At 46.3% G+C, this 56,997-nt stretch carries 59 protein-coding genes and 1 other annotated feature (2 of these 60 only partly in view); of the genes, 24 read left to right on the forward strand and 35 right to left on the reverse strand.

Translation table 11 applies throughout. The features are described from left to right. The 4 genes from galT to ACY3LV_RS01320 form a co-directional block, all read right to left on the reverse strand. Positions 1-1,038: the 5' portion of a UDP-glucose--hexose-1-phosphate uridylyltransferase gene (galT, locus tag ACY3LV_RS01305; protein ID WP_464863246.1), read on the reverse strand. 504 nt of this gene lie to the left of the window's left edge; only the first 1,038 of its 1,542 coding nucleotides appear in the window; it begins with the start codon at positions 1,036-1,038; its stop codon lies beyond the left edge, outside the window. Between the two features lie 3 nt (positions 1,039-1,041). Further along, the gene (locus tag ACY3LV_RS01310) at positions 1,042-2,214 is read right to left on the reverse strand and encodes a galactokinase (protein WP_464863248.1); all 1,173 of its coding nucleotides are present in this window, start codon (positions 2,212-2,214) and stop codon (positions 1,042-1,044) included. 68 nt (positions 2,215-2,282) lie between these two features. Continuing rightward, positions 2,283-2,666 carry a GtrA family protein gene (locus ACY3LV_RS01315; protein WP_394715628.1) on the reverse strand — a complete coding sequence of 128 codons (384 nt, stop codon included), beginning with the start codon at positions 2,664-2,666 and terminating at the stop codon, positions 2,283-2,285. A 17-nt stretch (positions 2,667-2,683) separates the two neighbouring features. Then, positions 2,684-3,355 (reverse strand): TetR/AcrR family transcriptional regulator, encoded by a 672-nt coding sequence (locus tag ACY3LV_RS01320; RefSeq protein ID WP_464863249.1) that lies wholly within the window; start codon positions 3,353-3,355, stop codon positions 2,684-2,686. A gap of 350 nt (positions 3,356-3,705) precedes the next feature. Here ACY3LV_RS01320 and slrA point away from each other — a divergent pair, with 350 nt between their 5' ends. Then, positions 3,706-3,864: a transcriptional regulator SlrA gene (gene slrA / locus ACY3LV_RS01325; RefSeq protein ID WP_014115625.1), complete on the forward strand. Its 159-nt coding sequence runs from the start codon at positions 3,706-3,708 to the stop codon at positions 3,862-3,864. A 170-nt stretch (positions 3,865-4,034) separates the two neighbouring features. Here slrA and ACY3LV_RS01330 read toward each other — a convergent pair whose 3' ends face one another. Continuing rightward, positions 4,035-4,193, reverse strand: a complete 159-nt coding sequence (locus tag ACY3LV_RS01330) for a hypothetical protein (RefSeq protein ID WP_187441529.1) — start codon at positions 4,191-4,193, stop codon at positions 4,035-4,037. A gap of 114 nt (positions 4,194-4,307) precedes the next feature. On the opposite strand from ACY3LV_RS01330, the gene ACY3LV_RS01335 reads away from it, so the two are divergent. Both ACY3LV_RS01335 and ACY3LV_RS01340 read left to right on the forward strand, forming a co-directional pair. Next, positions 4,308-4,616 carry a DUF485 domain-containing protein gene (locus tag ACY3LV_RS01335; protein WP_087993197.1) on the forward strand — a complete coding sequence of 103 codons (309 nt, stop codon included), beginning with the start codon at positions 4,308-4,310 and terminating at the stop codon, positions 4,614-4,616. After that, the gene (locus ACY3LV_RS01340) at positions 4,613-6,154 is read left to right on the forward strand and encodes a solute symporter family protein (protein ID WP_333516370.1); all 1,542 of its coding nucleotides are present in this window, start codon (positions 4,613-4,615) and stop codon (positions 6,152-6,154) included. The genes ACY3LV_RS01335 and ACY3LV_RS01340 overlap by 4 nt, the downstream gene beginning before the upstream one ends. A 95-nt stretch (positions 6,155-6,249) precedes the next feature. Here the strand turns inward: ACY3LV_RS01340 and ACY3LV_RS01345 are convergent, their stop codons facing one another. The 7 genes from ACY3LV_RS01345 to cidR form a co-directional block, all read right to left on the reverse strand. Continuing rightward, a complete protein-coding gene (locus tag ACY3LV_RS01345) occupies positions 6,250-6,852 on the reverse strand; it encodes a DsbA family oxidoreductase (RefSeq protein WP_464863251.1) in 603 nt (200 codons plus the stop codon). An 87-nt stretch (positions 6,853-6,939) separates the two neighbouring features. After that, positions 6,940-8,190, reverse strand: coding sequence for an iron uptake transporter deferrochelatase/peroxidase subunit (gene efeB, locus ACY3LV_RS01350; protein WP_464863253.1), 1,251 nt, complete (start codon positions 8,188-8,190; stop codon positions 6,940-6,942). An 18-nt stretch (positions 8,191-8,208) separates the two neighbouring features. Further along, entirely contained in the window at positions 8,209-9,363 is a 1,155-nt protein-coding gene (efeM, locus tag ACY3LV_RS01355; protein ID WP_464863254.1) for an iron uptake system lipoprotein EfeM, read from the reverse strand. Continuing rightward, the gene (locus ACY3LV_RS01360) at positions 9,360-10,805 is read right to left on the reverse strand and encodes an FTR1 family protein (protein ID WP_464863348.1); all 1,446 of its coding nucleotides are present in this window, start codon (positions 10,803-10,805) and stop codon (positions 9,360-9,362) included. Before ACY3LV_RS01360 ends, efeM begins: the two co-directional genes overlap by 4 nt. A gap of 157 nt (positions 10,806-10,962) precedes the next feature. Beyond that, positions 10,963-11,631, reverse strand: a complete 669-nt coding sequence (gene thiE, locus ACY3LV_RS01365; protein WP_464863255.1) for a thiamine phosphate synthase — start codon at positions 11,629-11,631, stop codon at positions 10,963-10,965. Next, positions 11,628-12,446 carry a hydroxyethylthiazole kinase gene (gene thiM, locus ACY3LV_RS01370; protein WP_333561667.1) on the reverse strand — a complete coding sequence of 273 codons (819 nt, stop codon included), beginning with the start codon at positions 12,444-12,446 and terminating at the stop codon, positions 11,628-11,630. The genes thiE and thiM overlap by 4 nt, the downstream gene beginning before the upstream one ends. Positions 12,447-12,453: 7 nt before the next feature. Continuing rightward, entirely contained in the window at positions 12,454-13,359 is a 906-nt protein-coding gene (gene cidR / locus ACY3LV_RS01375) for a cidABC operon transcriptional activator CidR (protein ID WP_148963381.1), read from the reverse strand. Between the two features lie 105 nt (positions 13,360-13,464). Here cidR and ACY3LV_RS01380 point away from each other — a divergent pair, with 105 nt between their 5' ends. From ACY3LV_RS01380 to ACY3LV_RS01395, 4 genes are all read left to right on the forward strand, one after another. Further along, on the forward strand, positions 13,465-13,851 hold the full coding sequence (locus ACY3LV_RS01380; RefSeq protein ID WP_464863256.1) for a CidA/LrgA family holin-like protein: 387 nt from the start codon (positions 13,465-13,467) through the stop codon (positions 13,849-13,851). Continuing rightward, positions 13,833-14,510, forward strand: coding sequence for a CidB/LrgB family autolysis modulator (locus ACY3LV_RS01385; protein WP_087993207.1), 678 nt, complete (start codon positions 13,833-13,835; stop codon positions 14,508-14,510). The genes ACY3LV_RS01380 and ACY3LV_RS01385 overlap by 19 nt, the downstream gene beginning before the upstream one ends. A 104-nt stretch (positions 14,511-14,614) precedes the next feature. After that, positions 14,615-15,817 (forward strand): MFS transporter, encoded by a 1,203-nt coding sequence (locus ACY3LV_RS01390; RefSeq protein WP_464863257.1) that lies wholly within the window; start codon positions 14,615-14,617, stop codon positions 15,815-15,817. Between the two features lie 33 nt (positions 15,818-15,850). Then, a complete protein-coding gene (locus ACY3LV_RS01395) occupies positions 15,851-16,048 on the forward strand; it encodes a YwbE family protein (RefSeq protein WP_202327873.1) in 198 nt (65 codons plus the stop codon). A 34-nt stretch (positions 16,049-16,082) separates the two neighbouring features. Here the strand turns inward: ACY3LV_RS01395 and ACY3LV_RS01400 are convergent, their stop codons facing one another. Next, positions 16,083-17,270 carry a class I SAM-dependent rRNA methyltransferase gene (locus tag ACY3LV_RS01400; protein ID WP_464863258.1) on the reverse strand — a complete coding sequence of 396 codons (1,188 nt, stop codon included), beginning with the start codon at positions 17,268-17,270 and terminating at the stop codon, positions 16,083-16,085. Positions 17,271-17,391: 121 nt separating this feature from the next. On the opposite strand from ACY3LV_RS01400, the gene glxA reads away from it, so the two are divergent. Continuing rightward, positions 17,392-17,772 (forward strand): glyoxalase GlxA, encoded by a 381-nt coding sequence (gene glxA / locus ACY3LV_RS01405; RefSeq protein WP_087993211.1) that lies wholly within the window; start codon positions 17,392-17,394, stop codon positions 17,770-17,772. 272 nt (positions 17,773-18,044) lie between these two features. On the opposite strand, the gene ACY3LV_RS01410 is transcribed toward glxA, so the two are convergent. The 3 genes from ACY3LV_RS01410 to celB all read right to left on the reverse strand — a co-directional run bounded on the left by ACY3LV_RS01410 (position 18,045) and on the right by celB (position 21,859). Next, the gene (locus tag ACY3LV_RS01410) at positions 18,045-19,394 is read right to left on the reverse strand and encodes a Kelch repeat-containing protein (RefSeq protein WP_464863259.1); all 1,350 of its coding nucleotides are present in this window, start codon (positions 19,392-19,394) and stop codon (positions 18,045-18,047) included. 377 nt (positions 19,395-19,771) lie between these two features. Further along, the gene (locus ACY3LV_RS01415; RefSeq protein WP_464863349.1) at positions 19,772-20,401 is read right to left on the reverse strand and encodes a DUF2711 family protein; all 630 of its coding nucleotides are present in this window, start codon (positions 20,399-20,401) and stop codon (positions 19,772-19,774) included. 141 nt (positions 20,402-20,542) lie between these two features. Next, entirely contained in the window at positions 20,543-21,859 is a 1,317-nt protein-coding gene (gene celB / locus ACY3LV_RS01420) for a PTS cellobiose transporter subunit IIC (RefSeq protein WP_464863260.1), read from the reverse strand. A gap of 227 nt (positions 21,860-22,086) precedes the next feature. Here celB and ACY3LV_RS01425 point away from each other — a divergent pair, with 227 nt between their 5' ends. The 3 genes from ACY3LV_RS01425 to sacY all read left to right on the forward strand — a co-directional run bounded on the left by ACY3LV_RS01425 (position 22,087) and on the right by sacY (position 26,747). Beyond that, complete coding sequence (locus ACY3LV_RS01425; RefSeq protein WP_464863261.1) at positions 22,087-24,024, forward strand: S8 family peptidase; 1,938 nt, start codon at positions 22,087-22,089, stop codon at positions 24,022-24,024. A gap of 446 nt (positions 24,025-24,470) precedes the next feature. Continuing rightward, positions 24,471-25,850: a SacY negative regulator SacX gene (sacX, locus tag ACY3LV_RS01430; protein ID WP_148963374.1), complete on the forward strand. Its 1,380-nt coding sequence runs from the start codon at positions 24,471-24,473 to the stop codon at positions 25,848-25,850. Positions 25,851-25,904: 54 nt separating this feature from the next. Next, positions 25,905-26,747, forward strand: a complete 843-nt coding sequence (gene sacY / locus ACY3LV_RS01435; protein ID WP_087993215.1) for a transcription antiterminator SacY — start codon at positions 25,905-25,907, stop codon at positions 26,745-26,747. Between the two features lie 49 nt (positions 26,748-26,796). On the opposite strand, the gene ACY3LV_RS01440 is transcribed toward sacY, so the two are convergent. Together ACY3LV_RS01440 and ACY3LV_RS01445 are read right to left on the reverse strand one after the other, a co-directional pair. Beyond that, on the reverse strand, positions 26,797-27,657 hold the full coding sequence (locus ACY3LV_RS01440) for a glycosyltransferase family 8 protein (RefSeq protein WP_333519036.1): 861 nt from the start codon (positions 27,655-27,657) through the stop codon (positions 26,797-26,799). A 110-nt stretch (positions 27,658-27,767) separates the two neighbouring features. Continuing rightward, positions 27,768-28,481, reverse strand: coding sequence for a YwaF family protein (locus ACY3LV_RS01445; RefSeq protein WP_458867099.1), 714 nt, complete (start codon positions 28,479-28,481; stop codon positions 27,768-27,770). A 150-nt stretch (positions 28,482-28,631) separates the two neighbouring features. Here ACY3LV_RS01445 and ywaE point away from each other — a divergent pair, with 150 nt between their 5' ends. The 3 genes from ywaE (at position 28,632) to ACY3LV_RS01460 (ending at position 32,159) form a co-directional block, all read left to right on the forward strand. Continuing rightward, positions 28,632-29,147: a tyrZ transcriptional regulator YwaE gene (gene ywaE / locus ACY3LV_RS01450; protein WP_333561674.1), complete on the forward strand. Its 516-nt coding sequence runs from the start codon at positions 28,632-28,634 to the stop codon at positions 29,145-29,147. After that, positions 29,142-29,354 (forward strand) — a binding site (T-box leader). It overlaps the preceding gene by 6 nt. A gap of 44 nt (positions 29,355-29,398) precedes the next feature. Then, complete coding sequence (gene tyrS, locus ACY3LV_RS01455) at positions 29,399-30,637, forward strand: tyrosine--tRNA ligase (protein WP_464863262.1); 1,239 nt, start codon at positions 29,399-29,401, stop codon at positions 30,635-30,637. Positions 30,638-30,791: 154 nt separating this feature from the next. After that, entirely contained in the window at positions 30,792-32,159 is a 1,368-nt protein-coding gene (locus ACY3LV_RS01460; protein ID WP_464863263.1) for a M28 family metallopeptidase, read from the forward strand. A 25-nt stretch (positions 32,160-32,184) separates the two neighbouring features. Here the strand turns inward: ACY3LV_RS01460 and ywaC are convergent, their stop codons facing one another. Together ywaC and ACY3LV_RS01470 are read right to left on the reverse strand one after the other, a co-directional pair. Further along, positions 32,185-32,817: a GTP pyrophosphokinase YwaC gene (gene ywaC, locus ACY3LV_RS01465; RefSeq protein WP_148963369.1), complete on the reverse strand. Its 633-nt coding sequence runs from the start codon at positions 32,815-32,817 to the stop codon at positions 32,185-32,187. 143 nt (positions 32,818-32,960) lie between these two features. Then, positions 32,961-33,896, reverse strand: coding sequence for a 1,4-dihydroxy-2-naphthoate polyprenyltransferase (locus tag ACY3LV_RS01470; protein WP_087993222.1), 936 nt, complete (start codon positions 33,894-33,896; stop codon positions 32,961-32,963). A 448-nt stretch (positions 33,897-34,344) separates the two neighbouring features. Here ACY3LV_RS01470 and ACY3LV_RS01475 point away from each other — a divergent pair, with 448 nt between their 5' ends. The 7 genes from ACY3LV_RS01475 (at position 34,345) to ACY3LV_RS01505 (ending at position 40,715) form a co-directional block, all read left to right on the forward strand. Beyond that, positions 34,345-34,494 (forward strand): teichoic acid D-Ala incorporation-associated protein DltX, encoded by a 150-nt coding sequence (locus ACY3LV_RS01475; protein ID WP_039075082.1) that lies wholly within the window; start codon positions 34,345-34,347, stop codon positions 34,492-34,494. Positions 34,495-34,511: 17 nt separating this feature from the next. Beyond that, positions 34,512-36,020, forward strand: a complete 1,509-nt coding sequence (dltA, locus tag ACY3LV_RS01480; protein WP_464863264.1) for a D-alanine--poly(phosphoribitol) ligase subunit DltA — start codon at positions 34,512-34,514, stop codon at positions 36,018-36,020. Beyond that, entirely contained in the window at positions 36,017-37,204 is a 1,188-nt protein-coding gene (gene dltB / locus ACY3LV_RS01485) for a D-alanyl-lipoteichoic acid biosynthesis protein DltB (RefSeq protein WP_333519031.1), read from the forward strand. The genes dltA and dltB overlap by 4 nt, the downstream gene beginning before the upstream one ends. A 16-nt stretch (positions 37,205-37,220) precedes the next feature. Next, positions 37,221-37,457, forward strand: a complete 237-nt coding sequence (gene dltC / locus ACY3LV_RS01490) for a D-alanine--poly(phosphoribitol) ligase subunit DltC (protein ID WP_003222263.1) — start codon at positions 37,221-37,223, stop codon at positions 37,455-37,457. Continuing rightward, on the forward strand, positions 37,457-38,635 hold the full coding sequence (gene dltD, locus ACY3LV_RS01495) for a D-alanyl-lipoteichoic acid biosynthesis protein DltD (RefSeq protein ID WP_148963365.1): 1,179 nt from the start codon (positions 37,457-37,459) through the stop codon (positions 38,633-38,635). Before dltC ends, dltD begins: the two co-directional genes overlap by 1 nt. Positions 38,636-38,723: 88 nt before the next feature. Continuing rightward, the gene (locus ACY3LV_RS01500; RefSeq protein ID WP_148963364.1) at positions 38,724-39,482 is read left to right on the forward strand and encodes an SDR family oxidoreductase; all 759 of its coding nucleotides are present in this window, start codon (positions 38,724-38,726) and stop codon (positions 39,480-39,482) included. A gap of 141 nt (positions 39,483-39,623) precedes the next feature. Then, entirely contained in the window at positions 39,624-40,715 is a 1,092-nt protein-coding gene (locus ACY3LV_RS01505) for a branched-chain amino acid aminotransferase (RefSeq protein WP_464863265.1), read from the forward strand. A gap of 31 nt (positions 40,716-40,746) precedes the next feature. Here ACY3LV_RS01505 and licH read toward each other — a convergent pair whose 3' ends face one another. The 7 genes from licH to ACY3LV_RS01540 all read right to left on the reverse strand — a co-directional run bounded on the left by licH (position 40,747) and on the right by ACY3LV_RS01540 (position 47,097). Next, positions 40,747-42,075 carry a 6-phospho-beta-glucosidase LicH gene (licH, locus tag ACY3LV_RS01510; protein WP_464863266.1) on the reverse strand — a complete coding sequence of 443 codons (1,329 nt, stop codon included), beginning with the start codon at positions 42,073-42,075 and terminating at the stop codon, positions 40,747-40,749. Next, on the reverse strand, positions 42,072-42,404 hold the full coding sequence (licA, locus tag ACY3LV_RS01515; RefSeq protein ID WP_148963361.1) for a PTS lichenan transporter subunit IIA: 333 nt from the start codon (positions 42,402-42,404) through the stop codon (positions 42,072-42,074). Before licA ends, licH begins: the two co-directional genes overlap by 4 nt. A gap of 18 nt (positions 42,405-42,422) precedes the next feature. Further along, positions 42,423-43,781 carry a PTS lichenan transporter subunit IIC gene (gene licC, locus ACY3LV_RS01520; protein WP_464863267.1) on the reverse strand — a complete coding sequence of 453 codons (1,359 nt, stop codon included), beginning with the start codon at positions 43,779-43,781 and terminating at the stop codon, positions 42,423-42,425. 15 nt (positions 43,782-43,796) lie between these two features. Beyond that, positions 43,797-44,105 (reverse strand): PTS lichenan transporter subunit IIB, encoded by a 309-nt coding sequence (licB, locus tag ACY3LV_RS01525; RefSeq protein ID WP_464863268.1) that lies wholly within the window; start codon positions 44,103-44,105, stop codon positions 43,797-43,799. A 128-nt stretch (positions 44,106-44,233) separates the two neighbouring features. Beyond that, positions 44,234-46,159: a transcriptional regulator LicR gene (gene licR / locus ACY3LV_RS01530; protein ID WP_464863269.1), complete on the reverse strand. Its 1,926-nt coding sequence runs from the start codon at positions 46,157-46,159 to the stop codon at positions 44,234-44,236. Positions 46,160-46,319: 160 nt separating this feature from the next. Then, positions 46,320-46,478 (reverse strand): hypothetical protein, encoded by a 159-nt coding sequence (locus tag ACY3LV_RS01535; RefSeq protein ID WP_333561753.1) that lies wholly within the window; start codon positions 46,476-46,478, stop codon positions 46,320-46,322. A gap of 28 nt (positions 46,479-46,506) precedes the next feature. Next, complete coding sequence (locus ACY3LV_RS01540) at positions 46,507-47,097, reverse strand: DNA-3-methyladenine glycosylase (protein ID WP_333561683.1); 591 nt, start codon at positions 47,095-47,097, stop codon at positions 46,507-46,509. A 129-nt stretch (positions 47,098-47,226) separates the two neighbouring features. On the opposite strand from ACY3LV_RS01540, the gene katX reads away from it, so the two are divergent. Beyond that, positions 47,227-48,870 carry a catalase KatX gene (katX, locus tag ACY3LV_RS01545; protein WP_333561684.1) on the forward strand — a complete coding sequence of 548 codons (1,644 nt, stop codon included), beginning with the start codon at positions 47,227-47,229 and terminating at the stop codon, positions 48,868-48,870. 98 nt (positions 48,871-48,968) lie between these two features. Next, entirely contained in the window at positions 48,969-50,171 is a 1,203-nt protein-coding gene (locus ACY3LV_RS01550) for an MFS transporter (RefSeq protein ID WP_464863270.1), read from the forward strand. Here ACY3LV_RS01550 and ACY3LV_RS01555 read toward each other — a convergent pair. From ACY3LV_RS01555 to sigY, 6 genes are read right to left on the reverse strand one after another with little or no spacing between them, the layout of a single operon-like run. Then, positions 50,168-50,944, reverse strand: coding sequence for an ABC transporter permease (locus ACY3LV_RS01555; RefSeq protein WP_464863271.1), 777 nt, complete (start codon positions 50,942-50,944; stop codon positions 50,168-50,170). The two genes, ACY3LV_RS01550 and ACY3LV_RS01555, sit on opposite strands and share 4 nt — an antisense overlap. Then, positions 50,941-51,828, reverse strand: coding sequence for an ABC transporter ATP-binding protein (locus ACY3LV_RS01560; RefSeq protein WP_464863272.1), 888 nt, complete (start codon positions 51,826-51,828; stop codon positions 50,941-50,943). The genes ACY3LV_RS01555 and ACY3LV_RS01560 overlap by 4 nt, the downstream gene beginning before the upstream one ends. A gap of 6 nt (positions 51,829-51,834) precedes the next feature. Continuing rightward, entirely contained in the window at positions 51,835-52,023 is a 189-nt protein-coding gene (gene yxlE / locus ACY3LV_RS01565; RefSeq protein WP_333561688.1) for a sigma Y negative regulator YxlE, read from the reverse strand. Further along, positions 52,020-52,226: a sigma Y negative regulator YxlD gene (gene yxlD / locus ACY3LV_RS01570; protein WP_333561689.1), complete on the reverse strand. Its 207-nt coding sequence runs from the start codon at positions 52,224-52,226 to the stop codon at positions 52,020-52,022. The genes yxlE and yxlD overlap by 4 nt, the downstream gene beginning before the upstream one ends. After that, a complete protein-coding gene (locus ACY3LV_RS01575) occupies positions 52,226-52,543 on the reverse strand; it encodes a YxlC family protein (protein WP_333561690.1) in 318 nt (105 codons plus the stop codon). The genes yxlD and ACY3LV_RS01575 overlap by 1 nt, the downstream gene beginning before the upstream one ends. Beyond that, a complete protein-coding gene (gene sigY / locus ACY3LV_RS01580) occupies positions 52,536-53,072 on the reverse strand; it encodes an RNA polymerase sigma factor SigY (protein ID WP_333561691.1) in 537 nt (178 codons plus the stop codon). Before sigY ends, ACY3LV_RS01575 begins: the two co-directional genes overlap by 8 nt. 215 nt (positions 53,073-53,287) lie before the next feature. Between sigY and ACY3LV_RS01585 the strand changes: the two genes are divergently transcribed. Next, the gene (locus ACY3LV_RS01585) at positions 53,288-54,661 is read left to right on the forward strand and encodes a cytosine permease (RefSeq protein ID WP_333561692.1); all 1,374 of its coding nucleotides are present in this window, start codon (positions 53,288-53,290) and stop codon (positions 54,659-54,661) included. A gap of 27 nt (positions 54,662-54,688) precedes the next feature. On the opposite strand, the gene ACY3LV_RS01590 is transcribed toward ACY3LV_RS01585, so the two are convergent. Together ACY3LV_RS01590 and cydC are read right to left on the reverse strand one after the other, a co-directional pair. Next, positions 54,689-55,519: an NAD(P)H-hydrate dehydratase gene (locus ACY3LV_RS01590; protein WP_333561693.1), complete on the reverse strand. Its 831-nt coding sequence runs from the start codon at positions 55,517-55,519 to the stop codon at positions 54,689-54,691. A gap of 286 nt (positions 55,520-55,805) precedes the next feature. Continuing rightward, positions 55,806-56,997, reverse strand: the 3' portion of a protein-coding gene (gene cydC, locus ACY3LV_RS01595) for a thiol reductant ABC exporter subunit CydC (RefSeq protein ID WP_464863273.1). The gene runs 536 nt beyond the window's last position; 1,192 of the gene's 1,728 nt are visible here — the last part of the coding sequence; its start codon lies beyond the right edge, outside the window; the stop codon is at positions 55,806-55,808.

Below are 56,997 nucleotides of genomic sequence, written 5' to 3' on the forward strand. Positions count from 1 at the left end.
GGCTATCCCGGCTATTTCATCGGAATACGTTTGCCACGTGCGGAGTATATGATCAGCAGCTTCAGCGACATGATCCGGTTTGTCTCCTTGGAGCCTGAGAACCGACATCGGCCACTTCACTAAGCCCAGCGACACACCGGGATGATCATGTAATTCATATACTTCTTCCGCTTCTGCACGCGCCATCGGAAAATCGTGCGCCCCGCCTTGGAAATGATCATGGCTCAGGATGCTGCCGCCGACGATCGGCAGATCCGCATTTGAACCGATAAAGTAATGCGGATATTGCCCGAGAAATGACAGCAGCCTTTCAAATGTTTTTCTGCTGATTTCCATCGGTTCATGCTCACCCTTTAAGACGATGCAATGCTCTGGATAATAAACGTATGGCGAGAACTGCAAGTACCATTCTTCCTCTTTAAGGATGACCGGAATGATTCTGTGATTTTGGCGGGCTGGATGATTCACGCTTCCCTCAAACCCGACATTTTCTTTACACAGCAAACACATCGGGTAATGAGTCTGCGTTTGCTCTTTTGCAGCCGCAATCGCTTTCGGGTCCTTTTCGGGCTTTGATAGATTAATGGTCATTTCCAGCTCGCCATATTCGGTCGGCACCGTCCAATGCACATTTTTGGCGATCCTGTCAGACCGGATATAGTAGACATCCTCTGAATATTGATAGAATTCCTTTGTCGCCTGTTTCGGGCCGTATAATGCTTTTGTCTCCTCAAACTTGCGAATGACCTCAGATGGAGGAGGTACGAAACATCCCATCAGTTTTGCGCTGAGCAAGTCACGGTATGTGTCTGTATCCGCTTCCATACGGCCGGTTTCCGCCGCCCATTTGTAAATAGGAGCAAGCAGGTTCGGAAGGCTCTGTTCCTTCTTGATACGTGTGTAGGAGACCGGCTCAGGATGTTCGATGTCCAATGCTTCATATAGACGGTTTCTCGTGTATTCCCGATCCCAGATCGAAATTAGTTTTCGTTCCAGGCCATACTCCAGCAGCTGTTCCAGATGTTCAACAATACGCATGTGTCACTCCCCCTTTAGTTCTCTCGCTCCCTCTCCGATATCAGCGATATAGAATTCCGCTTTGAGACCTGTTTTTTCTTGGTATCTGTCTCCAGCCTTTTGGATAAAATCATCAACAAACGCATCCCTTACAATGCTGATGGTGCAGCCGCCGAAGCCCGCTCCCGTCATTCTTGATCCGATGACTCCTTCGTGGTCCCACGCCGCAAACACAAGCTCATCAAGTTCAGGGCATGTCACTTCATAATCATCCTTCAATGAAAGGTGGGATTCCTTCATTAACCGCCCGATTTCATCTATATTGTTTTCTTTGAACATATCGGCCGTCTTGATCGCCCGGTGGTTTTCATATACGGCGTGCTTTGCCCGGCGTCTGTTCGTTTCATTTTGAATCAGGCTGGAATGCGCGTCGAAATCAGCGGGCTTGATGTCGCCCAGCGAGGCAATACCGAGTGCTTTTTGCAGATCAAGCAACGCGTCATTACACTCTTGGCGTCTCGTATTATAGCTAGAGTCTGCCAATGTCCTTTTTTTGTTCGTGTTCGCAATGACAAGTGCGAGGCCTGAGACATCGAGTTTGCTATATTCATAGTCCAGCGTGTCGCAGTTCAGCAGCATCGCATGGTGTTTTTTGCCCATTCCGATTGCGAATTGGTCCATAATCCCGCAATTGACACCGATAAATGTGTTTTCCGCATGTTGCGCCATTTTTACAAGTTCAAGCGCATCCACTTCAGGGTGGAAATAGCTTTGAAGCACGACTCCCATCAGCAGCTCAATAGAAGCGGAGGACGAGAGCCCCGCCCCGTTTGGAATATTCCCTGAAAATACAATGTCAAAGCCATGGGGAACTGAATAGCCCCTTTGCTGAAATTCATAAATGACGCCTTTCGGATAGTTCGCCCAGTCGTCTTCTTTTTGATAGCGGATGTCGTCAAGGCTGCATTCCTTGATGCCTGCCTCTTTAAAGTTGTCAGAATACATCCGGACAAGCCCGTCGTTTCTTTCTGCTACAGCAGCATATGTACCCATTGTCAGCGCGCACGGAAACACATGCCCGCCGTTATAGTCTGTATGTTCTCCAATCAAATTCACTCTGCCAGGTGCGAAAAAAAACCGTAACCCCTCTTTTTCTCCGAATACACTTGCAAATATCCCCTTTAGCTCTTCCCGCATGTGTAATCACCTTTCATGGTTTTATTTTTTTATTTCCCCTTATTTCTCCAGCGAAACGATAGTGCCTGTCACACGCCTTCTTCTTTAGTCTTTTTAAAAACGAGCCATTTGCTTGCGGCATAGTTGACAACAACAATGACCGCGTTGTCGAGTATTTTAGCCAAGGTTTCATTTGTATTGAATTGGCCGACAAGAATGATCATCATGCCTAAATCTATGCCGAGAGACAGAACCCGAACGCTGAAAAAGGCAGTAATCTCTTTCATTAGGCTCTGCAGGTCATGTGTTTTTTGCTGAAACACATATAATTTATTCGTGATGTAAGCAAACAGCACGGACAAAACCCAAGCGGCGACAGTGGCGGCTTTGTAATCCATATTCATGATCTCTACCAATATATAAAAGCTGGCGATGTTCACAATGGTTGTGAAAATCCCCATAATGATATACATAATCATTTCTCTATACTTCACTGATGTTCCTCGCTTTCTGAAAAACTTTTCAAGATTCTTGGTCTCGCGCGCTCTCTGTCTAGCGTGAAAAAAACCGAGAGTGCGTCTAAAAAGCTGCGGAATGTGGCGGGCTGCCCCAATACATATGCTTGTTTAATGATTCCGTCGAGTACCGCACATATTATTTTAGCCGTATATCCCGGATCAATACAGGCGTCAATCAGCTTTCTCTCCTTCAGCCACATAATATATAACGCATTTTCCTCGACCCACAATTCGTACAGCCGTGCATAGGCCTTGCATTTCCGAAGGATTTTATATGTCGGCATATTCATGGCAAATGAGACAATGTCCCACGACGGCTTATTTATGTAATAGGAATAAAGCAGCTCTGCGGCATGTTTCGCAGCCTCGTCCAATGTCAGCGGTTTCACTGAAATCTGCTCCATTTGATCAAGATACCCTATGATCATCTTTATTTTCATTTGGCGTTTTTCGAGAAGATGCTGCAGAAAATCCTCCTTGCTGACAAAATGAACATAAAAAGCTCCTTTGCTGTACCCGGCTGCTCTGCTGATATCCTCTACAGAAACCGGATCATACGCTCGGTCAATCAACAAATTCAAGCCAGCTTCTATAAAACTTTCAAATGTTGCTTCTCTTTTAATTTGAAATTTGTTTTTTTTCATATTTTTCTCCAGGCGGCATGATTATCCTTATCTTACAACGGATCAATCTTTAGCGGTATTTATTTCTTTGAACGCTTATGCTATTCGGTTTCCCCGGGGTCATTTTTAATAGGCTAAATGATTTATTTTCATTTACGTACTATCCAGTCAGTATTTAATTGTTTATTATTATAAATAAGATTCATTGGTTATATTAGTCATTTTTTTAGGGAATAGGTAGGTGGTTTTTCCTTCAGTTTGTGAACACCGGGCAACTATGTGTGAAATTTGTTGTACTCGCCTCATCATCGCGCGGCTTTCTTTATTGCCCGCATGTTGCAGGAAAACATTTTATACAATTGGAGGTTACTATGAAAACTCATGTTAAAAAAGATTTGGACAAAGATTGGCATATGCTAATGCAAGAAGCTAGATCCATTGGGTTAGGCATTCGTGATGTGAGACAGTTTTTAGAATCTGAGACAGCTTTGAGAAAGAACAATCACAAAAAAACCGTCCGCCAAGACTAATCCGAACAGGCGGATCTATTACATCTGGCTTTTCTATCATCTGATCTGAGTTTTCACCATATCCTCTATTCGAAAGCGATTGCTGCGCCGAGCTTGAGGACAAACGGTGTGTCAGCTAACATACGACAGACAGCCGGTGATGCGGTCACCTCTTGGCACATGCATTGTCATTAAGAGGTGATGCGAACATCCATAACCAGGCTCTGGTAAACAGCAGCTTTGCTGAGAACAAGCTGCATTCGGTGAGGTTTTGAAAGCAAACTCGTATATACGCGGCCGAGCTGGAAAACCTTCGCCTGTCTTTCTGCCAATTGCGTTCCTATCTTCACGACTTCCTTCTTTTTTCATTCTTCAGATATTCTTCAATGCATAAATCAGACTTTCAGTACATACCTATTGGTGTACCTTTTTGCTTACGTTTAGTCAATAAAAGGAGGAAAGCCATGTACAAAGCTGATTACAAACAGATTGCTGCAACGCCGTCTTTCCAAGCTTTTTTAAAGCAGAAACACGCTTTTATTGTTCCTTCTGCGATTTTCTTTTTCGTCTTTTATTTTTCACTTCCTGTTTTGACGTCTTATTTCACCTTTCTGAATGCGCCGGCCATTGGAGCTGTTTCATGGGCTTGGCTGTTTGCTATCGCCCAATTCGCCATGACCTGGATACTGAGTACCGTGTATTCCCGAAGGGCAGCTCGTTTCGACAGATATGTAAGCGCTTTAAAGGAAGATTTGAAGGGTGAACAGACATGAATATGACTGCTTTTCTATTATTTTTAGCAATCGTCGGCCTAACGCTTGTCATCACCTATTTTGCCGCGAAGAAGACGAAAACGACGAGTGAGTTTTATACGGCTGGCGGCGGGCTCACCGGCGTTCAGAATGGACTGGCAATTGCCGGCGACTACATGTCTGCAGCCTCATTTCTCGGGATTGCCGGAATGATTGCGTTATATGGATTTGATGGATTCTTTTACAGCATCGGTTTTCTGGTGGCTTATCTCGTTGTCTTGTACATCGTGGCGGAACCGCTTCGGAATCTTGGGAAGTATACGATGGCTGACATGATTGCGGCTCGTTTTAAGGAAAAGAAAATCCGCGGCGTCGCGGCTCTGAATACCATTGCCATCTCTACTTTTTATATGATCGCACAGCTCGTGGGGGCCGGTGCGCTGATCAAACTGCTGCTTGGGCTGGATTATACCGTGGCGGTTCTCATCGTCGGAGTGCTGATGACCATTTATGTCGTGTTTGGCGGCATGATCGCGACAAGCTGGGTTCAAATCATTAAAGCGGTTTTGCTGATGGCCGGCACACTCGTGATTTCAATCATCGTGTTTTCGAAATTCGGCTTTAACCTTAATACCATGTTTGAGCAGATGAAAACGGCCACTCCGCTTGGCGCTGATTTTTTAAATCCCGGAAATAAATACAAGGTGCCGCTTGAGACTTTGTCGTTAAATTTGGCACTCGTGCTGGGAACTGCCGGGCTTCCTCATATTTTGATCCGGTTTTATACCGTTAAGGATGCTAAGACGGCCCGGACATCTGTTGTGTCAGCGACATGGATTATCGGCGTGTTTTACATTATGACGGTGTTTCTCGGCTTTGGCGCGGCTGCGTTTGTCGGTTTTGACGCGATTACGGCGGCTGACCAAGCGGGAAATATGGCGGCTCCGCTTTTGGCGAAAGCGCTCGGGGGAGATTTTCTGTTTGCGTTTGTGTCAGCCATCGCCTTCGCTACCATTTTAGCTGTCGTGACCGGATTGGTGCTGTCTGCCGCCTCAGCGTTTGCCCATGATATTTACAGCCAAATCATCAGAAAAGGAGAAGCAACTGAAAAAGAACAGATGAAAGCGGCCAGATGGGCTTCTGTCGCCGTGTCAGTGCTCTCCATTCTTCTTGCGATTTTTGCACAGTCTTTAAATGTAGCGTTCCTTGTCGCACTTGCGTTTGCGGTGGCGGCCAGCGCAAACCTCCCGCTAATTGTGTTTACGGTCTTCTGGAAGAGATTCAATGCCTCAGGCGCTTTATGGGGCAGCCTGACAGGCCTGATCAGCGCGCTTGTGCTTGTGTCGATGAGCCCTAGTGTGTGGGATCCGTCCGGAGGTGCTGTTTTTATCGGCGATCCGCTCATTCCGCTTTCCAATCCGGGCATTATTTCCATCCCGCTCGGCTTCCTCGGCGCGTGGCTTGGAACGGTGCTGTCGTCAGATAAAACAGTTGATGAAGATACGTTTGCGGAAATACAGGTGAAGGCGCATACCGGCATTCATATGGATCAAGAGTAAAAAAGAAATAGGGAAAACCAATCTGTGCTTGAAATCCCAAAAAGGCTGTCGAGGTACTCTCGACAGCCTGAGCTCTCTTGTATAGAGAGTTTTCCTTACTTTTTCTGCCGTTCCTCAGAAATCGCTTTTTCAAATACATCCTTGCCGGCAACACCCGGAATCACGGTGTCGCCAATGATAAAGGTTGGAACGGCTGTGATGTCAGCCTCTTCGTAGGCGTGTTTTAAGGCTTGGCGCTGCACGTCCTGATATGTTCTTAATTCCAGTGCGGATTTGAAGGAAGCTCCGTCTAGCCCCACTTCCTTGGCAAGCTTCGTCAAGATGTCAATGTCGCCGATATTTTGGCCCTCTTGGAAAAATGCCTGAAAGACACGGGTATTGTATTCATGTCCTTTATTGTATTCCTTTGCAAAGTGGAAGCCTTCAAACGCCAAATCTGTATATGGATGAGGCGAGACGTTTGGAAAATTAATCTCGACTCCTAATTTCTCCGCCATTGGCTGAATTGATGTCTGCCACATGTACTGTTTGGAAGGATCATTGACCGGGTCAAGCTTTGGAGATGGGCTTGGACGCAGTTCAAACGGCATCCACTCGACTTCAATATCCTTTCCTTTAATCGCTTCTTCAAAAGCGGCTTTGCCAATGAAACAAAATGGGCAGACGTAATCTGAATAAACTTTGATGTGTACTGTCATGATAATCTCCTTTCGTATAGGTTGATTTTAAACTGTAACAATAAAAGTTACAACTGTTTTTTTAAAAAGAAGCCTTAAAGGCTTCTTTTATGATTCCAGCAAACGCTGGGCAATATATTCGCCCTTTTTGCAGCCGCCTGGGCATGCATATAAAGCGGAACCGATTGTTTGCGTGTATTCGTTTAACGCATCCTTTGCCGAAAGGGCCTTCAGCATGGGGATGAACTGATTGTCGGGATTTTTTTGAAAGCTGATAAACAGGAGGCCCGCATCCATATAGCCGGTTTTCGGATCAAGTCCTGCTGTGTAAGAGAAAGCTCTACGCAATATTTGTTTTCCCGTAGATTTGGAAAGGCTGACGTGTGAATTTGACGGGATTTGATTCAGCTTCACAGGGTCTGTTTCTTTTTTCTGGCCGAAAGGCGCCCCCGAGCTTTTTCTGCGCCCAAAGGTATCCTCTTGATCCTTAAGGGAAGAACGGTCCCATATCTCAAGGAACATTTTGATTTTCCGAAAGGCCATATAGGTGCCACCCGTCATCCAGTCAGGCTCACCGGACTGAATCCACACGATCGAGTTCATCAAGGTATCATCCTTCGTGCTCTGGTTGCCTGTTCCATCTTTAAACCCGAAGAGATTGCGCGGCGTTTCGCCATTTTTTCCTCCGCTTAAAAAACCTTTGTTCACAAAGCGGACCTCACAGGTGCCGATCGCTTGGTTCAGCAGATTTCTCAGCGCGTGAAACGCCACTTGTTCATCGTCTGCGCATACTTGAATGCAGATATCTCCGCCTCCCTGTTTTTCATCCAAGTTGTCATTCGGCATAGCTGGAAGAGCGGCAAGGTGCTTCGGTTTTTTGTTTTTCAGCCCGAAGCGGTCCTTTCCGTCTTTTTCAAAAAAGCCAGGCCCGAATCCGAATGTGATCGTTAAATTGGAAGGGGATAAATCAGCAGATTCACCTGTATCCTGCGGCGGCAAATATTGATTTTTCTGCTCAGCCGACATTTTCTTTCCTGACGTCAGCATCTGTGTCAGACTTGTCCAGTTTCTGAATAATGTAATGATGTCGCTCTTCTCTTTTGCCGTTACATCCAGCGCGGCAAAATAGACATACGTCTGATGGGCAGTTGTGATTCCGGCCTGATGCTTTCCGTAAAACGGGACGGCCTGCTCCTCCTCTTGCTCATCCTTTTTTGATGGCTTAGCAGCAGTCTGAACAAGCGGGGCAAGACCGCCGAGTCCGCTGGCACCGATCGCAACGGCCGCACCTGCCATCGCTCCCCATTTTAAAATGTCCCGTCTATGAATTTGTTCTGGCTTTTTTTGTTCATCGCTCATGATGTTACAAAACTCCTTTTATAGCACATTCGCAATCTTCGACATGGTTTCAGAAAGAGTCGTCAGCTTTGTGCTCAGCTCTCTGATTTGATCTTCACTTAATTTATCATAAGACGTATAAGACTGATCATTTGATTTGTATTTTGCCATTAAAACTTCAAATTCGCTGAACTCCGTATCCAGTTTTTCCGTCAGATCAGAGTGATCTTTAACAAGCGCGCTTTTTACTGTTTGATAAACAGCTTCGGAGCCTTCCACATTCGCCATGAGGTCGACTAAATCAATTCGTGAGTAGCGCTCCTCTTCTCCCGTGATTTTCGAAATGCCGGCTTCGTTCAGAAGCTCCATCGCGCCTGCTACAATTTGTTCAGGTGTTAATGTCAGTGATTCAATTGAACCGTCAAGCTCCTTTACATCCTTGAGAAGCTGGTCAGCTATTGCCTTTTCCCCGGAAATATCATTATCCTTCCAGATGGCTTTCTCAAGTTTATGGAAACCTGTCCATTTGCCCCCTTCTTCTACATCATTTTCACGGGCGTCAATTTTCGGATCGAGATCACCGAGGCTTTCAGCGATCGGTTCGATTCGCTCGTAATAAACACGCGCTTTCGCGTATAACGTTTTAGATTTTTTGATATCGCCTGATTTCACAGCGCTTGTAAATGCTTCCGTCGCTTTTACAAGCTGATCGCTCTGTTCTTTGACATAGTCTTTATATTCGTCCGCTGCCTTTGCCAGCTGTTCGCTTACCTTTTTGCTGCTCTTCTTCGCTTCTGTCAGGTCTTCTAAGGATGCTTTCAATGACTCGGATTCTGTCTTGATTTTGTCAGTATCTGGTTTGTCCTTTTGCGCTTCTGTATAGATGGGCTGAAGGTGCTTTTCGATTTCTGTATACTCGAACGGATAATCGCTGCGAATATCATTTTCAAAGGAAAGCCAGTAGCTGTTTAACTCTTTCCCCTTTTTTTCGATCTCTTGTTGGTCTCCTTTTTCAGCTGAATCATTCAGCTTGGAAATAATGGTTCCCATTTTATCTACGGATGCGGCGATCTCTTTAGTAACCCCGCTTTTTTCAGATGAAGCTTTTTCTTTGGTTGAGGATGTGTCATTGGCTCCGCAGCCTGCTAGCGCAAGGATGCAGCCTGCTGATACAGCGATTTTTGTGAAATTCATTTTGTCAGTTCCTTTCCGTTTGTAATATGTTTTGCCGCTTCTGAGATAAGCGCAATCAGTAAAAAGAGTAAAATCAGCAATTGCGGAATGGTGCTGTACACGGACGGATAAACACCAAGGACCGATATAGACGGCAGCCAGCTCTCCGCATCAGACGGAAGAATGCCCGCCAGCTGCAGGCTGTGAACGCCTGTTCCGAGAAATTTCACACACATATACAGGACGACCGCCATGGACAGCAGGAAAAACGGCTTTAATGGAATACGCATTCCGAGCTTGATCATCAGAACACCGACAATGACGAGAACGACAAGCCCCGCGGCAGTTCCGCCGATCAGCTCAGTGAGCGGGAGCTTCCCGACAAGGCCGATGAAAAAGATGACCGTTTCGAGCCCCTCTCTTACAACTGCCAGAAATGCAATAAGCGCAAAGGAAAGCAGGCTTCGTTTTTTAAGCGCCTGTGACTTCTGGATATTGATTTTTTCTCTCCATTTATCCATTGAGGCGTTTCTGTGCAGCCACACCCCGACATATAAAAGCATGACAGCGGACAGTACGCCGGTGACGCCGCCAAGCAAGAAGTTGTTTTCTCCGAATACGCTGGAGGAGAACAGAAGCGTGACACCGATGCCGGCTGTCAAGGAAATAACCATGCCGGCTGACGCTCCGCCCCAGATCCATGCCGAGGAACGCGTGACACGGGCTTTCTTTGTCATGGTCAAAAGCGCACCGATGACTAGCAGCGCCTCCATCCCTTCACGAATCGGGATCAGCGCCGCACCCCACCAGCTGTAGCCGCTTGAAGCGATCGGCTCGAGTAATTGAATCATGTCGTCAATTTGCTTTGATACCTTTTCGGGATGGCTGCCGATCTCAGCCTTCATCAGCGCCAGGTTTTCCTCTGATGTCGTATAGGCTTCTTTCGATTGGGAAACGACGTCTCCCTCAACAGCGAGCCAGGATGTAATTAAATTGTCGATTGCGGATGACGCTTCATCCAATCGTTTTTGCTCTATTAACGTTTTTGTGTCTTTTAAATTTTGAATATAGGCTGTTAAGGACGCCCTTGATTGACCCGAGGATGTCTTTTTCAGCACGACAGCCTGCTGATAGGTTTCTAGATGAGAAGAAAGTTCTTCAAGCTGCGTTTTGAGTTTATCTGCATCTTGATTAATGAAGGAAAGAGAAATCATCGCGATATTCGAGTCCATTTTGCTGTGGGAAGAAAGGTTTTCCTTTTTAATAGAAGGTTCTTCTTTTTTCCACTTTGCCTTGAATGTTTCAAACGTTTGTTGGGCCGATTCCGTATCTCCGTCTTTTACGGATTGGATGATTTGCTTGTTTAATTGAATCAGCGAAGCGATCGGATCGTCTTCCGCATGTGCCGCAGAACCGAAAACCATCAACAAGCTGAATAAAATAAGTGCCAGCCCCCGAACCATCATGTTCCTCCTATAATTGAAAATGATTATCAAGTGTATATCATAATCATAGCCAGATCCTGTTCTTTGTCAATTAAAATTTGAAGGTCTGAAAACCTTGATACCACGGCAAAAAGGCTGTCCATTACAGAACAGCCTTTCGAAGAAATAAGAACGCTTATCTATCCTTTTTATACGTTTGAATGTCTTCATGAAACTTGCGTGCGGCACCCTCAGGATCATCCGCCTGACTGATGGCGCTGATCATACTGACACCGTCGGCCCCCGCTTGGATAACAGGTGCGGCATTTTCGATTGTGATGCCGCCGATGCCGACAATTGGAATGCCGATGCCTTGGCGGCGAACCGCTTCGATAAGAGATACACCCTGTACGGCTTTCGTATCCTTTTTCGTTTCTGTCGGGTAGATTGGCCCGAGTCCGATATAATCCGCTCCATCTTCTTCAGCTTGCTTCACCTCAGACATTGTATGGGCGGAAACGCCAAGAATCATATCGCCTATAGCACTTCTTACTTCTTTTGCACTGGCGTCTTCCTGGCCGATGTGGACACCGTCAGCCTTCAGTTTCAGAGCCAGCGCCACATCATCATTGACAATGAAAGGAACGCCGGCTTCACGGCAGGCTTCCTGCACGTTTTTAGCGAATTCAATCCGCGCCTCCCCTGTCAGCGCATCCCTGCCCTTTTCACGAAATTGGTAGAGAGTGGCCCCTCCTTTTAGCGCTTTATGTACGACTGCGACAGGATCGGCTTTCGTATTGTTTGACCCCATAATGAAGTAAACAGACAATAACTTTTTTATCATTTCCCGAGAAATACGTGTCATGAGACAGTCACCCTTTCTATTGTCGCCAGTTCTTGGACGTCTTGTTCAGTAACAGATGAAAGCTTGTTCAGCAATTCAATCTGAAAGCTCCCCGGACCTTTGTCAGCTGTCTCTTGTGCGGCAAGCTGGGCTGCGACCCCATATGAAGAAATGGCAGCGATAGCAGCAAACAATGGATTTTCTTCGACAGCGCAAAACGCACCCACAACGGAAGTCAGCAGACATCCAGCGCCTGTCACTTTCGTCAGCAGCTTATGGCCGTTATGAAGGGTATATACGTTTGATGAGTCGGCTATGACATCGACTTCGCCAGTGATCGCAATGACCGTGTTGAGTTTTTGTGCCGCCTGCTGAGCCAGGCGGATGATGTCGCCTCCGCCTTCTCCCGCATCCACACCTTTGATCAGCCAATCGGTCACGCCGACGGTATGGGCAATTTCCGCCGCGTTTCCTCTAATCGCAGAGAGGCGCACCTCATGAATGATGTCACTCGCTGATTCGGTGCGGAACGGTGTTGCTCCGGCACCGACAGGATCAAGAATGACGGGGACGCCATGTTCATTGGCTGATTTTCCTGCGATGATCATCGCTTCGACTGACTCCTTGCTCAGCGTACCGATATTTAAAACAAGGGCTCCCGCTATCTTCGCCATGTCGGCGACCTCTTCTTTCGCGTACGCCATCACGGGCGATGCGCCGAGGGCGAGCAGTCCGTTCGCTGTAAAATTCGTAACGACATTGTTGGTTATGCTGTGCACCAGAGGGCTGTGGCGGCGGACAGCAGTAAGACATTTTGCAGCTGATTGTGCATCCATGTTTGCATCATCCTTTACTTTCTTTTTTCGGGTCCCATAAATACGATTTCGTGTGTTCAAGCCAAGCTCTGGCCGCAAAGGACAAGTAGCGGTCTTTTCTCCAAATGATGGCGAGGTGCCAAGGGATGACCGGCTCAACAAGCGGGATGACTTTCACTTTTTCCAGATCAAGCCCGCGGCAGATTCGTTCTGGCAAAAGCCCGATTCCCAGGTTGGCTGACACCATCTCACTGATAAAATCCCATTGTGAGGTTTCATAAATGATATGAGGCCGGAATCCAGCCTTGATACACTCGGTCATAATTCGATTGTGCAGGACAAAATCCTCCCTGAAGAAAATAAAAGGCTCATTCTTCAACTCCCGCAGCCTGCACTCTTTTTCTTCAGCCAGCCGATGGGATGGGTGAACGACAAGCATTAAGGTTTCTTTAACGATTGTAAACGAATGAAAGATGTCTTCGTTTGCAGGAAGAACCACAACGCCGATATCGAGAGAGCCGTCCCCAACACCTTCTTGGACTTTTATAGAACCATCTTCGACTAACTGAAATGTGATATTCGGATAGTGTGCGCGAAAGTCGCCGAGCACTCTCGGGAAAAATCCCGACCCGATCATCGGCGGCAGCCCAATCCGCACGTGTCCTTTCTTGACCTCCATAATATCATTTAATTCTGACGTCAGGTTTTGAAACGATTTAATAATTTCCTGCGCCTGCACGTACATGCTCTGGCCGGCGTCAGTCAGCTCCACCTGTCTGCCGTTTCGGTAAAAAAGCTCGATCCCAAGCTCTGCTTCTAAATTTTTGATCATTTTCGATATCGTCGGCTGGGAAACATAAAGGGATTGGGACGCCTTCGTAAAACTTTTCAGACGGGCGACTTCCAAAAAATATGTTAAATGGCGGATATCCATGTGCTTCACCCTTCCTATAGACAAAAGGAATACTTATTATTCTTAATATATATTTTACCTATAGCGAGACCTTATGTACAATATGAATATAAGGGAGGCATCAATATGAAAAAACTGCTGCTAACCGTTATTCAAATCGCTCTGTTATTTATATTTGCTTGGCTGATTAATTGGGTGACAGCCCTTCTTCATATAAATATTCCCGGCAGTATAATTGGGATTGTGATTATTTTCACATTACTACACTTTAAAATCATCAAGCTTGAATGGATAGAGCTTGGCGCGGCGTGGCTTCTCGGGGAGCTGCTTTTATTTTTTATCCCGTCTGCCGTCGGAGTGATTGAATACGGAGACATTATGTCGAAATTTGGTGTCAGCATTCTGCTTGTTGTCATCATCAGCACATTTGTCGTGATGGTGTCTACAGGAACGCTTACACAAATCATTGCAAAAAGAAAGGAGAAAAAGCATACGTGTTCATCGGAATTGTAAGTTTGTTTTTAACGGTTTTGGTATATGTAGGAGCAAAAAAGGTATATCAACGCTTTCCGCGTGTCTATACGTCTCCGCTATTGGTAACGCCCGCTGTGTTAGTCGGTCTGCTGCTGCTGGTGAATGTCCCGTACGAGTCATATAATCTTGGCGGCGAATTGCTGACCGATATGCTTCAGCCGGCCACCGTAGCTTTTGCGATCCCGCTATATAAATATTTCCCTGTTTTGAAGAAATACGCAGTGGAAATTATTTTGAACGTAGCCGTCGGCTCATGCATCGCGATTATTTCAACTGCTCTTATTGCGAAATGGCTTCACCTCGGCACCGGCTTAATTGACAGCCTCGTCCCGAGATCAGTGACAACGCCCATCGCTATGAACGTATCTGAAATGATCGGCGGAATGCCTGCCGTCACAGCCGTGTTTGTGATTTTGACCGCTTTGTTAGGCACAGTGATCGGCCCGATGGTCATCCGCTATTTCCGTATTGATAACGAAATCGCGCGGGGCGTGCTGCTCGGCACAAGCGCACACGGAGCGGGAACGTCAAAAGCATTTGAGCTCAGCTCTGTGTCCGGCACGATTTCCAGTGTGTCGATGATCTTAGCTGCGATTATGACGCTTTGCGCTGCGCCGTTTTTACTTTCATTTATGTAAGAAAACTGTCCTCTCGAGGGCAGTTTTTTTATGTGCTTCTCCTTATTGAAAAGCTGGCATATTACAATATAATGTAATTTGTGGATACTAAAGGAGGCACCCCCATGCATAACTTGCAGGTGAGACGGCATTACGCCGCGTTAAAAGGATTTTATTTGTTTGCCTTTCTCGGCACGGGCAGCATGATCCCCTTACTCAGCATGTATTTAACGAAAGAACAGCATTTAAGCGGATCACAGGTCGGCTTGATCATGTCACTCGGCCCGATTGTGATGATTTTCTTTCAGCCGTTTTGGGGCATGCTGAGCGACTATACGCAAAAAACGAAAAGCCTGCTGGCGGTTTGCACAGCAATTACAGGCATCATCGGATTAGGCTATATTGCATTTGACGGCTTTCCTCTTTTTATTTTAGTTGCGGCCTGTTTTGCAGTCTTTCAAAGCACGATTATTCCATTATCGGACAGCATTTCACTAAGGTACACACAAGAAACAAACGGCAACTACGGCGGAATCCGCCTGTTTGGTTCTCTGGGTTTCGGCATCGCCGTGTTTGTCATGGGACAGGTGACGAATCAGCTGTACCCTATTCACGTGATCTTTATTTTTGGCTGTGCCTTTCTCTGTATTGCCGCCATACTGGCCTCACAAATGCCGGGCCAGCAGAAGACAAAAACAAAGGTCAATATCCGCAAAGGATTCCGGGAGCTTATCAGCAACAAAACGTTCCTCATCTTTATGATCATCACCTTTACGACATTTGCTCCAAACTTAGCGAACAATACGTACTTCAGTCTTTTTCTGGACAAAAGCGGCGCGTCCCTTTCCGCTATCGGCATTTTATTTTTTATCGGCGTGATCTCGGAAATTCCATTTATGCGATTCGCCCAAACATTTATAGATAAAATGGGGCTGCTCAATGTCATTATGCTGTCAGGCGGGGTCTCATTATTCAGGTGGGCGCTCTATTTCACAGCGCCTTCATTATGGATCATTTATGCGACAGTCTTTCTTCAGGGAGTGGCCATCGGTTTATTTATCCCGGCGGCGCTTCAATACGTGAAAAAAATCACCCCAAGCCACGTTGAAGCGACGGCGTTAACCATGTACGCGGCCATCGGCAATGGATTCGGCAACTGGTTCTGTACATTTGCGGGCGGGTACATTTTTGACTACGTGTCCATCTTCGCAGTTTACCTGCTTTTTAGCATTCTGAGCATAGCAGGCTTTGGGCTGACATTCTATTTAATGAGAGCTGAAAAAAACAAAAATACACTTCATCAGCCGGCTGTTACTTTTAAACCATAATGACTATAATGAAAAAAAGAAAGGATGAGCGCGATGAACGGGCAAGAGCGAAGAAGCATTTCGAAAGGTTTACAGGTGGATATTGTATTGAAAGAAGACCAAAAAACAGGAAAACTGACGAGAGGCACAGTGAAGGATATTTTGACGAAATCAAGCTATCACCCGCACGGCATTAAAGTCCGGCTTGAAGATGGCCGCATCGGCCGCGTCCAGCAAATCATTTCTACATAAAAAAAGCTGCTCCTGAACAGGGCAGCTTTTTGCTTTATTTTTTCTGCAGAAAGACCACTTTTAGGTAGTTGCCTTCCGGAAACGCCGACATCGTTTTGAAATCCTCCGGCAGCGTAAATTCCTCAATGATCGTGTAGCGTTCATTTGTTTCTCTAAAGGCGGCATCGATAAAGCCTTTGAATTTCTTCATGCCAAAGGCGCTGCTGTTTGTGGAAGCAACGATAATGCCCTTGTCAGCTGTGATGGCGATCGTTTCCTTCAGCAGGTTTTTATAATCCTTGGCCGCGCTGAAGGTGCGTTTTTTTGTGCGCGCAAAGGAAGGCGGGTCGAGAATAATCAGATCAAAGCGCAGATCCTTTTTCGCCGCGTACGAAAAATAGTTAAACACGTCCATCACTTTAATGTCGTGTGCCTCGTAATCCAGCTTGTTCACGCTGAATTGCTCGATCGTTTTGGCCAAGCTCCGGTTTGCCACGTCCACGCTTGTTGTTTTCTCCGCTCCGCCAAGCACAGCTGCCACGGAGAATGCCCCCGTATAAGAAAACGTGTTTAAGACGGTTTTTCCTTCTGCATAGCGGTCTCTGATCGCCTTGCGCACATGTCTTTGATCCAAAAAGATGCCTGTCATGGCGCCTTCATTCAGATCTACCGCATATTGAATGCCATTTTCCTGAATAATGATCGGGAATTCGCCTCTTTTCCCCTTCACGAAGTCATCATCTTCGACGTATTGTCCAGCCGTGTCGAAGCGCTTTTTTTCGTAAATCGCTTTATAATCCAGATCAAGCTCATCCAAAGCGGAAATCAGCATATCTTTAAAGGCGTAAATGCCTTTGCTGTACCATTGAACCAACAGATACCCGCCATAATAGTCGATGGTGACGCCGCCGATGCCGTCACCCTCACCATTGAACATACGGAAAGCTGTTGTGTCTTGAGCCGCGAAAAGTTTGGCGCGCGCTTCGATCGCTTTGGTTAATTTGCTGAGAAAAAATGCTTGGTCTATCTGTTCTTGTTTATTGCGGGTAAGCGTCCAGCCGACCCCTTTGTTTTGCAGGCCGTAATAACCCCGCGCGAGAAACTCGCCGCTCTCTGACACGATATCAACGAGGTCTCCTTCTTTCACGTGCCCCGCACTCCCTGCGAGAGCTTCCTTATCGATGAGGGGATAGCCTTTTTTGATTTTTGCAGCATGTGCTTTCTTTAGAGTGAGTAGCTTCATATCTGTTCGTCCTCTTTCTGTTTGCTTTCTCTTATCGTACCACAAAACGGCAAGATGTCTGCATTGACAGATGGGAAAGGTTTTTCTACGATAGACAAAAAGAGTTACGAGGAGGAGCATCATGGCAAAACGAATTGACCATACAGGCATTATGGTAAGGGATATCAACGCGTCCATCACATTTTATGAAGAGGTTCTCGGCATGAAATTGAAGGATCGCATCACTCACACGAACGGTATAATCGAGCTTGCTTTTCTTGGCTTTGAAGACGGGCCGGAAACAGAAATCGAACTGATTCAAGGCTACAGCAGCGAGCTTCCCGCCGAAGGAAAAGTGCACCACATTGCCCTGCTGACGGATGACATCGCGGCTGAATATACAAAAGCGGAAAGAATGAACGCGAAATTTATCGACGAAGAGATCACAACTCTACCAAACGGGTACCGTTACTTCTATATCGAAGGTCCTGACGGTGAGTGGATTGAGTTCTTTCAGCGGTAAAAATAAAGAACGTACATTTTGTGGTGTACGTTCGAACCTTTTGAAAATAGTACGTCATAGCAGGAAGACCTGCTATATTACAGCAGTTTCACGTATGAGTTCCGAACTTACATGAAGATGTAGCGAAGCCCATATCCGGGTGCACATCCGATCCATGATGGAAGGGTAGGGAATGAGCCTCTTTAGTATCAGGGAGGCGGAATAAAAACAAAATAAGGTAAAAGAAACAAAAAATGAAAAAGCCATTCAGTGAACTGAATGGCCTGAAAGGCTTACTTATATTTATTAACCTCAAACATTAAAATGTTATTAAATACAACATAATCTTTTTTGCTTTCAAACGGGCCTTTGTTATTATCATGCTCATCAATCGCATAAAAACCGGGGCCTTCCCCTTTATCACGTGCTCCGTACCAATTAATGAAATCATTTACTTCCTTCATGGAAAGCTCATATTCCTTTTGCAAACCGTTAGTCATGGTGACTACAAGGAGAGCTTGCCCCTCAACTGATGACTGCTTATCATCAGTTGAATTATCTGGCTTTTTATTCTCATCTGAGCCAGGTGTTGCATTATCATTACCTTTATCTCCTGGTGTTGTCGTATCACCAGAAGGCTTATTATCTTTGTCTCCTGCTCCACTATCTAATTTTATATCTAAATCTTTTAATGAAATTGCATCAACTGATTTATATTTGGACGGCGCTTTTCCAGAATAACTGCTGGTTTCCTGCCTTCCGCCTATCAGGTAAAGAGTACCATCAACTATTACAGATGAATGCGCCATTTTGTAATAGTCTGTTTTTGGAATAGATACAGGTGGAAACGTTTCTGCATTTGGATCATACACTCGAACTGTAGCGACACTCCCAGTCACCAGCATCTTCCCTTTATATACCACAGATGAGAGATAACTTCCTGAAAATCCTCCCTTTTTCGCTGTCCAGCTGTCACTCACTGGATTATATTCATACACACTCCGATTCAAATTTTGTGTGCCGCCCGAAATATATAATTTATCATTGATCACTGCGGAAGTACCCGCAGTTACCTCATAATTAAAGCGTTGTTTCTTTTCCCAATTTTTATTTTTCAGATCATAACTATAGGTATTCTCATAACGTTTATGAGATACAGTACCTCCATATCCGACCACATATATTTTATTTCCGATGACCCCTGCGTATAATCTATTCGCTGGAATTTTCATCTCAAACGGAAGGTCATCTATTTTTTCCCAAGTATCTGTTTTTGTATCATATACTTCTACTGTATTGACATTCCCCTCTAATGATCTTCCTCCCATCACATAGATCTTATCATTAACGGTAACAGTAGCAGCGCCTGCTCTTGCTGTAGGCATGTCAGCTTTCCTCGTCCATTCATTTGTTTTGGGATTATACATAAACGTTTGATTCTCTGCATAGTTTGTAGTGCTTCCTCCACCAATCAAGTAAATTTTTCCGTCAACAACACTACTACTTGCAGAAACACGCGCCTCTGGTAAATCAGCCTTTTTTTTCCATCCAGCTACTTCGGCTGCTCTCGCTGTCTGGAACGATTGAGCCACTGAAATGATTAACAAAAGTAATATAATTAGGTATTTCTTCAAAGTAAACACTCCTTTTTAATAGGTGCACTTAACAAATATCGACATCGTTTACCAATTTTTTATACCTTTTATTGAAATTTATGTTAAAATGTATTGTTCCCGCACTCTGATAAGAATGTCCTGTGAAATTGAAATTGAAATAAAATCAAAATCTAACTGGCAATAGAAATCAAGGAATTGATCATTTACAGATATGGTATCAGGATACCATCGAGTAGCGCTTTCTTTATCAGTTAAGAGCTTAAAGAGAAAATTCACAGAAAAAAACTGACGTCTAAATGTTTGTATACACTCTCATATTCAAGAAACTTTGACCTTCACACAGAGTAAAACAATAGGGAAAATTCAACATCCTCAACGTACATTTTGTGGTGTACGTTCTTTTTTCATCTATACCAACTGATATGTGTGCCCTCATCGCAAATCATGGCTTCCCAGCCCATACGCTGAACCAACTCATTGATGTGTTCATCTTTCGCTAAAAAAACATTAATGAATGAGTCATAAACACTCATCAACACAAAGTCCATTTTCTTATCAGTCAACATGAGCTCTGCGGCGGCATCATCAAGAACCGTCCGCAAGTTAGCCTCAGTTATATCCAGAGAGCCGCTGTTTTCTACAATTGGTTCTGAGTAATAAAACTGATTGGACCCGTTCGAACAAAACACTTTTATCAAACTGGGTATATGAAAATTTGAAATATGGTCCTCACTGGGATAAAAGAGGCCTTCATTTATATTTGCATGTAAAACTTCAGCCAAATCCTCTCTCCCGTACTCATCCTTTAAGGCGCCTATTGACGTCATTAAAGCCAGCGCTAGCTCGGCATGTGTTTGAAAGCCGCAAGAGGACATGACCTTCTTCCATGAAAGAGCTTTGCCTTTTTCCCTTATTTCCTCATCATTTGGATAGATATGTTCGTAATTATTTTTTCTCTTTGCTTTCTCCCATCCTTCAGGCATTTGAATAAAAGGAGAAAATAAAATAGCTGCTGCTGTGTATTCTACTGGTATTTATTTTAAGATTGGTGATTCGTCATCAAACCATATGTATTCTAGCATTACGCACCCCCTTTACATATTCTAACATTCACTTTTAATTGAAAGAAGTAATCATCCCTATGACAGGCTGATTAGCTTTAACAATACACTTTCTCAAGGTTCAATCCCACTCTCTTCCCGCCATTTTTGATGGTCCCATATTCTGAAAAACGGATAGTAGACAGCACAGGTAATCAGCAAATTCAACAGCTGCATAACGGCTCCGGATACTTTTCCGCCTGTCGCCAGGTAGCCTGATATGAGAGGAGGCATCGTCCATGGCACGGCGATTCCCGCCGGCCTTGCCACCAGTCCTGTGCTCATGCCGATATAAGTCGTGGTAATCGTGAGGAGCGGCGCGATGATGAATGGAACGATGAGGAGCGGATTCATGACAATCGGCATGCCGAAAATGATCGGCTCGTTGATATTAAATAGCGCAGGACCAATCCCTAGTCGGCCAAGCTGCTTCATTTGTTTGCTCCGGGACCGTACTAGCATCGTCAGAACAAGCGCCAGCGTCGCTCCGCTCCCGCCCACATTGATCCAAATTTGAAAAAACTGGGTCGTAAAAATACTCGGAAGCGCCTCGCCTGCCTGGAGTGCGAGACGGTTGGCATCCATCGCGCCATACCAAATCGGCGCCATAATTCCGCCAATGATGGAAGCCCCGTGAATTCCGCACGACCAAAGCAGCATCTGCACAAATTCAGCAACCAGGCTCCCGCCGAGACTGCCGCCAAGGATGGAAAGCGGCGTGCCAAGCAAGTCTCCTACGACATTGTGCAGACTCTGAAAAGGTGTCATTTCAATCAGAAGACGCGCCAGCCACACGAGAAACACAATGATAAAACCGGGAATCAGCGCGACAAATGATTTGCTTACCGCCGGCGGCACGCCGTCTGGCATTTTGAAGACGATATTTTTTTGAATAATGTACCGATAGATTTCAGTCGAAAACAAAGCGATCAGCATGGCGACAAATAAACCCTTGCTGCCAAGCAGTGTAATCGGGATTCCGCCCCCAACCAAGATGGATTCCGTTGAGCCATCCGGCGTAAACGGCACCTCAAACGGCGTTGCCAACAAAAATGCGGCAATTGATATCGCGCCGGCCGACAGCGCATCGACACCATAGCTTTCCGCAAGACGATAGGCGATTCCAAAAGCGGCGATCATCGCCATAATATCAAATGAAGCATTAACGGGATAACCGAGTTTATCGGCCCACTGATCTCCAAACACACTCGCCATGAAATCAGCATAACCGGGAATCGGCAGGCTCGTTAAAATCAAAAAGACAGACCCGATAATAATCAGCGGCATGGTCAGGATAATGCCGTCACGCAAAGCGCTGAGATGCCGCTGCCCGGCAATTTTCCCAGCGACAGGCATGATTTTTTCTTCCATCACCCGAGTGAATGCGCTCATCTGAAAAGCCCCCTTTTTGCATTGCTTTGTAAACAACCTTCGCAATGTTTTCTTTATCTTATTTTGAAAACGCTTACAAATTCATTTGGAAAATTTCCTCTTCCTGCGGAAAAAACCTGCGTTCTGCTCTACAGTCCTGTCAATGAAAAAATTTTTCCTCCTAACTATTAAACTCTCTTTTTTCTCCGATATATATATCAAACATCATAGAAAGAAGGAGATGAATCATGAAAAACGTGTCGTGCAAGCTTGTCATATCAGTCACTTTGTTTTTCAGTTTTCTCGCCATAGGCCCTTTCGCGCATGCGCAAAACAGCAGCGGGAAAGAAGTTATTGTGGTTTATAAAAATAAGGCCGGCAAGGAAACCGTCCTTGACAGCGATGCAGAGGTTGAACAGCAGTATAAGCATCTTCCCGCGGTAGCCGTCACAGCAGATCAGGAGACAGTGAAAGAATTAAAACAGGATCCTGATATTTTGTATGTCGAAAACAATGTCTCATTCACCGCAGCAGGCAGCACAGATTTCAAAGTGCTGACAGACGACACTGAGGATACTGAAGATTTTGAACAATGGAACCTTGAACCCATTCAAGTGAAACAGGCTTGGAAAGCAGGACTGACTGGCAAAGGTGTCAAAATCGCAGTCATTGACAGCGGGATCTCTCCCCACGAAGACCTGTCGATTGCCGGCGGGTTTTCAGCTGCCAGTTACACCTCTTCTTACAAAGATGATAACGGCCACGGAACACATGTCGCTGGGATTATCGGAGCCAAGCATAACGGCTACGGAATTAACGGCATCGCACCGGAAGCTCAAATATACGCGGTTAAAGCGCTTGATCAGAACGGTTCGGGGGATCTTCAAAGCCTTCTCCAAGGAATTGACTGGTCGATCACACACGGGATGGACATCGTCAATATGAGCCTTGGCACGACCTCAGACAGCCATATCCTTCATGACGCCGTGGACAAAGCATATGAACAAGGCATTCTGCTCGTTGCCGCCAGCGGTAACGACGGGAACGGCAAACCAGTGAACTATCCGGCGGCATACAGCAGTGTCGTTGCCGTTTCAGCGACAAACGAAAAGAATCAGCTTGCCGGATTCTCAACCACTGGAGATGAAGTTGAATTTTCAGCGCCGGGAACCAACATCACGAGCACTTACTTACATCAATACTATGCGACAGGAAGCGGAACTTCCCAAGCGACACCGCACGCCGCTGCCATGTTTGCTTTGTTACTGCAGCGTAATCCTGCTGAGACAAACGGGCAGCTTCGCGCAGAAATGAAAAAAAATATCATTGATCTTGGAACCACAGGCCGCGATCAGCAATTTGGCTATGGGTTGATCCAGTATAAAGCGCAGGAAGCAGATTCTGCATACGCGGCGGCAGAGCAAGCGGTGAAAAAAGCGGAACAAACAAAAACACAAACAGATATCAACAAAGCGAGAGAACTCGTCAGCCAGCTGCCGAATTCTGACGCCAAAACGGCCCTGCAAAAAAGACTGGATAAAGTACAGTCATTCAGAAATGTAAAAGATGCGAAAGACAAAGTCGTAAAAGCTCAAAAATATAAAACTCAGCAAACCGTTGATACAGCACAAGCTGCCATTAACAAGCTGCCGAACGGAACAGACAAAAAGAATCTGCAAAAACGCTTAGACCAAGTAAAACGCTATATCGCATCAAAGCAGGCGAAAGAGAAAGTGGCGAAAGCGGAAAAAAGCAAAAAGAAAACAGATGTTAACAGCGCACAATCAGCAGTGAGCAAGCTGCCGGCAGGTTCAGAAAAAACGTCCCTGCAGAAGCGCCTTGCCAAAGTAAAAAGCACCCATTTGAAAACGGCGAAGCAATCCGTATCTGCAGCAGAAAAGAAATCAACTCATGCCAATGCGGCAAAAGCACAATCAGCCGTCAATCAGCTTCAATCAGGCAAGGACAAAACGTCATTGCAAAAACGGTTAGACAAAGTGAAGAAAAAAGCGGCCGCAGCCGAAGTGAAAAAAGTTGAAACTGCCAAAGCAAAAGTGAAGAAAGCGGAAAAAGACAAAACGAAAAAATCAAAGACATCCGCACAGTCTGCAGTGAATCAATTAAAAACATCCAGCGAAAAAACAAAGCTGCAAAAACGTCTAAATGCCGTCAGGCCGAAAAAATAACCGAAAAGCCTTTAAGACTTATATTCTAGGTTTTAAAGGCTTTTTTCTATTCTAAGAACCCGCACACAACCTTTTTCCCAGTCATCACACAGGCTTTTCCTACTATTGCTATCCAGCCATGAACAGCATAAAATGAACGTTATTACAGTTATCACCACATATGGAGGGATTGTGACTGGCAGGCAGGCAAGACCCAATGATGCAAAGGGAGTATTAGTGCCTAAAAAAGCAGGGCGTTTTAACTCTTCTTTTCGTGTTGGGCTTATAACGGCGCCATGGACAACCCCTATTCTCATGCTCCGTCACCGACGCGGGCATTTTTTGTTGTCCCTGCTCGTTTTGTCATTCTCAGCCGGTATTTCTCACTTTTTTCATTTTGATTGTCAACTTTTCATTTGATACGATGAACAAGCCGACTTTTCTTCAGCAAAGGAGGTTTTGATTGCTTGCAAAGAGAGATTGCAAAAGAATTATTGCTCCTCACAGGAGGAAAAAGCAATATTATCAGCATCAGCCATTGTACGACCCGTCTTCGTTTTGAGGTAAAAGACGAGACGAAAATCGATATACATGCCATTGAACATCTGCAAGGTGTGCAGGGCACCTTTTTCCGATATGGGTTATTCCAGATTATCTTCGGAGCAGGCGTCGTCAACAAAATATATAAAGAAGTCGTTCACGTGTGGGAGGCCGCGCCTTCTGAGGAGCCTGTTCAACAGAAAAAGGCCAGCCGGAAGCTGACCCCTGTCGCAGCATTCGCGAAAACGCTGTCCGATATTTTTGTGCCGATTATCCCGGCAATCACAGCAAGCGGCCTACTCATGGGGCTGATTGGCATGATTAAGGTGTTTCACTGGTTTGCAGCCGGCAGCCCTTGGATCAAAATGCTCGACCTCGTGTCCAGCACAGCCTTTATTTTGCTGCCGATTTTGGTTGGCTTCAGTGCCGCACGGCAATTTGGCAGCAATCCCTATTTAGGGGCAGTGTTAGCAGGGCTCTTGACGCATCCCGATCTTCTGGACCCGTCTATGCTCGGCAGCAAAACCCCTGCTTCCTTAGACATATGGGGGCTTCATATTCCAATGATGGGCTATCAAGGCTCCATTATACCGATTCTTCTTTCCGTTTATGTCATGAGCAAAATTGAGAAGCTACTAAAATGGATTGTACCGAAGTCGCTTGATGTCATCATCATTCCTTTTATTACAGTCATGGTGACAGGATGCCTCGCACTGATTGTCATGAATCCCGCCGCGTCCATCATCGGCCAGATCATGACACAGTCGATTGTCTATATTTATGATCACGCCGGCATTGCCGCAGGTGCCCTATTCGGCGGCATCTACTCCACTGTCGTTCTATCTGGCTTGCATCATAGCTTTTATGCGATTGAAGCAACGCTGCTTGCTGACCCGCATGTCGGTGTGAACTTTTTAGTGCCGATATGGTCGATGGCGAATGTGGCCCAAGGCGGAGCGGGACTTGCGGTCTTTTTCAAAACGAAACAATCAAGCCTGAAAAAAATTGCGCTCCCCGCTGCCCTCACCGCGTTTTTAGGCATCGTGGAGCCCATTGTGTTCGGGGTAAATGTCAAACTGATCCGTCCCTTTATCGGAGCTGCCATCGGCGGCGCTATTGGCGGAGCATACGTGGTTGCGGTACATGTCGTGTCGAATTCCTACGGGCTGACAGGCATTCCGATGATTTCAATCGTGCTGCCGTTCGGCGCCGCCAATTTTGTTCATTATATGATCGGTTTTTTGATCGCGGCCGTCTCTGCTTTTCTAGCTACATTGTTTCTCGGGTTTAAAGAAGAGACAGAATAACTGGATTTATTCGTTTTCATTCATAAAACGGGGGATGAAAGGACAAAAAAAGCTATGAAAATTAAAAGAATCTTAAATCATAATGCTATCGTCGTAAAGGATCAAAGTGAAGAGAAGATTCTCTTAGGTGCAGGAATTGCTTTCGACAAAAAGAAAAATGATATTGTCGATCCGTCAAAAATAGAAAAAACCTTTGTCAGAAAAGACACAGCTGACTATAAGCAGTTCGAAGAGATTTTAGAAACATTGCCGGAAGACCATATTCAGATTTCCGAGCAAATTATCTCCCATGCCGAAAAAGAGCTGAACATTAAAATCAACGAGCGCATACACGTCGCTTTTTCAGACCATCTTTCCTTTGCGATCGAACGCCTGAGCAATGGAATGGTGATCAAAAATCCGCTGCTGAATGAAATCAAAGTCCTTTATCCCAAGGAATTTCAGATCGGCTTGTGGGCCAGAGCGCTGATTAAAGATAAACTGGGGATACACATTCCTGATGATGAAATCGGCAATATCGCCATGCATATCCACACAGCAAGAAACAATGCCGGTGATATGACACAGACGCTTGATATTACAACTATGATCCGTGATATCATTGAGATTATTGAAATTCAGCTATCAATCAATATTGTAGAAGATACCATTTCTTATGAGCGGCTTGTGACCCATCTCCGCTTTGCGATCCAGCATATCAAAGCGGGCGAATCCATTTACGAGCTGGACGCAGAAATGATCGACATTATTAAAGAGAAGTTTAAGGATGCATTCCTCTGTGCCCTAAGCATCGGTACATTTGTGAAGAAGGAATACGGCTTTGTGTTTCCTGAAAAAGAATTATGCTATATCGCCATGCATATTCAGCGATTTTACCAACGGTCAGTCGCACGCTGAGGCAAAAAAAAACGCTTTTGAGATGATCAAAAGCGTTTTTATATTCAGTTTATTGGTTGATCGCCGGATTGCTGATCGTATTCCACTTCGTATACGACATGTAATGGAAATACTGGTCGCGATACGGGTGTTTCGTATTGGAATTCCAAGGCTTTTCTCCGCCGCAGAAGTGGACAATGGCCGGGTTCTCTCTCGTTTCTCTATAAAGCTTCTGGCCTGACAGCGTCGCAGGCGTTTTTTGTTTTAATATGATATAGGTTTGAGCGTTCCAGCGCGGATGAAGTTCATACCACTGATCATACAAGATCGCATTCAGCGCATCTTGGTCGTGAAGCACAAGAAAGTCTTCAGACGGGTTTTCATTGATAAAGTTGATGACTTTTTCAGTGATGTTTTGCTTTCTCCAAGAATCAAAGTCAATAATCATCATACCTGAGTTAAAATACTTCCCTGTATCACTGACGTTCATTTCTTTGAGGCGTTCATGCTGCCCCGCATCCTCAACAGCAGCAACCGTATATGGCGCAATATCCAAGTCCCACAGTTTCGAAATATCCTCCAGAATAATCGCGTCACAATCGATATAAATCATTCGTTCGATGCTTTCATCCTTAATTAAGTCGGGAATTGAAATGCGGTAATACGCCGCTTTTGTAATATGGCTGCTTTCCACCGCATGTTCATACATGTTGGCATCCACTTCTAAAAATTCAATCGGCACGCCGAACTTCAATGTGGATTCTTCCAGTCTTTTTTTGTTATCAGGCGTAATTCCGCCATCAATGACGTATAGTTTTAACTCTCTCTCCCGATCCATGTTTGTCAATAAAGAAACGAACATTCCACCTAAATGACGAGCATAATTATCATCAGCGCATGACACGATATGCATAATTTCATCTTTCTTCAATGGTATTCATCTCCCTTTGTGTTGTACAAGTTACATTCCCGATTTCAGAAAAGTAAACACTATTCATCAATACTTTTTTAGACAGAATGTGCTATACAACAAAAAAGGCGTCATGTTTTGAACCTGCGATAAAGCCAATAAAGAATGTAAAAGCATGCGATCGTAATGGCTTCAGCCGAAACGATATACCATGGCCACGGCCCGAGAACATCCAAGAGAGAAGAGCCGCCCGGTTTTTTCGTCAAATACATATAATTCGCGCCAAGCCAGCGATCAAGCAAATAAATGCAGACCCCGTACACATTGACAATGAGGACGGTCACCCACAAAGAACGCTGTCTGAGCCTGTACGTCCCAATTACCGTCATCAGCAGGCAGGAGAGAAACACAGATCCGTGCGAAATAAAAAAGAGGATATATCGGATATGCGGAAAAGAAAACATACCGAGATCAGGAGTGGCAAGAGCCTGAATCGAACTGCCGATGCCGACAAAGTATAAAAATACAAACAGCTTCCTGCTTTTGGTCACCAGCATAATGGCCGACAAATACACCGACAGGTCACTAAGCTGGAGAGGCAATGAAGTCCGCACCGACCACCTGCCCGCGGCGATCATCCATATTTGATAACCGATTTGCGAACCAAGCAGCAGAAACACAAACAAATAGCGCAAAAACTGGCTGAGTTTAGGCCGTTTGACCGTCTGGCGGAACAAAAACAACAGAATGGCCAAGACGGCGATCACTGCTAATGTCACCACATGCTCTGCTGAAAAAAGGTGAAACGGATCATGTTTATAGACGGCTTGAACATATTTTTGCAAGATGGCACCCCCGTTTGCAGGTTTTTGTTTATTTTGGTGTTGTTTGAGCCTTTTTTATTCAACCAATATATAGGCTTGAAGTTCATATCAGACTCTGTTACAATTCATTTCATAGCTAATGATTCTGATAATTTAAGGCAGGCCTAAAAGATGGAACGTTCCTATCAACATCAGCAGCTTCAGAAAGAAGAACACGACACACTTTCTAAGCTTAAACAAATGCCCGTTGAGTCACTCAACCTGGAAGCCATATCGATTGCGACGAACCTGTATCGGTCTGCGCAAAAGCTCCGTGTCAAAATGGAGACTGAGGTTCTTTCTTCCTATAGCCTTTCTTGGACCGCTTTCTCCATTCTTTATGATCTATGGGTATGGGGGAAGCTCGAAACGAGAAAAATTGCTGAGCTGTCAGGCATTTCAACAGCTACAGCAAGCAACGTGATCAAAACGCTCGAAAAAAAGAGTTTTTGCCGTAAAAGCATCGACACAAGAGATCGACGACTCGTGTTTGTCTCCATCACCGATTCCGGCAAACAAGCGATCGAAGAACTCTACCCGGAGTTTCACAAAGGGGAAACAGAGCTCATTGCGGGAATGACGAAGGACGAACAGAAAACATTGACAGAGCTGCTTAGAAAGGTAGCTGACAATCTTCATACAACATAAGCTTTGACGGGAATCCAGTAGCGGTTTGTCTCCCTGTTTCAGAGAGCCGGCGGAAGGTGCGAGCCGGCACACAGGCAAACGTGAATTACCTCCCCGAGCTTTCTTTGTGAACCTTAGTAGCAAAGAACGGGAAACCGTTATTCGAATGAGCGGAAGACGATGTCTTCAACCAGGGTGGTACCGCGTGCATTGAGCCACGTCCCTTATCGGGATGGGCTCTTTTTTGTGTTTCTAAAAAAGGAGGATGAACGATGAAAACATTTGATCAGCTTACAGCTGCACAGCAAAAAGAAGTCGAAAGACAGCTTCAATTATACATGACAGGCGCCCATGAGGTCATACCGCCGGAAGAATTAAAGGCCAAGCTAGTCAAATCCGTTTCCACAGGCACACCGCTTAAAATTAAGCTCGGATTAGATCCGTCTGCACCAGATGTGCATTTGGGCCATACAGTTGTGTTAAACAAGCTTCGCCAATTTCAAGAAAACGGCCACATTGTTCAGCTGTTAATTGGGGATTTCACAGGAAAAATCGGGGATCCGACCGGAAAATCAGCAGCCAGAAAGCAGCTGACTGATGAAGAAGTTCAGCACAACGCCAAAACATACTTTCAGCAATTTGGAAAAGTGCTTGATCAAGAAAAAGTCGAGCTTCACTATAACTCGAAATGGCTGAAAACATTGCATCTGGAGGATGTCATTGAATTGGCAGGCAAAATAACAGTAGCCCGCCTGATGGAGCGCGACGATTTTGAAGAACGAATTGCCATGCAAAAACCGATCTCGCTTCATGAATTCTTTTACCCGTTGATGCAGGGATACGATTCCGTCGTTCTCGAAAGCGATATTGAATTAGGCGGGACAGACCAGCATTTCAATGTGCTGATGGGGCGGCATTTCCAAGAACGATACAACAAAGAAAAACAAGTCGTCATCCTTATGCCGCTCTTGGAAGGCTTAGACGGGTTTGAGAAAATGTCCAAGTCAAAAAATAACTACATCGGCATTGATGAACATCCAAATGACATGTACGGAAAAACGATGTCACTGCCCGACAGCCTGATGAAAAAGTACATCCAATTGGCAAGGGACTTAGAGCTTGAGGAGAAAAAACAGCTCGTGAAAGACCTAGAAACCGGCGCCGTTCATCCTCGGGACGCCAAAATGCTTTTAGCCAAAACAATCGTCCGAATGTATCACGGAGCCGAAGCCGCTGAAGCTGCCGAACACTCGTTTAAAACAGTCTTTCAGGAAAACAGCCTGCCTGAGGATATTCCGGCTGTGAAATGGGAAGGCGAGAAAGCGCTAGCGGTTGTCGATCTGCTCGTCACATTGAAGCTTCTCTCTTCGAAGAGCGAAGCGCGCCGCATGATTCAAAACGGCGGTGTCCGAATTAACGGAGAGAAAATAACAGATATCCACGCTGATGTAGAGATAAAGGAAAATATGATCATCCAAGTCGGCAAACGCAAGTTTTTAAAACTCCAATAATCTGATATCCAGAAACGCTTATGACCCTTCATTCATAAGCGTTTTTTTGCAGGTATAAAGCACTGTCTTTTCAAAAACGCTCTCCATTTTGCAGGAAATACCTTTAGCATCCCGAAATAATCCTCATTCATACATTAGGGGAGGTTTATTTTCGATGAAAAAGCTTTTGACTGTAGTGACGATGGCCGTTTTAACTGCCGGAACGGTTCTCTTGCCGGCACAGAGTGTCACACCTGCCGCGCGTGCTGTTCAAATACCAGACAGTGAGCGAGAGCTTCCATTCAAAGCAAAGCGTGCGTACTCAACCATTTCTCAGCTTAGTGAAGCAATCGGCCCCAGAATAGCCGGAACGGCCGCTGAAAAAAAGAGTGCCCTTTTGATCGCTTCATCCTTGAGAAAATTAAAGTTTGATGTGAAGGTTCAACGATTCGGTATTCCTGACCGGCTTGAGGGAACGCTTTCTTCAGAAGGACACGATATTCTTCTCCGAGCTACATCCGGCTCAGCCCCTACAGAAGAAAAAGGGCTGACGGCTCCGCTTTACAATGCCGGCTTGGGCTATCCAAAGGACTTCACCGCTGACGCCAAGGGCAAAATCGCCTTGATTTCCAGAGGAGACCTTACATTTTACGAGAAAGCGAAAAATGCCCAAACCGCCGGAGCCAAGGCTGTCATCATTTATAACAACAAAGAAAGCCTCGTGCCTGTGACGTCAAACCTGTCAGGCAATGAAGTCGGCATTCCCGTCGTCGGAATTAAAAAAGAAGACGGCGAAACCCTTACCCAGCAAAAAGAAGCAACCTTAAACCTAATAGCAATCACAAACCAGACCTCCCAGAACATCATCGGTATCAAAAAAACGAAGAACATCAAACATCCAGACATTGTATACGTGACGGCCCATTACGACAGTGTTCCTTTTTCGCCCGGAGCAAATGACAATGGCTCAGGAACCTCTGTCATGCTGGAAATGGCGCGCGTCTTAAAAAGCCTTCCTTCCGACAAAGAAATCCGTTTTATCGCTTTCGGCGCTGAAGAGCTTGGCCTGCTCGGCTCATCATATTATGTAGATCATCTATCAGAAAAAGAGTTGAAACGAAGTGAAGTGAACTTCAACTTAGACATGGTAGGCACAAGCTGGGAGAATGCGTCTGAGCTGTATGTCAACACATTGGACGGCCAATCTAACGCTGTTTGGGAATCCAGCCATACAGCCGCTGAAAAAATTGGGTTTGACAGCCTGTCTCTGACACAGGGAGGATCATCTGATCATGTGCCGTTCCACGAAGCCGGTATTGATTCCGCCAACTTTATTTGGGGAGACCCTGAAACTGAAGAGGTTGAGCCGTGGTATCATACCCCTGAAGACTCGATCGAACATATCAGCAAAGAACGCCTCCAGCAGGCCGGCGACCTTGTGACAGCCGCTGTCTATCAAGCTGTCAAAAAAGAGAAGAAACCGAAAGTCATTAAGAAACAAATGAAGGCAAAAGCCTCTGACATTTATGAAGATATTCAATAAAAAAGACGGCACTTTGCCGTCTTTTCTAATCCACTTCTTTCTTAATCCCCAGCATTTTCTCATCCAGATAATGGGCGATCTCCGCTGCTTCCTTCAGTTCATCTGTTAATGGCTTCGGAACGTCATTGTTCAATTTATAGTAAATTTTATGCTCAAGACTCGCCCAAAAATCCATCGCGATCGTCCGAATTTGAATTTCCGCTTTGACGTATTCCACACGGTTCGTTAGATTCACAGGCATCTCAATGATTAAATGCAGGCTTCGGTAGCCGTTCGGTTTTGGCGTCTGGATATAATCCTTCACCTTTACGATTCGCAGGTCATCATGCTGCTTTAAGACATTCACGACATTATAAATATCCGAAATAAAGGAGCAAATGATGCGAACACCGGCAATGTCGTGGATGTGCTCTTTCATTTCTTTCGTCGTAATCTCGCAGCCCTTTCTCATTAACTTATTCACGATGCTTTCAAAGCTTTTGACACGGGATTTCGTATGTTCAATCGGGTTGTGTCCGTGAATGAGGTTATATTCCTGGCTAATAATTGAGAACTTTGTATCCAGTGCATCAAGCGCAAATTTATAAACTAATAATTCATTTTTCCAATCTTCCATTACCGTTTTTAAATCGTCCATATGCGTTACAGATAAATCCATTTTCGTCATCTCCTTTAACGGATCTTTATCCGCTGTCCATGTACTAGACGTCCCTGCTTCCAGTATGGTTCTATGAATTTTTTTACAAAATGCGGTCGAATGTAACAAAAAAAGACCGCACGAAAAACAAGCGGTCTTTCTTTTTACCGGAAGTAGCTGATCAATAATCCGATTGAGAGCAGGAATCCGAAAAATGTATTCGTTTGGGCTGTTGATTTCATTGCGACAATCATATTCATCGGCAATTCTTTTTGGACGAAGCCCTTCACTGCCTGAACCGGCTTAGGCACGCTCAAAAAGACGACAAACAGCCACGGGCTTGCAGCACCGGTGATGACCAAGCCGACAACCCAGATATAAGCGACAGCAAATGACGCAGCTAAGACCGTGACAGCTCCCTTATGCCCCATCAAAATCGCTAATGTTTTGCGTCCGCCTTTTTTGTCCTCTTCAATGTCGCGAATGTTGTTCGACAGGTTAATCGCACCGACAAGAATCGCAATCGGGATCGAAATCAAAATGCTTTGCAAATTGATTTTATCTGTCTGAATGAAAAACGAAATCAGCACAAACACCGAACCCATACAAATGCCTGAGAATAACTCACCGAACGGCGTGTATGCAATCGGCAGCGGCCCTCCTGTATACAGGTAGCCGATCGCCATGCCGACAAGGCCGATCAGAGCCAGCCACCAGCTGCTGCTCGCGCAAATATAGACGCCGAGTAAAATGGCAATCCCATATGATACAAGGGCTAATTGCAAAATCGTGATCGGCTTCATTCCGTGGCGTACAATCGCACCTCCGATTCCGACAGATTCTGCTGTATCTAACCCGCGTTTAAAATCGTAGTATTCATTAAATAAGTTCGTCGCAATCTGGATCCATAAGCAAGAAAACAGCATAGCCAGAAACAGCAGCAGATCAACCTTCACATAAAACATCGCCAAAACCGTTCCGAGCAGCACAGGCACAAACGATGCGGTTAACGTATGAGGACGGGTTAACTGCCAAAGGATCTGCCCCATGCTTTCTTTTTCCGGCGCTGTCTGACCCTCACCCTTATTTGTTTGGTTCATCTTCCTCTTCCTTTCTATTAAAAGGCTTACTTTTTTCAGCCGGCAGCTTTGATAAAAACTTCTTTTGCTTCCTTATCTATCATAATGACTTCTCTCCCATTTCACAAGATACCCAAGAAGGCGTTTTCTTTCTTATTATACGCTTTCCGTCCCCATTTCATTAGGTTTCAGCATTCACCTGAAGGAACAAATACAGAAAAATTTTTTTAAGAACATTACGCTTTTTAAAAGTTAAAAAGATCGTTTTTCCTCTTTTTACCCTTGTCCTTTTATTATGAATCAGCACGAGACAATCCATTCTTGCCCTAGCAGGGGCAAAGATTCATTTTCAATGGCAAAACGCCGATATATTAATTTGAGGGAGTTTAGGGGAAAAATGAAACTTTTTGATCATCTAATCGTCAAATAATCATGTGATTGTCGAAAAAACGGGAAAGGAACTTTTGATATGCTGCAATTGATGAAACAGCTGTATGAAAAGCCCGCTGTCAAGTGGACATGTCATACAGGTTTTTATTTGATAATACTGCTAGTTTTGTTTTTTATGTATGGTTTTCACACCGCGAATACCGGTTCATATATTTATAACGATTTCTAATTGGAGAGAGAATAACGATGAAACTTTTACATGCTATTCAAACACATGCGGAATCTTATCCGCAAACCGATGCCTTCCGCTCTCAGTGCCAGTCGCTCACATATCAGGAATTATGGGAGCAGTCTGACCGTGTGGCTGCCGCGATCCAAAAACGCGTTTCCAGCGATAAGAAAGCTCCTATCCTTTTGTACGGCCATATGGAACCGCACATGATCGTTTCCTTCTTAGGAAGCGTCAAAGCGGGACATCCTTATATTCCGGTTGATCTGTCGATTCCGTCCGAACGGATCGCGAAAATTATCGAAAGCTCTGGAGCAGAATTGCTGATCCATGCAGCCGGACTTTCAATTACAGACAGCTACCAAGTTCAGACGGTTTCGGCAGAGGAACTGCTGGAAAACGAAGGCGGCTCTGTCAGCCAAGATCAATGGGTCAAGGAACACGAGACGTTTTATATTATTTACACTTCCGGAAGCACGGGAAATCCAAAAGGCGTGCAGATTTCCGCGGCGAATCTTCAAAGCTTCACAGACTGGATTTGTGCAGATTTTCCAGTCAGCGGAGGAAAAACATTTTTAAACCAAGCGCCGTTTTCATTTGATTTATCTGTCATGGACCTTTATCCGTGCCTTCAATCAGGCGGGACTTTACACTGCGTGACAAAGGATGCTGTGAATAAGCCGAAAATCTTATTCGAGGAGCTGAAGAAGTCCGGGCTGAATGTGTGGACATCAACGCCTTCCTTTGTGCAGATGTGTCTGATGGACCCGGGTTTTTCACAGGACCTGCTGCCTCATGCGGACACATTTATGTTCTGCGGAGAGGTACTCCCGGTTTCTGTTGCAAAAGCGCTGCTTGAGCGTTTTCCGAAAGCAAACATCTTTAATACGTATGGTCCGACCGAAGCAACAGTGGCTGTCACATCCGTTGAGATTACGGATGACGTCATAAGCCGCAGTGAGTCGCTTCCCGTCGGCTTCGCTAAGCCAGATATGAACATTTTCATTATGGATGAACAGGGACAGCCGCTTCCTGATGGAGAAAAAGGAGAGATCGTCATTGCAGGGCCGAGCGTAAGCCGAGGCTACCTTGGCGAACCTGAACTGACGGATAAAGCGTTTTTCTCTTATCAAGGCCAGTGGGCATACCGGACTGGCGATGCAGGCTATATTCAAGATGGTCAGATTTTCTGCCAAGGACGTTTGGATTTCCAAATTAAACTTCACGGCTACCGAATGGAGCTCGAGGAAATCGAGGTCCATGTCAGACAGTCTCAGTACGTTCGCTCTGCTGTCGTGATTCCGTATCAGCCAAACGGAACAGTCGAATATTTGATCGCAGCTATTGTACCTGAGGAGCATGAGTTGCAGAAGGAATTCCAGCTGACAAGCGCCATTAAAAAAGAGCTTGCCGCTTCCCTTCCGGCTTATATGATCCCGAGAAAATTCATTTACCAGGATCACATTCAAATGACGGCTAACGGCAAAATTGACCGGAAACGCATCGGCGAAGAGGTTCTTGTATGACGCCTTACAGCTCGTTTTTATTCTTTATACTGCTTGGCATTCTTCTTCTGCCGACGATCATTCTCGGCCTGAACGGAAAAAGATTTCAAGCATACAACATGTTCATATCTATCATTATATTAGCTTTAATTTTTTCGCACGACTTACACGGGGTCATCGCACTGTGTCTGTTTACGATATGGCAGGTGCTCCTGATCAGCGGCTACTTGGCGTACAGACAGAAAGCGAACAGCGGCTTTGTCTTTTGCGGAGCTGTGATCGCGTCGATTCTGCCTTTATTCTTGTCAAAAATATGGCCGTTTCTTTCACACCCGCAGCCGCACCACCCGCCGCATAATCTGATCAGCTTTTTAGGGATTTCGTATTTAACCTTTAAAGGCATTCAGCTGATTATGGAAGCAAGAGACGGTCTGCTGAAGGAACAGCTGCCGCTGCACCGCCTGCTGTATTTCATCCTGTTTTTCCCGACGATTTCCTCCGGCCCGATCGACAGATACCGCCGGTTCGTCAAGGATGAACAGAAGGCTTGGACGAAAGAAGAATACGCCGATCTATTGTATACAGGGATTCATAAAATCTTTATCGGTTTCTTGTACAAGTTTATTATCGGCTACGCAATCAACACGTACTTCATCATGAATCTTCCCGCGATCACGCACAATAAGATTCTTGGGAACCTCCTGTACATGTACGGCTACAGCATGTATTTATTTTTTGATTTCGCCGGCTACACAATGTTTGCCGTCGGGGTCAGCTATATAATGGGCATTAAATCACCTGAAAACTTTAATAAACCGTTTATCAGTAAAAATATTAAAGATTTCTGGAACCGCTGGCATATGTCTCTGTCATTCTGGTTCAGAGATTATGTGTTTATGAGATTTGTATTTTGGATGACTAAGAAAAAGTGGATCAAAAACCGTATGGCCGTCTCAAACATCGGGTATTTCCTGCTGTTTATGCTGATGGGGGTTTGGCACGGGCTTGCGCCGCAATATATCATCTACGGCCTCTATCACGCCGTGCTGATGACGTGTTACAACTTTTTCGAGAAGTGGAATAAGAAATACAAATGGCTTCCGTCCAACCGCTGGACAACCGTTCTCGCGATTGTGATCACGTTCCACTTCGTTTGCTTCGGATTTTATATTTTCTCAGGAAAACTATTTCATCACCACCATTAAAGGAGATTAGAAAGCTATGGAATTTAAACAAGAGGTATTAGACGTTTTAGCAGAGGTTTGCCAGGATGACATCGTAAAGGAAAATCCTGATATTGAAATTTTTGAAGAAGGTTTGCTTGATTCTTTTGGAACAGTAGAATTGCTGCTTGCGATTGAAAACCGTTTTGATATTTTAGTGCCGATCACTGAGTTTGACCGGGATGTATGGAATACACCTAACAACATTGTAAATCAGCTGTCTGAGTTGAAATAATGAAAAAGCGTTTTTTCGGTCCAATTATTTTGGCGTTTATTCTATTCGCAGGCGCCATCGCAGTTCCATCTTCATGGCTGTCAGGCTTCATCACCGATAAGCGGGTGAAAGAATCAGCAACAGCCTTGAACCCAAGTATGTTTCAAGGGCTTTATTTACAAGACCAGATGCTCAAAGATCCGGCGTACCTTCCGATTTACGGATCTTCTGAGCTTTCCCGGCTGGACGAATTCCATCCATCTAACTATTTTCAGGTGAACAATGAGGGGTTCACGCCATACCTTGTCGGCAAAGGCGGATCACAGTCATTGATTCATTCTTTAAACTTCGCTGCCCATATGGATCAGTTGAAGGGCAAAAAAATCGTATTCATCGTGTCTCCGCAATGGTTTATTAAGCGCGGGTCTGATGAACAGCATTTCGCGCCGAACTATTCCGCGCTGCAAGGGCTTGATTTGGCGTTTAACGAGCAGGTCGACCCCGATGTGAAAAAGAAAATGATGAAACGCATGCTGCGCTTTAAGGCCGTGCAAAACGACGCGATTCTTTCCGAGCTGTACAAAGCAATCGTAAACGGGCAGACGTGGAAAGTGAACGCGCTGAAGCCGGCGGCAAAAGTGTATTACAGCATGCTGGAAAAGAAAGACCTGTATTATTCAGCGACGGAATCATCCGGTCCAAAGCGGCATATCTCACAGTCAGTAAAGGATAAGTCATGGGCTGAATTAAATAAACTCGCAGAACAATCCGGCAAACGCCACTCCGGGTCTAACGATTTTTACATCGACAATCCTGTTTATAAAAAGCTAAAGCCGAAAGTGCCTAAGCTGAAAGGGAAAAACAAAGGAAAATCGTATGCGGTGTCACCGGAATACGGTGATTTCGAGCTGATGCTTGATATCCTGAAGGATGCGGGAGCAGAGCCTATGTTTGTCACCATCCCTGTTAACGGAAAATGGTACGACTACACAGGCTTTCCGAAAAAAGGCCGCACTGACTATTACCAAAAGGTGAATAAACAGATTAAAGCGAAGGGCTTCCAGATTGCTGATTTTTCAGGGCATGAACATGACCCGTACTTCATGAAAGATACCATTCACATCGGCTGGAAAGGCTGGGTGTATGTCGATAAAGCGATTGACGAATTTTATAAAACCGGAAAAGTCACTTCATCCTGAGCATCCCATAAGAAGCGGCTGCATATTTCCTGCTAAGATTTGAAATAGTAAAGGAATCACAGCCAACTGAATTAGAGGTGTTACATCCATGAAGATGACAGGCAATACAGTTTTAATCACAGGCGGTTCCGCGGGCATCGGGCTTGAACTGGCCAAGCGGCTTTTGGAACTCGGCAGTGAAGTCATCATTTGCGGACGCAGCGAAGCGCGTCTCAAGGAAGCGAAACAGCAGCTTCCAAACATCCACACAAAGCAATGTGATGTTGCAGACCGTTCGCAGCGGGAAGCTTTGTTTGAATGGGCTCTAAAGGAATTTCCGGAGCTGAATGTTCTCGTCAACAACGCGGGCATTCAAAAGGAAATCGACTTTGCCAAAGGGACTGAGGAGCTTTTTGTGGACGGAGATGAAATTGAACTTAATTTCCAAGCGCCTGTCCATTTATCAGCCCTTTTCACACCTCATTTGATGAAGCAATCCGAGGCGGCAATTGTTCAGGTCACGTCGGGGCTTGCGTTTAACCCGTTAGCTGTTTATCCAGTGTACTGCGCAACAAAAGCGGCGTTGCACTCGTTCTCGCTTACGCTCAGACACCAGCTCCGCGATACGAGCGTGGAAGTGATTGAAATGGCGCCTCCTATGGTGGACACGGGATTAAACCAAAAGTCACGCGATAAACAAGGCCTGACGTACCGCGGCATTTCAGCTGAAGAATATGTTCAATATTTCTTGGACCGCTTGAAAGAAGGCAAACAAGAGATTACAAATGAACGTGTTGAAGGTCTTCGGAACGCCACTCGCGCCGATTATGACAGGGTGTTCGAACAAATGAACATGCAGGAGAATTAATTTCTCCTGCTTTTTTCTTATGAATTTCTTACAAATTTGAGCAAACCTATTGCGAATATTTGTTGAAGGTATACAATAGAATATAAATTATTTTCAAATAAGTTTGATAATATAAACAATTTAACAGCAGGGAGATTGACCATGACTAAACATACGATTCGCGTTGAATTGACATCAACAAAAAAACCGAAACCAGATCCTAATCAGCTTTCGTTCGGAAGAGTGTTTACAGACCACATGTTTGTAATGGACTATGCGGCGGATAAAGGATGGTACGATCCGAGAATCATTCCTTATCAACCCTTTTCAATGGACCCGGCCGCAATGGTATATCACTACGGCCAAACCGTGTTTGAAGGGTTAAAGGCTTACGTGTCAGAGAATGACCATGTCCTGCTTTTCAGACCGGAAAAAAATATGGAGCGCCTGAATCAATCAAACGACCGACTCTGCATCCCGGAAATCGATGAAGAACAGGTTCTCGAAGGTTTAAAACAGCTTGTCGCAATCGATAAAGACTGGATTCCGAATGCGGAGGGCACGTCCCTTTATATCCGTCCGTTCATCATCGCAACCGAGCCTTTTCTCGGTGTTGCGGCATCTCATACGTATAAACTATTTATCATTCTCTCTCCGGTCGGCTCTTATTATAAAGAAGGCATCAAGCCGGTCAAAATCGCTGTTGAAAATGAATTTGTCCGTGCGGTAAAAGGCGGAACGGGAAATGCCAAAACCGCGGGAAACTACGCTTCAAGCTTAAAAGCGCAGCAGGTAGCCGAAGAGAAAGGATTTTCCCAAGTGCTCTGGCTGGACGGGATTGAGAAGAAATACATCGAAGAAGTCGGCAGCATGAACATCTTCTTCAAAATCAACGGTGAAATCGTAACGCCGATGCTGAACGGAAGCATCCTGGAAGGCATTACGCGCAATTCAGTCATCGCCTTGCTAAAGCATTGGGGCCTTCAAGTTTCTGAACGGAAAATTGCGATCGACGAGGTCATCCAAGCCCATCAAGACGGCACCCTTGAAGAAGCTTTCGGAACCGGTACAGCGGCTGTTATTTCTCCAGTCGGCGAGCTGATCTGGCAGGGTGAAACACTGTCGATTAACAACGGTGAAACAGGAAAAATCGCCAAAAAACTATATGACACGATTACAGGCATTCAAAAAGGCGCTGTCGCAGACGAATTCGGATGGACGACCGAGGTCGCAGCGCTGACTGAAAGCAAGTAAAAAAAATCCGGCCCACTGAAGGCCGGCTTTTCTATGCTTCAATCTTGTTAAAGAACTGCGGCAGATACGCTTTGTGCGCCTCAAGCATTTCGTCTAAAATCTGTTTAGCGACCGTGTCGGACGGAACGAGCGGGTTAATCGCCATGGCGAGGAGCGCTGTTTGGTAGTCGCCTGTGACAGCCGCTTCTGCCGCGACACGTTCAAAGGATTTGATTTGCTGGACGAGGCCCCGGACAGATACCGGCAAGTCGCCGACAGCAATTGGCTGAGGGCCGTTTTTCGTCATCACGCAGTTCACTTCAACCGCGGAATCGTCTGGGATGCTGGCGATCGCACCATTATTGATCGTGTTTACCGGCTGAATATCGTGTTTATCATTGTAAATGGAGCTGATTAAATTACACGCGGCATCGCTGTAGTAAGCGCCGCCCCGTTTTTCCAGCTGCGGCGGTTTGATCGCAAGGTTCGGGTCTTTGTAGAGTTCGAATAGCTCTTTTTCTACCTTCTGCACCACTTCAGCGCGAGTGCCTTCCGTTTGTGATGCTTCCAGTTCGTGCTCCAGCATCTCTTTTGTTTTAAAATAGTACCGGTGGTAGCCGCAAGGGATGATATCGAGCGCTTTTAAAAATTCCGGCTCCCACTCTGCGCCTGAGATGTTTTTCATCGTCATCGCGTTTTTCGGATCACCCATTGCTTCGATGACTTGATCCTTCACACTGACGCCGTCCAAGAAGACATCCAGCCCGAACACCATATGATTCAATCCGGCGAATTGGACTTCTACGCGGTCCACATCTACATCAAGCGCTTCGGCAACACCCATTTTAATGCCGATAGGAACATTACAAAGACCGACGACTTTCTTCAGGTTGGAGTAACGAAGCAAGGCTTCTGTCACCATGCCGGCAGGGTTTGTGAAGTTAACAAGCCATGCGTTCGGGCAGAGCTCTTCTATGTCCTTTGCGATCTCAAGGATGACCGGAATCGTGCGCAATCCTTTAAACAGGCCTCCCGGGCCGTTCGTTTCCTGGCCGATGACGCCGTATTTTAATGGGATGCGCTCATCCTTGGCTCTTGCCTGCAGAAGTCCGACGCGGAATTGAGTCGTGACAAAGTCTGCGTCTTTCAGCGCTTTTCTTCGGTCGAGCGTAAGATGAATGTCAATCGGGACACCGGCTTTTTCAACCATCCGTTTGGCGAGCGTGCCGACAATATTGAGTTTTTCTTCGCCCTCAGGGATATCGACGAGCCATAATTCACGAACAGGCAGCTCATCATACCGTTTAATCAATCCCTCCACGAGCTCTGGCGTGTAGCTTGAACCTCCGCCAATCGTTACAATCTTTAATCCTTTTGTCATATGCTTGCTCCCCTTTGCTCGGTGATTTTTTCATATAACTCAATGATCTCCGCCGCCAGGTCCTTCACTGTCATCGCATTCATTAAATGATCCTGTGCATGAACCATCAGAAGCGTCATTTCCGTTTTTTCTCCGCCCGCTTCATTTTGAATCAGCTCTGTCTGATAGTGATGGGCTTTTGACAATTCTTCTGCGGCATCTTGAAGCTTGTTCCGCGCTTCTTCTGCGTCACCGCTTTTCGCAGCGGCAATGGCCTCCATTGCGGAGCTCCTTCCGTTTCCTCCGTGAAGGATGATTTGAAAAATGATTTGCTCCATTTTCTCATTCACGCGATTCACTTCCTTTCTCTACAGAGCCGCTTCTTTGTCATCTGATGTTGCAGGCGTTTGGGCCAGCTCCAGATCGTTTTCTTCTTTCAGCTTCTGTTTATCCCACATTCTGAAAAACGGATAGTAGACAACAAAGGATACGGCGAGATTAATGGCTTGCATGACCGCACCTGAGACTTTTCCCCCTGTCGCCAAATAGCCTGAAAAGATTGGCGGCATGGTCCACGGCACTGCGATCCCCGCCGGTTTGGCGACAAGCCCGGTGCTCATTCCGATGTATGTGAGTGTCACTGTGACAAGCGGCGTGATGATAAACGGAAGTAAAAGCATCGGGTTCATGACGATCGGCATACCGAAAATAATCGGTTCGTTAATGTTGAAAATGGCCGGTCCGATCGCAAGCTTTCCGAGCTGCTTCATTTGTTTGCTTCGGGCGCGCAGGAACATCGTGACAACCAGCGCCAAAGTTGCGCCGCTTCCTCCGATATTAATCCAGATATCAAAAAATTGCTGGGTGAAAATCTTAGGCAGCTCCTCACCGGCTTGGAAGGCAATCCTATTGGCATCCATGGCGCCGTACCAAATCGGTGCCATGACGCCGCCGACAATGTTTGCTCCATGAAGACCGCAGGCCCATAAAAGCATTTTGACGGCTTCAGCGACAAGGCTGCCTCCGAGACTTCCGCCAAGAATAGAAAGCGGCGTCCCCAATAAAACGCTTACAATATTATGAAGGCTTTCAAACGGTGTCGCTTCAACAATCAGCCGGGCTGCCCAAATCAGAAAGATGACGGCAAAGCCGGGAATTAACGCGACAAATGACTTGCTGACCGCCGGGGGAACACCGTCCGGCATTTTGAAGACCAAATTGCGCTGGATAATGAGGCGGTAAATCTCAGTTGATACCATCGCGATAATCATGGCGACAAACAGACCTTTGCTTCCCATGAGTGTTAGCGGAATTCCGCCGCCGACCATGATTTCTTTCGTCGAACCATCAGGCGTAAACGGCACTTGATACGGTGTTGCTAACAAAAATGCCGCAAGGGAAATGGCTCCGGCCGACAAGGCATCCACACCATATTTCTCGGCGAGCCGGTAGGCGATGCCGAACGCGGCGACAAGACCCATAATTTCAAAGGTGGCGTCGACTGGGTAGGCCAGTTTATCAGACCAGGAGCTGCCAAACGTTTTTGCCATAAACTCAGCGTAGCCAGGAATCGGGAGGTTGCCGATGATGAGGAAAAAGGAACCGATGATAATCAGCGGCATTGTGAGAATGATACCATCACGCAGCGCCTGCAAATGACGCTGGCCCGCAATTCTTCCCGCTATAGGCATGACCTTTTCTTCTAAGATCTGATTGACTTTATTCACATAGCCCGCCCCTCTCTATGACACATGTCCAAGCTGTTCAGCCGATTTCAGCACTTCCGCCCCGTTGCACGTGCCATAATGGACGGTATTAATGACGTCTACCGGAACCCCCTCTGCCTCTCCTAATTTTTTCAGCTGCGGAAGCATATAACGGACTTGCGGGCCGAGAAGCAATACATCCGCTTTATCAATATGTTGTTGTACAGAATCCCCTGAAACTGCCCAAATGGTATAGTCTTTTCCTTGTTCCTGCGCACTTTTTTCCATCTTGCTCACCAGTAAGCTGGTAGACATGCCTGCTGCACAAACGAGTAATATATTCATGTAAAAGACCTCCTAGAGTTTGATCAATTTTGTCATGTCCTGCTGTTGATATCATCATATTATGAAATCGCTTTCATAAACACTCAAGGTTTTTCCGCAGGAAACGGAAAAAAGGTATATACAGGCTGTCAGCTCAACATTTTTTGGTCAAACACTTCCGAAAGCTCTTGATACGAACGGCATTTGATCAGCTGGTTTACCGCCGACGGGTCATCCAACATGCTGCCGAGCAATTTGTACATGCTTTGCAAATCCGCTTTGTTCTCCTTTTCAACACAAAGCAGACAAACAAATTGAACACGCTGATTCTCCCAATCTATCGGTTTTTTCAGCGTACAAACGACCCAAAACGTTGTTTTCGTCTGCGGAACGAGCGGGTGCGGGATGGCAACAAGATTGCCAAAGCACGTTGGCGACATGGCTTCTCGTTCAAAAATGGAAGCGATGAGTTCATCATCTGCATAGCCGCAATCAACCGCTTTCCGCCCTAAAAATTGAATCACTTCTTCTTTTGAGCGCAGATCCTTCTGGAAGAAAACGAGGTCTTTTTTCAGGTAGCGGACCGCTTTTTCTTTTTCATCCCTTAGAATGGATTCTATTTTTGTAAAGTCGGTTCCGCCCAAGAGTGTGTTGACCTTCAGCACTGGTACAGGCAGCTCTTTTTTGATCGGGATGGTGCTGATGACAAAATCAATGGATTCATAGGATATCTGGTCAAGACTGTAATACTCAGCAGTTCCCAGAATATCGAGCCGCTTGCCGAAATGGGAACGGAGTTTTTCACGCAGAAGCTGGGCGCTCCCGGCACCTGATGCGCACACAATGATACAGCGTTTCGGCGGGCTTTCTGTTTTTTTTCGTTCAATCGCGGCGCCAAAGTGGAGGGCCAGATAACCCATTTCGTTTTCATGAATGTCAATACCCGTTTCTTCCTTTATCACCATTCCCGCAATGATTCCGGCTTCAAAAGCGAGAGGATAATGTTCCTTGATCGCTGCCAGCATCGGATTTCGCAGGTTCATGCCGTATCGATTGCGGCTGATCGCCGGCTTCACATGCAGCGCCAAGCCAATTTTCAGCTCTTTGTCATGCAGAATGCCGAGCTTCAGTTCACGATCAACGGCCTTGATCATAGCAAAAGTCAGCTGATCGGTTTCTTCGTCTATTGAAAATGTGTCTTCCCCGCATTGGGATTGTGTCATTCGTTTTGTGCCGAGGAGATGCATGGCGATATAGGCCGCCTCGTCTTTCGGAAATGTAACGGCGAGAGCTGATTCCAGCTCTTTTACGATGGCTTTTGCAGCCTGATATTCTTTTTGATGCAGGATATGATCCATATCTTCCGGGAAAAGAGAGACATAGTTTTCCGTTCTGATTCGTTTACAAGCGATGGCGATATGGATGATGAGGTTATTCAGTCCCAAGTTAGAGAGGGGAATGCGGTCGTTTTTCATTTTTTTCAGGATGGCGGAACGGATGATCTCAATTTCTTCCTTCGGCAAAATATTAGTCTTTTCATTCAGAACATCAATCTCCGTTTCTCTTTCATCGACAATGTACTCAGCCATACAATATCTCATCTGCACCTCGTCCCCGCGCAGCTTGAAGCCATAATTCGGTCGTGTTTCCATGACGATGCGGTAAGGCAGCAGCCGTTTCTTTACTTCTTTTAAATCCGTTTGCAGCGTAGATTTTGAGATAAATAGTTCTTCAGCCAATTCATCGAGCTTGAGGTAATGCTCCGCCAGCAGCAGCCGGTTCATAAGATAAACCATTCTCTCCTCCGGCAACACCGGCAGGCCCTTTTTTTGCTGAAATACATCTTGCAGCAGCGTTCTGAATGTCTGCTCATCATGAATGCTGAGTTTGTAACCGGAGCCTCTTACCGATTGGACCAAGGCGCCATGGCCGTTCAGCACACCTTGCAGTTCCTTTATATCATTGCGGACCGTCCGCGTCGTTACGTTTAATTGCGCGGCAAAAAACGAGCTAGTCACCGGGGCTTCAGCCGCCATCAGCAAGCGCAGAATATCACGAAGTCGCCCATGAAGCATGAGAAAAACCTCCTATCAAGTAGATGCAGGGATAAAGTCAATAGGCAGAAAGGATGGTGAAGGAATGAAATGTATATAAATTCTATAATGGAGAGAATGGCAAGTCAATGAACATCGGGAGGACAAGAGGAAAAACGGACCCATAAAAAAACAGCCGGGTTCAGCCGGCTGTTCGGGATGAAGACGTGTTCTTTTGTTTTGATGCCTTCCGATCCTTCATGATTTTTCGTACAATCGGGTAAATGAGCGGCGCCCATTTGATAACGGTTTTGATCATCTTTTTCACAGCTCCGATTCTCCCTTCTTTTTTCTCAACCATTCCCCTGATTGTCTTTTGCATAAACATGCTAACGCGACACGTACCTATTTCCCTTCACCCAGAAACGCCACGGATAATCGCGTGCCTCTCCGCTGTTGTCAATGCCGATGCGCGGGCCGGTTGAGATTTCTTCCGGTGTGTACCCGCTTTCAATGTAAAGGGGCTGTTCCGTAATCCAGCGTCCGTAGTCATTCATCGTGACGCCAAGCGCTTTCGTCAGCTTTCCAGGTCCGTTTGTCCATTCCCTCGGACGCCGGCCCGGCCTTCTCTCCTCCATTAACAGCTGCCCTTCATGGGGCTCAATCGCCCTGATTAGTACCGCTTGCGGGACATCCTCTTCTGCGGCAACGACATTCAGCAATGTATGGGTGTGCATGACGTATGTATACACCCGCCCAGCTTCCGCAAACATAATCTCAGTCCGCTTCGTCCGGCGGTTGTTAAAGCTGTGGGCCGCTCTGTCTCCAACTCCCATATAAGCCTCTGTTTCCACAATATAGCCTGACGCAGTGCCTTCGTCTGTCTCTTTAACCAGAAGGCAGCCGAGAAGCGCCGGGGCAAGCTCAAGGGCGGTTTTTTGATAAAACGTGATGGGCAGCGGATGTCTTTCTCTCGTCACGAATCGACCTCTCCTTTTACCGATTTTTTTTACATTGTACCATTCCCCAACCTGATGAAGAAAAACGGCTGTTTTAAAATCTTTCCATTCAGGGCATATTGTTATCGTTCAAAAAAGGAGGGTTAACCAATGAAAGATGAGCACCAAAACAAGCATCACGAAACAAATGCCCAAAGCAGCGAGGATACGCTTTCTCATAAGACATCCGGGAAAAACGAATCAGAGGATACTTTGACGAACAGGCAGGGGCACCCTGTCACTGACAACCAAAATGTGAGAACGGTCGGGAACAGAGGGCCTACAACACTTGAGAACTACGATTTTCTCGAAAAAATCAGCCACTTTGACCGTGAACGCATCCCGGAGCGGGTTGTCCACGCCAGAGGAGCGGGTGCACACGGGTATTTTGAAGCGTATGGAAGCTTTGGAGACGAACCGATTTCAAAGTACACCCGGGCCAAGCTCTTTCAGGATAAAGGCAAAATAACGCCGGCATTTGTCCGTTTTTCTACGGTGAATCATGGTAAACACTCACCCGAAACATTGAGAGACCCGCGCGGTTTTGCCGTGAAGCTTTATACCGAAGACGGAAACTGGGATTTGGTCGGGAACAACCTGAAAATCTTTTTTATCCGCGACCCGCTGAAATTTCCGGATCTTGTGCACGCATTTCAGCCTGATCCAGTGACCAACATCCAAGATGGTGAACGTATTTTCGACTTCATTTCCCAGTCTCCTGAAGCGACACATATGATCACCTTCTTGTTTTCGCCTTGGGGCATTCCGGCCAACTACCGGCACATGCAGGGTTCGGGCGTACACGCCTATAAATGGGTGAATGAGGAGGGCAAGGCCGTTCTCGTGAAATATCATTTCGAACCGAAGCAGGGCATCCGCAACCTGACACAGAAGGAAGCGGAAGAGATTCAAGGGAAAAACTTTAACCATGCAACACAGGATTTATATGAAGCGATTGAAAATGGCGATTATCCGGAATGGGAAGTGTATGCCCAAATTATGAGCGATAATGAGCATCCTGAACTGGACTTTGATCCGCTCGATCCGACAAAGCTTTGGTATAAAGATGATTTCCCATGGAAACCGATCGGTAAACTGGTACTTAACAAAAACCCGGAAAACTACCATGCGGAAGTGGAACAAGCTTCATTCGGAACAGGAGTGCTTGTTGACGGGCTTGATTTTTCAGATGATAAATTGCTGCAAGGGCGGACGTTTTCCTACTCTGATACACAGCGCTACCGTGTAGGCGCAAATTACCTGCAGCTTCCGATCAACTCGCCGAATAAGCATGTCGCCACGAACCAGGAAGGCGGGCAAATGCAATATCGGGTCGATCGAGCAGAAGGCCAAAACCCGCACGTCAACTATGAGCCATCGATTATGGGCGGGCTGAAGGAAGCGACGCAGGATGGCAAAGATCATACGCCGCATGTCGAAGGTGATGTAAAGCGTGAAGCGATCGACAGAACGAACAACTTCGGCCAGGCTGGAGAAACGTACCGGAGATTTTCAGAATTTGAACGGAACGAATTGATCACGAATTTGGTTAATACACTTTCTACATGCCGAAAAGAAATTCAGGATCAAATGATAGAGAATTTCACAAAAGCTGATCCCGACTACGGAAAACGCGTGGCAGAAGGGCTGAAAAAAGCCTCCGAAAACAACAGCAACGGACCGATCGGCACAACAGAGACTGAACAGGCTGCAATGCAGGCTGAACAGGAAAGTCATCCGTCTGACCCGTATTAAAACATCGAACAGGGCTTTTGGAAGTCCTGTTTTTTATTTTTCTATTGAAACGCTTTCAGCATTTGTGTTGTACTGGAAGAAAAAGGTGGAGAGAAAAGATGGAATTACAGCCGAACATGATGACTCAGAAAAAAACAATCGGCGCTTTAGATCACGCCGTTTTCTTATGCATGGTATTTTGTTTTTGGTTTTCAGGCTATATTTATGTGCCTGTATTCAGTCTGTATTTGGAGGATCTGGACTTTTCATACGGCGCCATCGGCATCATTCTCGGCAGCTACGGGGTGACGCAAATTCTTCTTCGATTTCCGCTCGGCTTGCTGTCAGACATCCTGTTTTCTATGCGCAAACAATTGTTAATTGGCGGGTTTGGGTTTTCCATCCTCAGCAGCCTGCTTTTTCTGATGTTTGATTCTTTCTTCTTCGTGCTGGCCGCCCGGCTGTTGGCAGGGATCACTGCCTCTATGTGGGTCATGGCGACCATTTTATACGCGCATTATTTCAACAATGGCAATGCCTCAAAAGCAATGGGCATCATGCAGTTTTTCACCGTCATGCCTCAGTTTGTCAGCATTGTGTTCTGCGGGCTTGCGGCAGCCCGCTTAGGCAGGCAGGTTCCGTTTTGGATGGCGCTCGTTGCCTCGGCCGCCGGTCTGGTGATTTGCTGCTTTATTAAAGACCCGTCGGCTTCTCCCGCGAATCGCGACACAATCGGTGTGCCGCAATACATCAAAGACACATTGCGGCTGCCGAAGCTCAAGCTTTTCACCATCCTGTCTATGACCGCCCACGCGGTGTTATTTATGACAGTGTTTGGTTTTACACCGCTTTACATTCATCAGCTCGGCATGGGCGACGCGGAGCTGCTTTGGGTGATGAGCGCCTTTTTCCTCCCTCACGCAGCCGCCACATTAAGCGTTGTGTTTCTGCGCATGACAAGCCGAATCGCTTACTCCGTGCTGCTCTCCAGTTTTGCTGTGATCGGAGCCTGTCTGCTATTCGTTCCGTTTTCAGCTACATTGTTCACGGTTTGCATCACACACGCCTGCATCGGGCTGGCGCTCGGTTTCGTATTTCCTCTGCTGCTCAGCCGGGTCGTCGATATCAGTTCATTCCGTTTAAAAATGTCGGCCATGGGATTCTATCAATCGTTTTATGCATTGGGCATCTTCCTTGGACCCCTTCTCGCCGGAAAAATCGCACAGCTTTTCGGGCTTTCGGGGGTTTTTTATGGAGCCGGGGCGCTGGCATTTGCCGCCTTTCTTGTCATGCTCATGCAAAAGCGCAGCATGGCCAATTAATAGCTTTCATATCGCTGAAAGCGCCACACAGAAAACGTGGCCAGAAGCACGATGGACAAAATAGAGAATGTGAGCGACCATCCGAAAAAATCCGCCCGCTCTCCATGAAGAAGGATATGCTCCGCCTGCTTGCAAAGCGCAGCCGGAAGCCATTTCGCACCATCAGGAAATAGCGAAACAGCAAAGGAAACGGCTGCCGTCAGCCCAATTCCGGAAGCCGCGGCTGCTCCGAGAGACCGAAACATCGTGCTTCCGGCAAGACCTGCAGTCACAATAAACATGATCCAAAGAGCGTAAAGGCCAAGGCTTCCGGCAAAGCGGCTGAAGGATGTGTCCTCAAACAGCAGCCGGACGTAATAATAAGCAAGCCCGTATCCAGCGGCAAACGACGCGATTCCGATCACGCTTTGGGTCAGCCATTTGCTCACGATAAAATGGGCTGCCGTCACAGGCCGCGACATGATCAGCGACGTTACACCTTGATTTCTTTCATTCGCCACGCTGCCCATCACGCTGAAGATGACCAGAGCCATGCCAAGCGTGTTGAATTGAGAAAGCGTGCTGACCATCACTTCAGACCCGGAAGGCATCGTAAAACTGATTTTCATGCCGTCCGGAAGGTTTCCTCCGTGTTCAATGATTTCCGGCATATAATAAATGGTCAGCGGCTGTGTCAGCCCGACGATCATCATCGCGATCGGCAGCCAGATCAGCTTGCCGCTTTTCCACCCATCGAGCCATTCTTTTTGAAATAGAGTCATCATGACCTTCATGCGTGCACCACCTTTAGATAGACGTCTTCAAGAGACTCCGTTTTCTGTTCGAAATGGGTAACGGTCAATCCCGTTCGGATACAATCACTCAGCAATGTCCGGCCAGCGTGTATACCAGGCAGCTCGAAAACAGCTTGTGACGGGTTCATATAGGCAATACCTGCTACGTAAGGCTTCTCTTCAAGCCAGCCCCTCAGCTCCTCTTTCACTGTAAGGGTGAAAACGTTCGTTTGATGCTGGTTCTTAAGCTGCTGTAATTCGCCTTTCCATGAAACCTCCCCGTTTTTCATGATCACCACCTGATCACACACCTGCTCCGCATCGTGCAACACGTGTGTGGAAAACAGAACAGCCATATGCTTCTTCAGCTCCCGCATCATATCGAGCACCTCGAACCGCCCGGACGGATCAAGAGCGGACACCGGTTCATCCAAAATCAACAGCTTCGGTTTATGGAGCAGCGCCTGTGCCAGACCGAGTCTTTGCTTCATGCCGCCTGAATAGCCGCCGATTCTTTTGTGTGCCGCTTCCTGCAAGCCGACAAATTCAAGCATCCCGCCGATTTCCTCTTGGCACTTTTTCTTTGAAAGCCCTGACAGTCTCCCGGCAAATGTTAAAAATTCGTTTGCGGTCATCCACGAATAAAAGGCAGGATACTGCGGAAGGTACCCGATCAAACGACGATCCGGCTTTTTCTCCCCTAACAGCTTGATGGTTCCAGAGGTTGGCGAAAGCAGTCCGGCCAGCATGTGCAGCGTTGTGGTTTTACCGGCTCCATTAGGGCCTAATAGTGCCACACACTCGTTTTCATTGACGTGAAAACTGACATTCTTTACAGCTTGATGGTGCCGATACGACTTTGATAATGACTCGATAGACAGCATGCCTGCTCACCTTTGCTTTCTGCCGACGGTAAAAAATAAAATCGGCCCAATAATATTGATACACACAATGACCGCTGCCCACATCCACTTTGGGCCGTTTGTCCGCTCTTCCTTTATACAGGTGATGAGAGCGAATACCGCCAGCACAAGCTGCAATACAATCAGCGGCAAAATCATTTCCCAAGAAATATTCATGAGCTAATCCTCCTTTTTTTTCGATCCGGCCTAATCACAAAAAAGTAATAGCAAATGAGAGGAGTCGGTGCTTGAATCAGCCCGACAACTCCCCACACCCATGCCAGACGATCCCGTTTTTTCGCATCAATGAATAAAAAGATTCCCTGTGCCAGTAGGATGAGACAAGCAGCCACCGCTACGATCATTTCTGTTTGGGACATCAGCGCTTCACCTCACGTTCGCCGAGGTATCGTTTTTTCTCAGCCGCAATCAAAATCGGCAGGACGGCCAGCGCACAGACCTGAAGCACAACAAAAACAGCGGGAACTTGATTAAATGCCAGCATCGCCGCGCTTACCATCGCCAACGCACAGAACACAAATAACATCACTTCTTTCAGCAGGCTTTTTCTTCGTTCGGCTTTCATTTGTGCCAATTGATCAAGCAACTCTTTTTGACTCGGTATATTCGGGGCGTCGCATTGGTCGATTTTCTGCAATTCCGTTTTTAAATGAACAGATCGCTTTTTTTTATTCATCAGTCCACTCCTTTCTGATTTGCTGGAGCCCTTTATGAACTCTGGACTTAACCGTGCCTTCTTTGATTTGCAGCATCAGCCCGATTTCGGCGTAGGTATAGCCGTAGTAATGCCTTAATAAAACTGGCGTGCGCAGTTTAGGGTCCAGCTTTGAAAACAGATCAAGCGTTTCGCTCCATTCTGCCCCTTTCACTGACACGTCCCACTTGATCTTGCGGATTGCTTCCTCCGTAACCGCCTGATTCCGTTTCCATTCTCTCTTTCTCTTTTTCTGGTGATCGAGATAGAGCCTCGAAGCAATAGAAATCAGCCACGTGGAGAATTTGGAACGGCCTTGGAAGCTTCTTAAATGAATGTATCCTTTCAGAAAGGTTTCCTGAACGAGTTCCTCGCTGAGATCAGGGTGAAGGGAAAGCTTTAATAAGTATTTGTATAGAAAAGAATAATAGTGCTGAAAAAGGGTGGTAAATGCCTCGTCGCTTCCCTCTTTCGCCTGCTGAATCAATTGCTGTTCTTCATTTTTATCCAATGGCTGCGATCCCCCCTTTTTTGTTTTTCTGTCTTATGAGACGACACCGGATTTCAGAGCGTTCAACTTTTTTTACAATTCTTTTGATCTATTGACTTCACTGGTTTCTCATCGGCTTTCGTCAACATCTAAATTTGTAAAGCGAAGTACAGTCTGTTAAGCTATGTTTTTATGTCTATTTCAAATAAATTTCATTATATATGGAGGACGATGCATTGAAAGTAGAAAGGCGAACGATTGAACATATTCCGAATGAAGAAAGACATGGTAAAGCAAAAGATTTATTCCCCGTATGGTTTGGGGCTAATATGCATATCACCACGTTAGTGACCGGTACTCTTCCCGTGGCAATGGGACTTAATCTGTTTTGGAGTGTTGCCGCTATTATTTGCGGAACCTTAATCGGTGCCATATTTATGGCGTCTCATTCCGCGCAAGGCCCTCAGCTTGGCATCCCGCAAATGATTCAAAGCCGTGCCCAATTCGGCGTAATCGGAGCGATTCTTCCCCTCTTCTTAGTTATGTTTATCTACCTTGGTTTCTTCGCAAGCAGCACGATTCTGGCGGCCGGAACCTTAAGCAGCTTTGTTCCCATTCCGGGATCATGGAGTATTATAGGCTTAAGCGCCGTATGTTTTTTACTCACTATTTTCGGCCATGATTTGATTCACAAAATGCAAAAAATCCTTTCTTGGACCTCTTTTGCTGTATTTTTTGCTGCAACGATTCTTATTTTTCAATTGCCGATTCCGGCAGGCAGCTGGATTCCCGGGGCGGTTGATCTGCCTGTTTTCTTGGTTGCGGTCAGCGCAGTTGCGACGTGGCAGCTTGCATACGCGCCGTATGTTGCCGATTATTCACGATATCTGCCAGTTAAAACACCGGCTTCTCAAACATTTTGGTACAGCTATGCAGGGACATCTGTCAGCTCGATCTGGATGATGCTGCTCGGCGCTTTGCTGACGACGGCACTTCCTGACTTTACGGCAAACTCAGGCAGCCAGATTGTCCAATTGTTCGGCCCCTTCTCGTTCATTATGCTGATCATTGTGTTATTCGGGCAAATGGCGATCAATGTCTTTAACCTGTATGGTGCTTTCATGTCCACGACAACAACGCTTGAGCCGTTTTTGAAGTTAAAAGTCACGCCCAAAGTCAGAATCATCATGATCCTCGGCGTCACGCTTGTCGGCACAGTCTTAAGCCTTCTCGGACAGAGCAATTTTATGGAGCTGTTTTTGAATTTTATCTTTTTCATCAGTTATTTCTTAATCCCGTGGACGGCAATTAATTTAGTCGATTACTACTTCGTCCGCCATGGAAACTATCAAGTCAAAGCCATGTTTGATGTGAACGGGCCGTATGGAAAGGTCAATTGGATCACCACGATTGCGTTCGTTCTGTCCATCTTGCTGGAAATCCCATTTATCAATACATCCTTTTACATCGGACCGCTGGCCAAAATGTTTGGCGGCGGAGACATCGCATGGATTGTCGGCTTGGCCGTGCCTTCTATTCTTTATTATGTATTGATGAAACCGCGTCTGAAAAAACAAGCGGGTTATCAAGAAAAGCTGTCTTCCTTGTGAAGACAGCTTTTTATTTTGTTGCTATTCTTATTCAAACCGTTTCCACACGCGAGGCAGCACGTCAGAAAGCTCGTGAGCGAGCAGCGTATGGGCTGAGTGCTCGTCCGTCCAGAGCTCGGCGCACGCACCGTGCAGATAGACCGCGTTTAATATCGCATGTTTCGGGTCTTCATGGCAGCAGAGCATGCCCAATATCATGCCTGTCAGCGTGTCACCGGTTCCGCCCTTGGCGAGCGCCCCGTTTCCAGTTGGATTGCACCAGCAGTCGCCATCGGGGAACGCAATAATGGTTTGATTTCCTTTTAACACAATGACAGCCTGCAGCTGAGCCGCCCATTCCTTTGCATATTCCGCTCTTTTGTTTTGCAGCTCTTTCACAGGAACACCTGTCATACGGGAAAACTCGCCCGGGTGCGGCGTGAGGATGACAGGCGCCTTCCGTTTCGGATATGTGCGCTTTGCCAGCGCTCCGGCATCCAAAATAACAGGGCAATCCGCCGCAAGCACATGATCAACTGCCTGCTGTACGCTTTCGGTTTGCGGAAGCCCCGGTCCGATAGCAATGGCGCGGTACGCCTCTTTAAGCTGAGCGTGCGCCGCTTTTTGCCAGCCGTCACGCCAATAGGTCGCCTCGGGCAGAACAGAAACGGTCAGCGGGATCACGCTTTCAGACGTGCCGATAACAAGCTTCCCTAGTCCGCTCCGCATGGCCCCAATCCCCGCCAGAAGCGCTGCGCCTGGCATGTCGTCGCTTCCCGCCAGAAGCAATGCGGTACCGTACGTGCCTTTATGGCTCTCCGCATCTCTTTCAGGAAGCGAGGCCCTCACATGCTCCTCCGTCCAAATTGGAATATTCATCTCTATCCCTCCTCTGCTTTCTCTTCCTATTTTTCCTGTACCTTTTCTATTTCAAACAAAAAAAGACAGCCTTTGGGGCGGTCTTCCAGATTGTTGACAAAATCCTAAAACGGTTTTTGTTTTAGGATTTTGTCATCTTTTCAGCGTGATTGAAAACCCTTGAAGTCTAGGAAGGACGAGCATTGGAGCGGAGCGAATGTTATAATTCGTGAGCACCAACGCGCAGGTCTGACAACGAATGCGAGGGTTTGTCGACACGCTGAAAGACAGCCTCAGGGGCTGTCTTCTATTTTACAGGAACGTCAAGATGATACAGGCGGCGATACCGTTCGTTTGACGCCAGCAGTTCCTCGTGCGTTCCTTCCATTTCTGTTTTTCCGTTTTCGAGAAACACAATTTTATCCGCCGCTTCCACTCCCGCGAGGTGGTGGGTAATCCATAAAATCGTTTTTCCTTTCAGCACTTCAAACACCGTATCCATCAGTTCGCGTTCTGTGATGGGATCGAGTCCGACTGTCGGCTCATCGAGGATGATGATCGGCGTATCCTGCAGCAAAATCCGGGCGAGTGCGATCCGCTGGCGCTCCCCTCCGGAAAACCGGATGCCGGTTTCCTGAACAGAGGTATGATATCCGTCAGGCAGTGACTCAATGTAATCATGCAGCTTCACCTGCTTTGCAGCACGGCGCACATCCTCGTCGCTTGCGTCGCCATTTCCAAGCCTGATGTTGTTCAGAATGCTTGTATCAAACAGATGAGGTTTTTGATTTAACACAGCTACCGTATCAGCAATCTGATCCTTTAACAGCTCGGTCTCCACTCCGTTTAACGTCACAGATCCAGAGTCCGGCTTTAAGGCGCCCTCGATTAATGCGAGCGACGTTGATTTCCCAGACCCGCTCCGGCCGAGCAGCGCCATTTTTTCTCCTTGGCGCAGCGTAAAGGAAAAGCCGTTCAGCACTCGGCTGCTGTTATCATAAGCAAACGCCACATCACGAAAGGACAGTGTGACATCTTGGAGATCGAGCGTTTCAGCCGCTGAGTCTGTTTGTGACGCCTCCGTCTGAGGTGCCACTTTGTTCATGCGTCTGATGGAATCCTGATAGCCGGGCACCTCGCCCAAAGCATCTGAAAGCGGCAGAAAGGCTTCCGTCAAAGGGAACACCACTAGCACAAAGGCCGCAATCATCGTTTTGGCGAGTTCGCCGTCTGCATGCTGCCCCGCCGTCCAAAACAGCATCAGCAAAATGAGACCCGCGACAAAACATTGCGCGGCGAAATCCCGCCATCTTGTAAAGCGCTGTTTGTTCCGTTCAAGCTCAAACCAAGCATGTTCTTCTTTTTCATAGGAATCAATAAAAGCATGCCGGCGTCCGCTGAACATCCAGTCGCTGACACCCATTACGGCATCTGTCAGCCGGCTGTACAGCACATTCCGCCCGCTTTTCAGCTTCGCATTCTTCGCTCTCGTCACGAGC

The sequence above is a fragment of the Bacillus sp. 11C genome, assembly GCF_055486375.1.

Bases quoted from the DNA above. Each gene is read 5' to 3' on its own strand.
- ACY3LV_RS01310 (WP_464863248.1), bottom strand. From the start codon at position 2,214: ATGCGGGAAGAGCTAAAGGGGATATTTGCAAGTGTATTCGGAGAAAAA.
- ACY3LV_RS01315 (WP_394715628.1), bottom strand. From the start codon at position 2,666: ATGTATATCATTATGGGGATTTTCACAACCATTGTGAACATCGCCAGC.
- ACY3LV_RS01320 (WP_464863249.1), bottom strand. From the start codon at position 3,355: ATGAAAAAAAACAAATTTCAAATTAAAAGAGAAGCAACATTTGAAAGT.
- slrA (WP_014115625.1), top strand. From the start codon at position 3,706: ATGAAAACTCATGTTAAAAAAGATTTGGACAAAGATTGGCATATGCTA.
- ACY3LV_RS01335 (WP_087993197.1), top strand. From the start codon at position 4,308: ATGTACAAAGCTGATTACAAACAGATTGCTGCAACGCCGTCTTTCCAA.
- ACY3LV_RS01340 (WP_333516370.1), top strand. From the start codon at position 4,613: ATGAATATGACTGCTTTTCTATTATTTTTAGCAATCGTCGGCCTAACG.
- ACY3LV_RS01345 (WP_464863251.1), bottom strand. From the start codon at position 6,852: ATGACAGTACACATCAAAGTTTATTCAGATTACGTCTGCCCATTTTGT.
- efeB (WP_464863253.1), bottom strand. From the start codon at position 8,190: ATGAGCGATGAACAAAAAAAGCCAGAACAAATTCATAGACGGGACATT.
- efeM (WP_464863254.1), bottom strand. From the start codon at position 9,363: ATGAATTTCACAAAAATCGCTGTATCAGCAGGCTGCATCCTTGCGCTA.
- ACY3LV_RS01360 (WP_464863348.1), bottom strand. From the start codon at position 10,805: ATGGTTCGGGGGCTGGCACTTATTTTATTCAGCTTGTTGATGGTTTTC.
- thiE (WP_464863255.1), bottom strand. From the start codon at position 11,631: ATGACACGTATTTCTCGGGAAATGATAAAAAAGTTATTGTCTGTTTAC.
- thiM (WP_333561667.1), bottom strand. From the start codon at position 12,446: ATGGATGCACAATCAGCTGCAAAATGTCTTACTGCTGTCCGCCGCCAC.
- cidR (WP_148963381.1), bottom strand. From the start codon at position 13,359: ATGGATATCCGCCATTTAACATATTTTTTGGAAGTCGCCCGTCTGAAA.
- ACY3LV_RS01380 (WP_464863256.1), top strand. From the start codon at position 13,465: ATGAAAAAACTGCTGCTAACCGTTATTCAAATCGCTCTGTTATTTATA.
- ACY3LV_RS01390 (WP_464863257.1), top strand. From the start codon at position 14,615: ATGCATAACTTGCAGGTGAGACGGCATTACGCCGCGTTAAAAGGATTT.
- ACY3LV_RS01395 (WP_202327873.1), top strand. From the start codon at position 15,851: ATGAACGGGCAAGAGCGAAGAAGCATTTCGAAAGGTTTACAGGTGGAT.
- ACY3LV_RS01400 (WP_464863258.1), bottom strand. From the start codon at position 17,270: ATGAAGCTACTCACTCTAAAGAAAGCACATGCTGCAAAAATCAAAAAA.
- glxA (WP_087993211.1), top strand. From the start codon at position 17,392: ATGGCAAAACGAATTGACCATACAGGCATTATGGTAAGGGATATCAAC.
- celB (WP_464863260.1), bottom strand. From the start codon at position 21,859: ATGAGCGCATTCACTCGGGTGATGGAAGAAAAAATCATGCCTGTCGCT.
- ACY3LV_RS01425 (WP_464863261.1), top strand. From the start codon at position 22,087: ATGAAAAACGTGTCGTGCAAGCTTGTCATATCAGTCACTTTGTTTTTC.
- sacY (WP_087993215.1), top strand. From the start codon at position 25,905: ATGAAAATTAAAAGAATCTTAAATCATAATGCTATCGTCGTAAAGGAT.
- ywaE (WP_333561674.1), top strand. From the start codon at position 28,632: ATGGAACGTTCCTATCAACATCAGCAGCTTCAGAAAGAAGAACACGAC.
- tyrS (WP_464863262.1), top strand. From the start codon at position 29,399: ATGAAAACATTTGATCAGCTTACAGCTGCACAGCAAAAAGAAGTCGAA.
- ACY3LV_RS01460 (WP_464863263.1), top strand. From the start codon at position 30,792: ATGAAAAAGCTTTTGACTGTAGTGACGATGGCCGTTTTAACTGCCGGA.
- ywaC (WP_148963369.1), bottom strand. From the start codon at position 32,817: ATGGATTTATCTGTAACGCATATGGACGATTTAAAAACGGTAATGGAA.
- ACY3LV_RS01470 (WP_087993222.1), bottom strand. From the start codon at position 33,896: ATGAACCAAACAAATAAGGGTGAGGGTCAGACAGCGCCGGAAAAAGAA.
- ACY3LV_RS01475 (WP_039075082.1), top strand. From the start codon at position 34,345: ATGCTGCAATTGATGAAACAGCTGTATGAAAAGCCCGCTGTCAAGTGG.
- dltA (WP_464863264.1), top strand. From the start codon at position 34,512: ATGAAACTTTTACATGCTATTCAAACACATGCGGAATCTTATCCGCAA.
- dltB (WP_333519031.1), top strand. From the start codon at position 36,017: ATGACGCCTTACAGCTCGTTTTTATTCTTTATACTGCTTGGCATTCTT.
- dltC (WP_003222263.1), top strand. From the start codon at position 37,221: ATGGAATTTAAACAAGAGGTATTAGACGTTTTAGCAGAGGTTTGCCAG.
- dltD (WP_148963365.1), top strand. From the start codon at position 37,457: ATGAAAAAGCGTTTTTTCGGTCCAATTATTTTGGCGTTTATTCTATTC.
- ACY3LV_RS01500 (WP_148963364.1), top strand. From the start codon at position 38,724: ATGAAGATGACAGGCAATACAGTTTTAATCACAGGCGGTTCCGCGGGC.
- ACY3LV_RS01505 (WP_464863265.1), top strand. From the start codon at position 39,624: ATGACTAAACATACGATTCGCGTTGAATTGACATCAACAAAAAAACCG.
- licH (WP_464863266.1), bottom strand. From the start codon at position 42,075: ATGACAAAAGGATTAAAGATTGTAACGATTGGCGGAGGTTCAAGCTAC.
- licB (WP_464863268.1), bottom strand. From the start codon at position 44,105: ATGAATATATTACTCGTTTGTGCAGCAGGCATGTCTACCAGCTTACTG.
- licR (WP_464863269.1), bottom strand. From the start codon at position 46,159: ATGCTTCATGGGCGACTTCGTGATATTCTGCGCTTGCTGATGGCGGCT.
- ACY3LV_RS01535 (WP_333561753.1), bottom strand. From the start codon at position 46,478: ATGGTTGAGAAAAAAGAAGGGAGAATCGGAGCTGTGAAAAAGATGATC.
- katX (WP_333561684.1), top strand. From the start codon at position 47,227: ATGAAAGATGAGCACCAAAACAAGCATCACGAAACAAATGCCCAAAGC.
- ACY3LV_RS01550 (WP_464863270.1), top strand. From the start codon at position 48,969: ATGGAATTACAGCCGAACATGATGACTCAGAAAAAAACAATCGGCGCT.
- ACY3LV_RS01555 (WP_464863271.1), bottom strand. From the start codon at position 50,944: ATGAAGGTCATGATGACTCTATTTCAAAAAGAATGGCTCGATGGGTGG.
- ACY3LV_RS01560 (WP_464863272.1), bottom strand. From the start codon at position 51,828: ATGCTGTCTATCGAGTCATTATCAAAGTCGTATCGGCACCATCAAGCT.
- yxlE (WP_333561688.1), bottom strand. From the start codon at position 52,023: ATGAATATTTCTTGGGAAATGATTTTGCCGCTGATTGTATTGCAGCTT.
- yxlD (WP_333561689.1), bottom strand. From the start codon at position 52,226: ATGTCCCAAACAGAAATGATCGTAGCGGTGGCTGCTTGTCTCATCCTA.
- ACY3LV_RS01575 (WP_333561690.1), bottom strand. From the start codon at position 52,543: ATGAATAAAAAAAAGCGATCTGTTCATTTAAAAACGGAATTGCAGAAA.
- ACY3LV_RS01590 (WP_333561693.1), bottom strand. From the start codon at position 55,519: ATGAATATTCCAATTTGGACGGAGGAGCATGTGAGGGCCTCGCTTCCT.